The organism is Actinomadura sp. 1N219 (genome assembly GCF_044326405.1).
Classification (GTDB): Bacteria; Actinomycetota; Actinomycetes; order Streptosporangiales; family Streptosporangiaceae; genus Spirillospora.
In genome coordinates, this window is the sequence record NZ_JBIRAY010000027.1 from 1 (window position 1) to 57671 (window position 57671).

General features: G+C 69.6%; 49 protein-coding genes and 1 pseudogene (1 of these 50 running past the window's edge). 26 read left to right on the forward strand and 24 right to left on the reverse strand.

Going from position 1 to position 57671, the window contains the following annotated elements; translation table 11 throughout:
* Positions 1-722 precede the first annotated feature (722 nt).
* A complete protein-coding gene (locus ACH35V_RS40865) occupies positions 723-1049 on the forward strand; it encodes a septal ring lytic transglycosylase RlpA family protein (protein ID WP_395980273.1) in 327 nt (108 codons plus the stop codon).
* 63 nt (positions 1050-1112) lie between these two features.
* Here ACH35V_RS40865 and ACH35V_RS40870 read toward each other — a convergent pair whose 3' ends face one another.
* Positions 1113-2459 (reverse strand): hypothetical protein, encoded by a 1347-nt coding sequence (locus ACH35V_RS40870; RefSeq protein WP_395980274.1) that lies wholly within the window; start codon positions 2457-2459, stop codon positions 1113-1115.
* A 366-nt stretch (positions 2460-2825) separates the two neighbouring features.
* On the opposite strand from ACH35V_RS40870, the gene ACH35V_RS40875 reads away from it, so the two are divergent.
* On the forward strand, positions 2826-3188 hold the full coding sequence (locus ACH35V_RS40875; RefSeq protein WP_395980275.1) for a YkvA family protein: 363 nt from the start codon (positions 2826-2828) through the stop codon (positions 3186-3188).
* 22 nt (positions 3189-3210) lie between these two features.
* Here the strand turns inward: ACH35V_RS40875 and ACH35V_RS40880 are convergent, their stop codons facing one another.
* Entirely contained in the window at positions 3211-3960 is a 750-nt protein-coding gene (locus ACH35V_RS40880; RefSeq protein WP_395980276.1) for an IclR family transcriptional regulator, read from the reverse strand.
* 1326 nt (positions 3961-5286) lie between these two features.
* Between ACH35V_RS40880 and ACH35V_RS40885 the strand changes: the two genes are divergently transcribed.
* From ACH35V_RS40885 to ACH35V_RS40895, 3 genes are all read left to right on the forward strand, one after another.
* On the forward strand, positions 5287-5805 hold the full coding sequence (locus ACH35V_RS40885; protein ID WP_395980277.1) for a hypothetical protein: 519 nt from the start codon (positions 5287-5289) through the stop codon (positions 5803-5805).
* A gap of 124 nt (positions 5806-5929) precedes the next feature.
* A complete protein-coding gene (locus ACH35V_RS40890; protein ID WP_395980278.1) occupies positions 5930-7774 on the forward strand; it encodes a fatty acyl-AMP ligase in 1845 nt (614 codons plus the stop codon).
* Positions 7775-7787: 13 nt separating this feature from the next.
* Positions 7788-10295, forward strand: a complete 2508-nt coding sequence (locus tag ACH35V_RS40895) for an MMPL family transporter (RefSeq protein ID WP_395980279.1) — start codon at positions 7788-7790, stop codon at positions 10293-10295.
* Between the two features lie 15 nt (positions 10296-10310).
* On the opposite strand, the gene ACH35V_RS40900 is transcribed toward ACH35V_RS40895, so the two are convergent.
* Together ACH35V_RS40900 and ACH35V_RS40905 are read right to left on the reverse strand one after the other, a co-directional pair.
* Positions 10311-11573 carry a glycosyltransferase gene (locus tag ACH35V_RS40900; RefSeq protein ID WP_395980280.1) on the reverse strand — a complete coding sequence of 421 codons (1263 nt, stop codon included), beginning with the start codon at positions 11571-11573 and terminating at the stop codon, positions 10311-10313.
* Positions 11574-11581: 8 nt separating this feature from the next.
* Positions 11582-12997, reverse strand: coding sequence for an MFS transporter (locus ACH35V_RS40905; RefSeq protein ID WP_395980281.1), 1416 nt, complete (start codon positions 12995-12997; stop codon positions 11582-11584).
* Positions 12998-13356: 359 nt separating this feature from the next.
* On the opposite strand from ACH35V_RS40905, the gene ACH35V_RS40910 reads away from it, so the two are divergent.
* From ACH35V_RS40910 to speB, 3 genes are all read left to right on the forward strand, one after another.
* Positions 13357-20007, forward strand: a complete 6651-nt coding sequence (locus ACH35V_RS40910; protein ID WP_395980282.1) for an SDR family NAD(P)-dependent oxidoreductase — start codon at positions 13357-13359, stop codon at positions 20005-20007.
* Between the two features lie 48 nt (positions 20008-20055).
* Entirely contained in the window at positions 20056-21396 is a 1341-nt protein-coding gene (ccrA, locus tag ACH35V_RS40915; RefSeq protein WP_395980283.1) for a crotonyl-CoA carboxylase/reductase, read from the forward strand.
* A gap of 72 nt (positions 21397-21468) precedes the next feature.
* Positions 21469-22497, forward strand: coding sequence for an agmatinase (speB, locus tag ACH35V_RS40920; RefSeq protein WP_395980284.1), 1029 nt, complete (start codon positions 21469-21471; stop codon positions 22495-22497).
* Between the two features lie 67 nt (positions 22498-22564).
* On the opposite strand, the gene ACH35V_RS40925 is transcribed toward speB, so the two are convergent.
* The gene (locus ACH35V_RS40925) at positions 22565-22735 is read right to left on the reverse strand and encodes a hypothetical protein (protein ID WP_171064680.1); all 171 of its coding nucleotides are present in this window, start codon (positions 22733-22735) and stop codon (positions 22565-22567) included.
* A gap of 30 nt (positions 22736-22765) precedes the next feature.
* The gene (locus tag ACH35V_RS40930; RefSeq protein ID WP_395980285.1) at positions 22766-23119 is read right to left on the reverse strand and encodes a PRC-barrel domain-containing protein; all 354 of its coding nucleotides are present in this window, start codon (positions 23117-23119) and stop codon (positions 22766-22768) included.
* A 199-nt stretch (positions 23120-23318) separates the two neighbouring features.
* Here ACH35V_RS40930 and ACH35V_RS40935 point away from each other — a divergent pair, with 199 nt between their 5' ends.
* Positions 23319-24188 carry an alpha/beta fold hydrolase gene (locus ACH35V_RS40935; protein WP_395980286.1) on the forward strand — a complete coding sequence of 290 codons (870 nt, stop codon included), beginning with the start codon at positions 23319-23321 and terminating at the stop codon, positions 24186-24188.
* A gap of 17 nt (positions 24189-24205) precedes the next feature.
* Here ACH35V_RS40935 and ACH35V_RS40940 read toward each other — a convergent pair whose 3' ends face one another.
* Positions 24206-24637 (reverse strand): PPOX class F420-dependent oxidoreductase, encoded by a 432-nt coding sequence (locus ACH35V_RS40940; protein WP_395980287.1) that lies wholly within the window; start codon positions 24635-24637, stop codon positions 24206-24208.
* Complete coding sequence (locus ACH35V_RS40945) at positions 24634-25599, reverse strand: NAD(P)-dependent oxidoreductase (RefSeq protein ID WP_395980288.1); 966 nt, start codon at positions 25597-25599, stop codon at positions 24634-24636. The genes ACH35V_RS40940 and ACH35V_RS40945 overlap by 4 nt, the downstream gene beginning before the upstream one ends.
* An 84-nt stretch (positions 25600-25683) precedes the next feature.
* Between ACH35V_RS40945 and ACH35V_RS40950 the strand changes: the two genes are divergently transcribed.
* The gene (locus ACH35V_RS40950; RefSeq protein WP_395980289.1) at positions 25684-26091 is read left to right on the forward strand and encodes a MerR family transcriptional regulator; all 408 of its coding nucleotides are present in this window, start codon (positions 25684-25686) and stop codon (positions 26089-26091) included.
* 537 nt (positions 26092-26628) lie between these two features.
* Positions 26629-27747, forward strand: a complete 1119-nt coding sequence (locus ACH35V_RS40955) for a winged helix DNA-binding domain-containing protein (protein WP_395980290.1) — start codon at positions 26629-26631, stop codon at positions 27745-27747.
* Between the two features lie 86 nt (positions 27748-27833).
* On the opposite strand, the gene ACH35V_RS40960 is transcribed toward ACH35V_RS40955, so the two are convergent.
* Together ACH35V_RS40960 and ACH35V_RS40965 are read right to left on the reverse strand one after the other, a co-directional pair.
* Positions 27834-28202, reverse strand: a complete 369-nt coding sequence (locus ACH35V_RS40960) for a hypothetical protein (protein ID WP_395980291.1) — start codon at positions 28200-28202, stop codon at positions 27834-27836.
* 335 nt (positions 28203-28537) lie between these two features.
* Complete coding sequence (locus tag ACH35V_RS40965; protein ID WP_395980292.1) at positions 28538-29080, reverse strand: TetR/AcrR family transcriptional regulator; 543 nt, start codon at positions 29078-29080, stop codon at positions 28538-28540.
* 59 nt (positions 29081-29139) lie between these two features.
* On the opposite strand from ACH35V_RS40965, the gene ACH35V_RS40970 reads away from it, so the two are divergent.
* Together ACH35V_RS40970 and ACH35V_RS40975 are read left to right on the forward strand one after the other, a co-directional pair.
* Positions 29140-29490 (forward strand): VOC family protein, encoded by a 351-nt coding sequence (locus ACH35V_RS40970; protein ID WP_395980293.1) that lies wholly within the window; start codon positions 29140-29142, stop codon positions 29488-29490.
* A 291-nt stretch (positions 29491-29781) separates the two neighbouring features.
* Positions 29782-30333, forward strand: a complete 552-nt coding sequence (locus ACH35V_RS40975) for a cob(I)yrinic acid a,c-diamide adenosyltransferase (RefSeq protein WP_395980294.1) — start codon at positions 29782-29784, stop codon at positions 30331-30333.
* A gap of 612 nt (positions 30334-30945) precedes the next feature.
* Here the strand turns inward: ACH35V_RS40975 and ACH35V_RS40980 are convergent.
* On the reverse strand, positions 30946-31548 hold the full coding sequence (locus ACH35V_RS40980; protein WP_395980295.1) for a hypothetical protein: 603 nt from the start codon (positions 31546-31548) through the stop codon (positions 30946-30948).
* Between the two features lie 341 nt (positions 31549-31889).
* Positions 31890-32858 carry a cytochrome bc complex cytochrome b subunit gene (locus ACH35V_RS40985; protein WP_395980296.1) on the reverse strand — a complete coding sequence of 323 codons (969 nt, stop codon included), beginning with the start codon at positions 32856-32858 and terminating at the stop codon, positions 31890-31892.
* 240 nt (positions 32859-33098) lie between these two features.
* Between ACH35V_RS40985 and ACH35V_RS40990 the strand changes: the two genes are divergently transcribed.
* Positions 33099-34376 carry a helix-turn-helix domain-containing protein gene (locus tag ACH35V_RS40990; protein ID WP_395980297.1) on the forward strand — a complete coding sequence of 426 codons (1278 nt, stop codon included), beginning with the start codon at positions 33099-33101 and terminating at the stop codon, positions 34374-34376.
* Here the strand turns inward: ACH35V_RS40990 and ACH35V_RS40995 are convergent.
* Positions 34357-34611, reverse strand: coding sequence for a hypothetical protein (locus ACH35V_RS40995; protein WP_395980298.1), 255 nt, complete (start codon positions 34609-34611; stop codon positions 34357-34359). The two genes, ACH35V_RS40990 and ACH35V_RS40995, sit on opposite strands and share 20 nt — an antisense overlap.
* A 153-nt stretch (positions 34612-34764) precedes the next feature.
* Between ACH35V_RS40995 and ACH35V_RS41000 the strand changes: the two genes are divergently transcribed.
* Both ACH35V_RS41000 and ACH35V_RS41005 read left to right on the forward strand, forming a co-directional pair.
* On the forward strand, positions 34765-35514 hold the full coding sequence (locus ACH35V_RS41000) for a GntR family transcriptional regulator (RefSeq protein ID WP_395980299.1): 750 nt from the start codon (positions 34765-34767) through the stop codon (positions 35512-35514).
* A 1-nt stretch (position 35515) separates the two neighbouring features.
* Complete coding sequence (locus tag ACH35V_RS41005; protein ID WP_395980300.1) at positions 35516-36073, forward strand: NUDIX domain-containing protein; 558 nt, start codon at positions 35516-35518, stop codon at positions 36071-36073.
* On the opposite strand, the gene ACH35V_RS41010 is transcribed toward ACH35V_RS41005, so the two are convergent.
* The 4 genes from ACH35V_RS41010 to ACH35V_RS41025 form a co-directional block, all read right to left on the reverse strand.
* Complete coding sequence (locus ACH35V_RS41010) at positions 36051-37442, reverse strand: DUF4153 domain-containing protein (protein WP_395980301.1); 1392 nt, start codon at positions 37440-37442, stop codon at positions 36051-36053. The genes ACH35V_RS41005 and ACH35V_RS41010 overlap by 23 nt on opposite strands.
* 806 nt (positions 37443-38248) lie before the next feature.
* On the reverse strand, positions 38249-39253 hold the full coding sequence (locus ACH35V_RS41015; RefSeq protein WP_395980302.1) for an ATP-binding protein: 1005 nt from the start codon (positions 39251-39253) through the stop codon (positions 38249-38251).
* A 77-nt stretch (positions 39254-39330) separates the two neighbouring features.
* Positions 39331-40023, reverse strand: coding sequence for a response regulator transcription factor (locus ACH35V_RS41020; protein ID WP_395980303.1), 693 nt, complete (start codon positions 40021-40023; stop codon positions 39331-39333).
* A 63-nt stretch (positions 40024-40086) separates the two neighbouring features.
* Entirely contained in the window at positions 40087-41568 is a 1482-nt protein-coding gene (locus ACH35V_RS41025) for a glutamate--cysteine ligase (protein ID WP_395980304.1), read from the reverse strand.
* A gap of 157 nt (positions 41569-41725) precedes the next feature.
* Between ACH35V_RS41025 and ACH35V_RS41030 the strand changes: the two genes are divergently transcribed.
* Positions 41726-43108, forward strand: coding sequence for a sensor histidine kinase (locus ACH35V_RS41030; protein ID WP_395980305.1), 1383 nt, complete (start codon positions 41726-41728; stop codon positions 43106-43108).
* A gap of 57 nt (positions 43109-43165) precedes the next feature.
* Here the strand turns inward: ACH35V_RS41030 and ACH35V_RS41035 are convergent, their stop codons facing one another.
* Complete coding sequence (locus ACH35V_RS41035; RefSeq protein WP_395980306.1) at positions 43166-43714, reverse strand: YceI family protein; 549 nt, start codon at positions 43712-43714, stop codon at positions 43166-43168.
* Between the two features lie 210 nt (positions 43715-43924).
* On the opposite strand from ACH35V_RS41035, the gene ACH35V_RS41040 reads away from it, so the two are divergent.
* Complete coding sequence (locus ACH35V_RS41040; RefSeq protein ID WP_395980307.1) at positions 43925-44743, forward strand: L,D-transpeptidase; 819 nt, start codon at positions 43925-43927, stop codon at positions 44741-44743.
* A gap of 97 nt (positions 44744-44840) precedes the next feature.
* Positions 44841-45554 (forward strand): hypothetical protein, encoded by a 714-nt coding sequence (locus ACH35V_RS41045; protein WP_395980308.1) that lies wholly within the window; start codon positions 44841-44843, stop codon positions 45552-45554.
* 82 nt (positions 45555-45636) lie between these two features.
* On the opposite strand, the gene ACH35V_RS41050 is transcribed toward ACH35V_RS41045, so the two are convergent.
* Positions 45637-45780 (reverse strand): hypothetical protein, encoded by a 144-nt coding sequence (locus ACH35V_RS41050; protein ID WP_395980309.1) that lies wholly within the window; start codon positions 45778-45780, stop codon positions 45637-45639.
* Positions 45777-46346 carry an ATP-binding protein gene (locus tag ACH35V_RS41055; protein WP_395980310.1) on the reverse strand — a complete coding sequence of 190 codons (570 nt, stop codon included), beginning with the start codon at positions 46344-46346 and terminating at the stop codon, positions 45777-45779. Before ACH35V_RS41055 ends, ACH35V_RS41050 begins: the two co-directional genes overlap by 4 nt.
* A 184-nt stretch (positions 46347-46530) precedes the next feature.
* Between ACH35V_RS41055 and ACH35V_RS41060 the strand changes: the two genes are divergently transcribed.
* The 3 genes from ACH35V_RS41060 (at position 46531) to ACH35V_RS41070 (ending at position 48986) form a co-directional block, all read left to right on the forward strand.
* Positions 46531-47388 carry a helix-turn-helix domain-containing protein gene (locus ACH35V_RS41060; RefSeq protein WP_395980311.1) on the forward strand — a complete coding sequence of 286 codons (858 nt, stop codon included), beginning with the start codon at positions 46531-46533 and terminating at the stop codon, positions 47386-47388.
* A gap of 35 nt (positions 47389-47423) precedes the next feature.
* Entirely contained in the window at positions 47424-47717 is a 294-nt protein-coding gene (locus ACH35V_RS41065; RefSeq protein WP_395980325.1) for a DUF397 domain-containing protein, read from the forward strand.
* A 144-nt stretch (positions 47718-47861) separates the two neighbouring features.
* A complete protein-coding gene (locus tag ACH35V_RS41070) occupies positions 47862-48986 on the forward strand; it encodes a hypothetical protein (protein WP_395980312.1) in 1125 nt (374 codons plus the stop codon).
* On the opposite strand, the gene ACH35V_RS41075 is transcribed toward ACH35V_RS41070, so the two are convergent.
* Positions 48983-50122, reverse strand: coding sequence for an NADAR family protein (locus ACH35V_RS41075; RefSeq protein WP_395980313.1), 1140 nt, complete (start codon positions 50120-50122; stop codon positions 48983-48985). The genes ACH35V_RS41070 and ACH35V_RS41075 overlap by 4 nt on opposite strands.
* 172 nt (positions 50123-50294) lie before the next feature.
* On the opposite strand from ACH35V_RS41075, the gene ACH35V_RS41080 reads away from it, so the two are divergent.
* Positions 50295-50591, forward strand: a complete 297-nt coding sequence (locus tag ACH35V_RS41080) for a hypothetical protein (RefSeq protein ID WP_395980314.1) — start codon at positions 50295-50297, stop codon at positions 50589-50591.
* 25 nt (positions 50592-50616) lie between these two features.
* Here the strand turns inward: ACH35V_RS41080 and sigE are convergent, their stop codons facing one another.
* The gene (gene sigE, locus ACH35V_RS41085; protein WP_243719644.1) at positions 50617-51159 is read right to left on the reverse strand and encodes an RNA polymerase sigma factor SigE; all 543 of its coding nucleotides are present in this window, start codon (positions 51157-51159) and stop codon (positions 50617-50619) included.
* Positions 51160-51342: 183 nt separating this feature from the next.
* Here sigE and ACH35V_RS41090 point away from each other — a divergent pair, with 183 nt between their 5' ends.
* Both ACH35V_RS41090 and ACH35V_RS41095 read left to right on the forward strand, forming a co-directional pair.
* Positions 51343-52935, forward strand: coding sequence for an acyl-CoA synthetase (locus ACH35V_RS41090; RefSeq protein WP_395980315.1), 1593 nt, complete (start codon positions 51343-51345; stop codon positions 52933-52935).
* Between the two features lie 125 nt (positions 52936-53060).
* Positions 53061-54824 (forward strand): serine/threonine-protein kinase, encoded by a 1764-nt coding sequence (locus ACH35V_RS41095; protein WP_395980316.1) that lies wholly within the window; start codon positions 53061-53063, stop codon positions 54822-54824.
* Positions 54825-54854: 30 nt separating this feature from the next.
* Here ACH35V_RS41095 and rho read toward each other — a convergent pair.
* A pseudogene (gene rho / locus ACH35V_RS41100) lies at positions 54855-55997 on the reverse strand (transcription termination factor Rho); the annotation flags it as partial.
* 487 nt (positions 55998-56484) lie between these two features.
* Here rho and ACH35V_RS41105 point away from each other — a divergent pair.
* Positions 56485-57270: an enoyl-CoA hydratase/isomerase family protein gene (locus tag ACH35V_RS41105; protein WP_395980317.1), complete on the forward strand. Its 786-nt coding sequence runs from the start codon at positions 56485-56487 to the stop codon at positions 57268-57270.
* On the opposite strand, the gene ACH35V_RS41110 is transcribed toward ACH35V_RS41105, so the two are convergent.
* Positions 57245-57671, reverse strand: the 3' end of a protein-coding gene (locus tag ACH35V_RS41110; RefSeq protein ID WP_395980318.1) for a hypothetical protein. The gene runs 497 nt beyond the window's last position; 427 of the gene's 924 nt are visible here — the last part of the coding sequence; the start codon falls outside the window, past its right edge — the gene reads right to left on this strand; it ends in the stop codon at positions 57245-57247. The two genes, ACH35V_RS41105 and ACH35V_RS41110, sit on opposite strands and share 26 nt — an antisense overlap.

Here is a 57671-nt window from a genome sequence, read left to right on the forward strand (position 1 = left end):
TGCGACGACATCCGCGGAACGCCCCGTTCCGTTAGCAGGCAAGTGTTTGTTATATGTCCGAGATCACAGCTTCTATGGGTAGTAAAGGTGATCTACGAACCCGGCTACCCAACGGAGTTGATCAGCTCCGAAGGGCAAAATATAGGGTGACAAACCCCACAAACCAGGGCCCTGCGGCTTGATTAATGCGCGATACCCCGTACGGTCAAGGACTTGTGCGGCGTCTTAGAGATCAAAAGTGAAGATGCCTTTCCCTCGCCGCACCTGCCGGACGCCGGAACCGCGATGACGCGGCAGCGCTGAGAAGATCGGCGCGGAAGCGGGCCAGGGAGCCCGTCGGCGGTGGGGGATTCGGGGACGAGCGCGTCGCCTGAACACGCCGCGAGAAAACCGGGCGTCCGGGGTCCTGTCCCCTAACAAAGGACTCCTCTGTGGGTAGCCCTGTCAGGCGTCTTCTACAAGTGCGCCTACGCACTACCATCCTGATCGTCTCCGGCGCCGGTGCCGCCGTCCTCGCAATGGGCGCATTCGCCCTCGCCGACGGCGACGAACCATCGAAATCGGCATCTGCCGCAGAAACCGCGCCGCAGACCACGACACCACTGCAAGACCGTCCGCGGACGGAACCCACGCGTGCCAGCCGTGGGCAGACCCGCGCACCGGAGCCGTCGCCGGAGAAGACGAAGTCTCCTAAGAGCAGGTCCGACAGCAGCGCCGGTCACGTGGCCGAGCCTGTGAAGAAGAAGCAGTACAAGGTCGTCGAGTCAGGCTCGTGCAAGGCCTCCTACTACTGGGAGGGGCAGATGACCGCCAGCGGCGAGACCTTCGACCCGAGCGAGCTGACGGCGGCGCACAAGACGCTGCCGATGGGCTCCAAGGTCCGCGTGACGAACAAGAACAACGACCGTTCGGTCATCGTCCGCATCAACGACCGGGGCCCGTACGCGGGCGGCCGGTGCCTGGACCTGTCCAAGGCCGCGATGAAGAAGGTCGGCGGCACCGGGGCGGGCGTGATCCCCGTCCGGTACGAGGTCCTCTCCAAGGGCTGATTCTTTAGCCAGTTGCACCCGCCCGGCGGGCGATGGACTGTGCCTGCCGGGCGGAACTATTTCTCAGCGCACGCGCCCGGATGCGCACTCGGCCGCTGCGGACTGCGTTGCCGCGTGCTGGGTTTCGGGTTCGGCGTCTTGCGTGTTGTTCGACCACGCCCCGTCCCCGCCTGACGGTGGCTGGGTGCTTGCTGCCGGCGCAGCGTCCGGCTCCTGGTCGGCGTCGACCGTTTGGGTGGACTGGCTGGGAGCGTCCAGACGCTGGGTGTCGTCTGGGGAGGCGTCCACTGGGTGGGCGGTTGCCGGTTGCTTCCTGGCCGATCGGATGGTTATCGGCTGGGTGTTGGCCGTTGCGGCGTCCAAGGGCTCGTTGCTTTTCTGCTGGGGCGCCGCTTGGTGGGTGTTCGCGGTGGGCGTCGGCCCGTCGACCGGTTGCGTTTCGGCGGGCGAGGCGTTGTCCGGCACTGGGGCGGCCTTGGGACGGACGGTCGTCGACTGCGCGTCGAGCTGTGCACCGTCCTCGGGAGGGGTCGTCGGACGCGCGAGGCGGTCGCGGAACCAGTCGGTGAGGACTCCGTCCACGCGCACGGCCTCGGTGATCGGAGGACGCGCCTCGGTGCCGGGCTCGGCGGCCAGCGCGTGGCCCATCCGGAATGTCGCGGACTCGACCGGCCCCGTGCCGTGGCGGCGCAGCAGGTCGCGCAGGGACGTGATCTCCCGCGCCGGGACGACCCGGTCCTTGGCGCCGCCGATGAGCAGGGTCGCGACGTCCCGTCCGGCGAGGTCGGCGGCGACGGAGCCGAGGTCGAGGCGGTCGGCCAGTGCGGCGGCGCCGTCCGTCCAGGCCCGGTCGCGGCCTGAGCGCTTCTCCACGGCCCGCGCGACCCGCGACGGTGCGACGACGGGGGCGACGAGCGCCACGGCGCTCACCGGCACGATGCCGCGCGCCACGGCCAGCAGCGCGGCGGCCCCGCCCGCGCTGAACCCCACCAGCCCGACGGAGCCGCCCGGGCCGCCCGGGTTGTCGGCCTCGTCTAGGGCGTCTGCGCCGTCCGGGAGGCCGAGGTCGCGGCGGATGTCCGCCAGGGCGGCGGGGAGACGCTCGACGGCGCTCTCGACCGCCGCGCAGTACGTCTCGATCGTCTCGGTCTCCAGGATCGCGCCAGAGCCGAGCCCGCCGGGCGGGCGTCCCGGCAGGTCGAGGTAGACGCGCCACACGGGCACGCCGGTCATCGGGATCGCCGCCGCGAGCGCGCTCGCGGTCCGGGGCGGGTCGAACCCGGGCCAGGCCACGATCAGCCGGGTCGGACCCGAGGCGGTCGCGTCGACGGCCGTCGGGGGCAGCGCGACGTACGCGTCGCCTGCCGCGGTGCCATGGACGGGATGGTTCGTATGGTGGTCGCCGCTCATGTCGATACGTCAGCTCCTGCGATGCTCGACGGGCGGCGCGCCGGTCGTGCCCCGAGGGAGCGCTCCCCCGGGAGGCGGCTCCCCCCGCGCGCCCATGCTTGCAGTGGACGGCGGTCAACACACCGTGAATCGCCGCACGTCGCCCACGAGAGTGATGAAGAACTCACTTCAGGTAATGCTTATCGAATGTTCGAGTGAGCGTCCGACCAGGGGGTTCGGCGATCGTTCCGGTGCCGTTACAGGTGTGCTGCATGTGTGACGGCGCTGATGACCGGTCGGAGGGAACAAATCCGGCACCGGCCGCGTCGTAGTAGGTCGTGGGCGCCGCGGGGGCGCGCCCTCTGAACGTCCCTCTGAGGAGTGCTCGTGGACAGGAAGCGCAGCGCGGCCGCCGCAGGGCAGGCCTGGCAGATCTACGCCGAAACCCTGAAGCCCGATGCACCAGGTCTCTGGGAGCGCGTCCGCGCCGTCCCCAGGATGCTCAAGTCGGCCCTGCGCGGGCAGTACAAGGGCCTGTCCCACGCGACGCTCGGACTGCTCGCGCTGGGCGTCGTCTACATCATCTCCCCGATCGACGCCGTCCCCGACGTGATTCCCGTCGTGGGCATCGTGGACGACACCGGGCTGGCGCTCTGGATGCTCGCCGTCCTCGTCAAGTCCGCGGGCGACTTCGTCACGTGGGAACGCGGCGGCCGCCCGACCGTCCTGGTCGGCGAACCCGTCGACTGACCGCGGACGCCACGCGAGGACGTCATTGCGTTGGTGGGCCGAGTTCCTTGGCGAAGCGTTCGGCGGCGTTCTGCATGATGGGCACCACGTTCGGGACGGCCTCGCGTGTCATGCGTCCAGAGGGGCCGGAGACGGAAAGCGCCGTCAAGGCCGGGGCGCCCTGCAGAGGCACCGCCACGCAACGAACACCGAGTTCCTGCTCCTCGTCGTCTAGTGCGTAACCCTGCTCGCGGATGCGTTTCAGCTCGGCCAGGAGGGCGTCCGGGTCGGTGAACGTGTTCGGCGTGTGCGCGTCCATGCCGGTCCGGGCGAGGATCTCGCGTACGCGCACGTCGGACAGTTGCGACAGCAGCGCCTTGCCCACGCCCGTGCAGTGCGGCTGGACGCGCCGTCCCACCTCAGTGAACATGCGCATGGAGTGCTTGGACGGTACCTGCGCCACGTAAACGGCCTCGTCGCCTTCCAACACCGCCATGTTGGCCGTCTCGCCGACCGCGTCTACGAGACGGGACAGGACGGGCTGCGCCCAGGTGCCCAGCAGACGGCCGGCGCCCTCGCCGAGCCGGACGAGCCGCGGCCCCAGGGCATAGCGCTTGGACGGCTCCTGCCGCACGTAGCCCTTGTTCACGAGCGTCCGCATCAGGCGGTAGATCGTCGGCATCGGCAGCCCGGAGACCTCCGTCAGCTCGGACAGCGCCATCTCGCCCCCCGCGTCCGCCAGATGTTCGAGCAGTTCGAACGCTCGCTCCAACGAACGGACCGCTTCCGCCACCCGCGTCTCCTCTCCTCGCGACCCACCCGATTCTACGGAGAGCCGATTTCGCTGTGCGAAAGATCAGCGGTTGGCGGGACGGAGCGCGTTACTCGTGGCCCCGACCTGGCAATAACTGTCGTTGCCCGGCGCCACATCGCCGCCCCCCTGGCAGTCAGTACGGATAGAACCGGGAGAGGGGATCGGGTGCGAACGGGGCGCCGAACGACACGCTGGGGTGCGATCGCGGCGAGCGGCGCACTGACCGTACCGTCACTGACGCTGGCCGTACCGACCGCTGGGGCCGTACCAACTGCTGGGGCCGTGCCGACTGCTGGGGCCGTACTGACTGCTGGGGCTGTAGCGCACGGACGCTCGTCCGCCGTCCGGTTACACATGGACATGACGGCTCGGAGCGGCCGTGCAGCGCCGGACTATGCCATGGCTTACACCGTCCAGTTGAAGGCTGAGGGCGGGACTGCCCGCGACGTGGTTTTGCAGCTCATGGCAGAACGTCCGCTGTCGTGGACGAAGTATGCGGAAACGTGCAGCCGGGTGGGCTCCGCACAGCGACTGCGTTGCGACCTTGGCGACGTGGGCAAGACGGTGGTTGAACGGACGGCGACCGTCCGTATACCGCGTTCCGTGGTTTTGGAGGGCTCCGCTAAGTCCTTGAGTGTTCGCGCGGTCGCGGACGCCGCGAATGCGCCTCAACGATCGATTCGGGCGGTGGTCGGCTTCTCCAGCGGCGCTAGCGCGACCGCGGCCAGTTCACCGAAGAACGGCCCGAACACCGGTCCGAAGGGCGACAAGAAGCCACGCGGGACAACCAAGCCCAGTGGCGCTACGCCAAGCGGTGCCAAGCCCAGTGGAGACAGGCCAAGCGGCTTTAAGCCCAGTGGGGTCAAGCCGAGTGGGGTTAAGCCGAGTGGGATCAAGCCCAGTGGGGTTAAGCCTGGGCCGTCCGGTAGTTCGTGTGGGCGTGGCGTGCCTTGTCAGGGTGGGACGCCCAGTCCGAGTGGGTCTTCTGCTGCGGGCAGCGGGAAGCCTACGGGTGGGCCTTGTAAGACGGGTCCGAGGTGTAATGCGGGGACGCCGAGTCCGGCTGGGGTGCCGTCCGGTACGCCGTGTGGGAGCGGCGCGGGTGCTGTGCCTTGCCAGGGTGGGGCGCCCAGTGGTGGCAAGCCGGTGCCGGGCGGGCCTGCCGGTGTGGAGCCTCCGCCGTCCAGCAAGCCGAGGACGAGTGCGCCGTCTGGCGCGGCTGGCAAACCCAGCGAAACCGCATGTGGGAAGGGCAAGGTGTGTGAAGGCGGCACGCCGTCCAGCGGGGGTGGGGGCAAGCCTCGGGTGACCGGTGAGGCCGGCGCCACCGGACCGTTCAGTGCGGACAGCCCGCCCAGTGCGGGTAGTCCGGCTTGGGGGGACGACGGGCCGGAGTGCGAGCGTGACAAGTCCGGGGAGTGCGCGGCTGGGCCGGGGGCCGGGCCGGGGCCGTTCGGGCCGCCTGAGCCGTTCGGGCCGTCCGGAGGGGACGGCGGGGCGGGAGCCGGAGCGCCCGGGTGGGGTACGGGCCAGGCCGCCCCGCAGGCGCCCGCGCCGAACCTGCCGGTGGCGCCGCCGCCGAACGCGGTCGTCCTGCCGCCGTTGACCGCGCCGGGGGGACCGCCGACGCGCGCCGCAGCCGGAGAGAGCCAGATGACGCTGGTCTCCCCCGCCAGCCTGGAGGACGAGGACGAGACCGACTGGGCCGTGGTCGTCGGCATAGCGCTCGTTGCCGAGATCGGCTTGCTGTGGGGTGCCGCGTGCGTCGCGCTATGGAGGCGGCGGCTCGCGCTCCAGCGCGCTTCCGAGTCCAGGGCCGCGTAGGGCGGTCGGGTCTTGTCACGGGGGTGACAAAGCCTGTGTTCGCGAATGTGAGCGCTGGCTAATATCGCGGGCTGACTACCATCCGGTAGCTTCGCGCTCATCGCCGGTCTCGGGAGAATCCTCAATGGCTTTGGGCTCGCTGCTTCCCGAACTGCTGCCAGGCGGGTCCGGCCGCACTCCGCTGATCGAGCGGGTCGCGCGGTGGGCGCGGGAGAAGCCTGACGCCCCGGCGTACACCTTCGTCGACTACTCGATCGATCCGTCCGGCGCGCATGTCATGTCGACGTGGGCGGAGACAGACCGGCGGGCGCGGGCGATGGCCGTCGTCCTGCGGCGGGCCACTGGGCCGGGTGAACGGGCTGCGTTGCTCCTGCCGCAGACGCTCGAATACATGATGGCGATGCTCGGCGCCATGCACGCGCACGTCATCGCGGTGCCTTTGTTCTCGCCAGACCTGCCCGGGCACGCCGAACGGCTCATCGGCGCCTACACCGATGCGGAGCCGGCGGTCATCGTCACGACGCGGAGTGCGCTTCCGCATGTGGAGAAGTTCCTGGCCGACCACGACGTTCCGCAGCCGAAAGAGCTCGTGTTCGCCGACGAGGTAGACGTCTCCTTGGCCGGACGCTGGCAGGACGAACCTGTCGCGTTCGACGACCTCGCCTACCTGCAATACACGTCGGGGTCTACGCGTCGCCCCGCCGGAGTGGAAATCACCCACGGGAACGTGACGGCGAACGCCGCGCAGCTATGGGCGGGCTGGGCGCCTGAGAAGCCTGACCCAGAGCTGGTGAGCTGGTTGCCGCTGTTCCACGACATGGGACTGATCTCGACCATGGCGTTGCCGCTGGTGCACGGCGACCACGCCATCTACACCGACCCCGTGTCGTTCATCATGAACCCGATGCGGTGGCTTCGGCTCATTTCCGAGCGTCCAGGCAAGAACGTCTACACGGCCGGGCCCAATTTCGCGTATGAGTACGTCGCGTCCCAGGCGACGGCGGAGAAAATCGCGGAACTTGAGCTGTCCGGGTTGACGACGTGTCTGAACGGTGCGGAACCGATCCGTCCGTCCACGCTGACGACGTTCGCGGACGCGTTCGCGGCGGCCGGTCTGCGGCCGGGCGCGCAGGCACCGGGTTACGGGCTGGCCGAGGCGACCGTGTTCGTCACTGCGGCGGCGGAGAACGTCCCGCCGAAGGTCGTCTCGGCGGACAGGGACGCGCTCACCCGGGGCGAGCTGCGGCTCTGCGAGGGCGGCTCTGAGCGGGCCAGCGCGGGTGGCTCTGAGCGGGCCAGCGCGGAACGTTCTGAGCGGGCCAGCGCGCTGGTGTCGTGCGGTCGTCCGAGCGGGCAGGTCGTGGCCATCGTCGACCCGGAGACGCGTAGGGAGCTGCCGGACGGCCGGGTCGGCGAGATCTGGGTGCACGGGCCGAACGTCGCGGCCGGCTATTGGCGCAACGCTGAACGCAGCCGGGCCACGTTTGGCGGCGAACTGTCTGACTCTGGCGGCCTACCGCCGGGGCCCTGGATGAAGACTGGTGATTATGGTGTCGTTCACGAGGGCGAGCTGTATGTGACAGGTCGCATCAAGGACCTCATCATCGTGGACGGCCGCAACCACTACCCGCAGGACATCGAGGTGACCGCGCAGGAGGCGCACCCAGCCATCCGGCCCGATTACGTGGCCGCGTTCGCCTTGCCTGGGGAGGAGACCGAGCGACTGGTGGTCGTCGCCGAGCGCAACCGTCGCATCCCTCTCGGACGGCTGGACGTAGGCGAGGTGGAGACTGCGGTACGCGGCGCTGTCAACGTCCAACATGAGATGAGCGTTCACGAGTTCGTGTTGATTGAGCCTGGTGGCGTGTCGCGCACGTCCAGCGGAAAGATCGCACGTGCTGCCACGCGGCAGCGTTACCTAGACGGCGAACTGGCGACGACCGCGGCTCGCCTCGCGTCCCGCGGATAGCCGCAGGAGGGTCATGCTTTCGGGGCTGGGCCGTCTCATCCACCGGCGACGGTGGGCCAGCCTTGTCCTGATCCTGGTGATGACGGCGATCGCCGGGGTGTGGGGCCTCGGCGTGCTCTCCAAGTTCAAGGAGGGCGGCTTCGAGGACCCTGACGCGTCCTCCACTCTTGTCGCCGAACTCGGCTCCACCTATTTCGGCAGCACCAATCCCGACGTGTTGGTCCTGTACAGCAGCGACACCATGACGGTGGACGATCCGCGCTACAAGGCCAGCGTGAAGACCACGGTCGGACGGCTGCCCAAGGCCAACGTCGAAGAAACCATCTCCTACTGGTCGTTCGACAGTAGGGCCGCGCATTCGTTCGTGTCGCGCGACCGGCGTTCGACGTTCGTCGCGGTGAAACTGCGGGGCAAGGACATCGCGGCCAAGGTCGAGGACTATGACGCGGTCAAGGAGCATCTGGGCGCATCTGGGCTCCGTGTTCAGGTTGGCGGCAACATCCCTCTCGGTGAGGAGTTCGGGCAGCAAGTCGTTGATGACATCGTCCGTGCGGAGACCATCACGGCCTTGCCGCTGCTCATCCTCCTCGTCATTCTGTTCGGCGCGCTGACCGCGTCGCTGCTGCCATTGGTCGTGGGCGTCTTCTCGATGATCGGTGGGCTCGCCGTCCTGCACGTGGTCACCTATGCCGCCGACGTGACGTCCTTCGCCCTGGAAGTCGTCACGATGATGGGCGTCGGCCTCGCCATCGACTACTCGTTGTTCATCATCAGCCGTTTCCGTGAAGAACTAGACCGTGGTCTAGCCGCGCAGGCCATGGCCGTAGGCAACCCCTGGAAACAGGAACGAGACCGGGCGGCGCGCAAGGCGGCGAAGCAGGCGTACAGAGCGGCGACACAGCCCGTACGGCAGGACGCCCTGTCCGCCACAATGGCGACGGCCGGCCGCACCATCATGGTCAGCGGCATCACCGTGTCGGCCGCTCTGGCAGGGCTTCTGCTCTTCCCGCAGATGTTCCTCCGCACGATCGGGCTCGCGGGCATTGCCACGGTCATGGTCGCCGTGTTCGGAGCCACCGTCCTGCTGCCGACGCTCCTGGCGCTCCTTGGCCCGCGCATCGAATTCGGCCAGATGCCGTGGCGGCGACCCACCTCCAAGAAGCCCGGCAACGGTTTCTGGTACCAGCTCGGCCACAGCGTGATGAAGCATCCGGTGCCGTACTTCGCCGTCGTCCTTGTCATCCTGGGCGTGATGTTCTTGCCGTTCCTGAACGTCCAGTTCGGCAGCGTGGACGCCCGCATCCTCCCCAAGGACAGCCCCACCCGCGCCGTAGTGGAAACGCTCAGGGCTGAGTTTCCGAACGGATCCGCTGAGCCCATCGACGTCGTCGTCTCCGGGGACCTTATCCCGCGCAACTGGACACCCAAGGGCAAGGGCGACCCCATCCCGCCCTACCTGGAAGCCTTCAGGAAACGCCTCGGAACGCTCCCCGGTGTAACCGAGGCCCAGTTCACCGGCTATTCCGGTACCTACGGCGGCGTGCGCATCTCCATCACACACAAATACGAGCCGATGGACCCCCGTGCCCAGGACATCGTCAACGAAATCCGCGGGATGAGCCTGTCCAAGGCCGGTTACCCCCTGCACATCGATGTCGGAGGAACGACGGCCGCGCAGATGGATCTGATGTCCAGCCTGCTGCGCACCCTGCCGAAGATGGCGCTCGCCGTCGGGCTCGGGACGTTCGTCCTGCTGTTCATGTTCTTCGGCTCGCTCGTCCTGCCGCTGAAGGCCATCGTCATGAACGTCCTGTCGATCGGCGCCTCGTTCGGCGCGATCGTGTGGGGCTTCCAGGACGGGCACCTCGCCGGCGTCCTTGACTTCACCCCGACCGGCGGCGTCGAGGCCACCAGCATGATCCTCATCCTCGCGGTCGTGTTCGGCCTGTCCATGGACTACGAGGTCTTCCTCCTCAGCCGCATCCGCGAGGAATGGGACCGCACGCACGACAACCGCGCGGCGGTCGCGTCCGGCATGCAGCACACGGGCGGCGTCATCACCAGCGCGGCGCTGCTCTTCCTCGTCGTCATCGCCGGGTTCAGCACGGCGGGCATCACCGTCGTGAAACTCATCGGCGTCGGCATGTTCGTCGCGGTCGTCGTGGACGCCGCGCTCGTCCGCTCCCTCCTCGTCCCGGCCACCATGCGCTTCATGGGCGCCGCCAACTGGTGGCTGCCGGCGTTCCTCGCCGGCCTGCACACCCACATGGACCTCCGCGAACGCACCCTCACTCCCGCCGTCGCGCCTACGGCCGCCCCACCACCACTCCCGGACGACCACCCGTTCCCCTACGCCCTCACCTGGAAACAACCCCCCAACGCAGGGGATCGGCCATGGGCGCCTTGGACGGACGGGCCGCCGCGTCCCCGCCCGCCGAATGCCCACGGTCCTAGGCGTGTGATCCCTCCGCGTACGGATGACGGAGGTTGGCGCTGGGACGAGACGGATGATCCCCGCTGAATTGCAGGCGGGACGTCAGTTTCCGCCGGTGCGGATTGTTGAGTTGATGATCTGCTGGGCGCGTTCGATGCCGTTCTCGGTTTGGATGCGTCGGGCCAACCTGGCCGCTCGGTCGGTGATCTTTTCGTCTTGGGTGGCGCGCCGGAGTTTCGACGCCAGGAGGGGTGCCGTCATCGCGCGGAATGGCAGCGGGGTGGGGCCCGCGCCTAGGGACGCGACACGTTCGCCCCAGTACGGCTGGTCGCCGAAGAAAGGGCATACCACGGTGGGCGCTCCCGCTCGTAGTCCTGCGGCGGTCGTTCCGGCGCCGCCGTGGTGAACCACTGCGGCCATTCTCGGGAACAGCCATGAATGGGGGACATCCCGGACGGCGTGCACGTGCTCGTCGGACGTGTCCGGGTCGCCCTGCACGACACCGCGCACCCCTGCCAGCCGCAGCGCCGCCCGGATCGTCAACCCTGTCAGCTCGGGGTCCTCGGGCACCATGCTCCCGAACCCGACATACACCGGCGGCGGGCCGGCCGCGAGGAAATCGGCCAGGTCCTTCGGCGGTTCCCAGCCGTTCTCGTCCAGGAACCAGTAGCCCGTCATGGTGATGTGCGACGGCCAGTCCTTCGGACGCGCCACCACGGCAGGGCTGAAGCACGCCAGGACGGGGCCGCCGCGGGGCGGACCGCCGCCGCGGGGCAGCCTGCCGTGGAGGGGGAGGCGTTTGAGGCCGAGCGCCTCGGTCCGCCAGGGGTTGATGAACGGGCGTGACAATTGCCACGCGATCTGCTCCACCGCCAGGTAACTGATCCGATTTCCCCCTCGTCCGAGCAAGCGCGCCTGCGGGACGAATGGATGCGGGAACGCACTCGTCGGCTGACTCGGCTGGAAATTAATCAATCCCCAGGGGATGCGGAGATGCTCGCCGAGATGCATCGGAAGGTAACAGAAAGTGGGGCCGAGGATGAGGTCGGCGCCTTTGCAAGCGTCCGAACATTCCGCGAGGAGCCGTTCGGCCATCGGGCCGAGGATTCGACGGAAGCCGCTCAGGAATTTCACCGGATTCCGGCCTCCGGCCAGCAACTCGCGTCCGGCGTCCGATTCGAGGATGTCCGTCGGATCAGCCGTGAGTGGCGCGAGTTCCAATCCCGCGGCGGCTGTCAGCGGCGCGTATCGGGCGCTCGCCACCAGCCGGACCTCGTCTCCCTGCTCCTGCAGCGCCCGCCCCAGCGCCACACAGGGCTGGACGTCGCCCCGCGACCCCGCCGCGAAGATCACGATTCTGCTCACGCGTCCTCCTACCGGGCGTCGTCGCGGACGTGGGCGTGCTGGGCGTCGTCCCACCAGGCGGGGCGCGGGGCGGGGACGGCAGGGGATCGCCTGCCGTGTTTGGGCCCCAGCCAGCCGCGGCGGCTGGGGAGGGTGAACCCGCTGATCAGGCCGCCGACGAGGACGAGGGCCGCGCCGAGGACGAGCCCGGCGGCGGTGCCGTCGCGGAAGGTCTCCAGCTCGGCGGCGCTCGCGTCCCGCTCTGGGACGTGGTGGACGAGCAGCCCGAGGATCGCGATCCCGAACGCGCCGGACGCCTCGCGGACGACGTTGACGATCCCGCTGGCGACCCCCGCCTGATGCCCCGGAACGGCCTTCAGGACGTACATGACCAGCGGCATCCCCATCGCCGCCCCCACGCCGACGATCATGACGCCGGGCATCAGGTCGGCGTAGCCGTCGCCCCGCCGGAGGGTGGAGAACAGGAACATCCCGAAGGCCATCAGCGCGAGGCCGCCGCCGATGGCCGGGCGGGGGCCGAGCTTGGCGGCCAGCCAGAACGCGACGGGCGTCAGCACCATGATGGCGATGGCCGGCGGCAGCATCACCAGGCCCGCCTCGGGCGGGGAGAAACCGAGGTAGCGCTGCAGGAACGTGGCCGAATAGAAGATCATCCCGTTGAAGCCGATGCCGTACAGCATCTGGGAGAGCAGGCCGCCGGTGAAGACCCGGTTGCGGAAGAACCGCAGGTCGATCATCGGGTCGGGGGCCCAACTCTCCACGAGGACGAAGCAGCCGAGGGCGACGGCGGCGAGCGCGAAGACGCCGAGGACGGACGGGTCCGTCCACCCGTACGCGCCGCCGGACTCCAGCCCGTAGACGACCGCGAACAGCATCATCGCGGAGATCAGCACGCCGGGCAGGTCGACGCGGGCGCCGCGGTTCTCGCCCTTGCCGGTGAGGACGACGAGGCCGAGCAGGACGACCAGCGCGCCGGGCACGATGTTGATGAGGAAGATCCAGCCCCAGTACCACTGCTGGACGACGAACCCCCCGATGGCGGGGCCGAGGGCGATGGCGCCGGACGCGGCCCCGACCCAGACGATCGTGCCGAGGGAGCGCTGCTTGTCGGTGCGTCCGACGGTGACCATGACCTGCGTCGCGGGCAGGGCGAGGGCGGCGCCGGCGCCCTGCACGACGCGGGCGAGGATCAGGGTCGCGGAGTCGGGGGCGAGCCCGCAGACGGCGGACGCGGCGGTGAACACGGCCATCCCGGACACGAAGGTGACGCGGCAGCCGTACACGTCGGTGAGCCGGCCGCCCGCGATCATGAGGCAGGAGAACGTCAGGATGTAGCCGGACGCGACCCAGTCCTTGGCGGAGTCGGACATGCCGAGGTCGCTCATGATGGTGGGCAGGGCGTTCGCGACCACCGTGTTGTCCATGGTGATCATGAATGCGCTGACGGCCACCACCGCGAGCGCCCATCGGTACCGGCCCCGGGTCACTGTGCGTGTACGGCGTGACGTCCCGCTTCCCGCTCCGGGAAATCCGCCGCCTCCTCCTAATATTTCAACGAGCTATTGTCACTATTGGTTGATATCTCGTTACTCGGCCTGACTCCGGGCCGTGGTTCCTGAACTGACCCATCAGGCCACAATGGCCACTCCTGAGTCTTGTCATCGCCGTGACAAGTAGGGGATGAGAAAAGTGGCCTGGATGCGCATCGTGAGCCGGTAGGCGTAGGACAAAGTGGGTCCCCCGCCTCGCTGAACGATCCGGTTTCATGGGGGGAACCCACCGCATGCAGAGCAACGACCGTTCCTCCGGAGCCGAGCGGGATGGCGTGCGGGACGAGGTTCGGGTCGGTGCGGATTCGATCCGCCGTTACCTGATCGAGCAGATCGCCCGTCGCGCCAGGATCGCTGTCGCCGATGTCGATCCCGACCGGCCGCTGGAGGAATTCGGGCTGGCGTCGCGGGACGCGGTCGCGATCGCCGGCGAGCTTGAGCAGTTGCTGGGACGGTCCCTCCCCGCCACTCTCGTCTGGGAGCATCCGACGATCGACAGGCTCTCCGTGGCGCTGGCCAGCGGCGATGCCGTCCGGGACCCCGTGGAGCGTGTGCAGGCGGTCGCGGTGCGGCCCGTGGAGCACGCGCAGGGGGGCGCGGTGCGGGAGGCCGCGGACGATGTGCCGGTGGCCGTCGTCGGCATCGGCCTGCGTTTCCCCGGCGGCGACCGCGACCTGACCGGCCCCGAGGAATATTGGCGTTTCCTGACCGGACGCGGCGACGCGATTCGCGAAGTGCCGGACGGACGCTGGGACGCCTTCGACAACGGCTCCCCAGAAGTCGGCGACCTGCTCGCCAGAACGACAAGGCTCGGCGGCTTCCTCGGCGACATCGCTGAATTCGACGCGCAATTCTTCGGCATCACGCCGCGCGAGGCGGCGGTGATGGACCCACAGCAGCGGCTCGTCCTGGAGGTCGCGTGGGAGGCGTTCGAGCACGCCGGGATCGCTCCGGCGTCGCTCCGCGGCGGCCGCACCGGCGTTTTCGTCGGCGTTTCCGCGCCCGAGTACGCGGCGTTCACCGCGTCCGACCTTGCGTCCCTCGAACCGTTCACCGCGACGGGCGCCGCGCTCGGCATCATCGCGAACCGGCTGTCGTACCTGCTCGACCTCCGCGGACCCAGCATGATCGTCGACACGGCGTGCTCGTCGTCGCTGGTGGCGACGCACCTCGCGGTGCGGGCGCTGCGGAGCGGCGAGGCGGACGCGGCGCTGGCGGGCGGCGTGAACGTCCTGCTGTCGCCCGCGATCACGATGACGTTCGACCTCGCGGGCGGGACGGCGGCGGACGGGCGCTGCAAGGCGTTCGACGCGTCCGCCGACGGGATGGTGCGCGCCGAGGGCTGCGGCGCCGTCGTCCTGAAACGGCTGCCGGACGCGCTCCGGGACGGCGACCGGGTCCTCGCCGTCATCAGGGGCTCCGGCGTCAACTCGGACGGACGGTCCAACGGCCTCGTCGCTCCGAACTCCGAGGCGCAGCGGTCCTTGCTCCGGGACGTGTACGCGGGCGCGGGCGTCGACACGCGAGAGGTCGATTACGTCGAGGCCCACGGGACGGGAACGTTCCTAGGAGACCCGATCGAAGCGAAGGCCGTCGGCGAGGTTCTCGGCGCGGGACGTGAGCCGGATGCGCCGCTGCTGCTCGGCTCAGCGAAATCCAACCTCGGGCACATGGAGTCTGCGGCGGGCATGGCCGGGCTCATCAAGACGGTCCTTGCACTGCATCACCGGGTCATCCCGCCGAGCGCGCACTACAAAGAGCCCAACCCTCATATTCCGTTCGACGAGCTACGGATCGCGGTCGTCGCTGATGAGACGCCGTGGCCTGAGAGGGGGCGTCCCGCGCGCGCTGGCGTTTCCGGGTTCGGTTTCGGTGGGACGAACGCGCACGTCCTCCTGGAAGAGGCACCTACGCAGGAGGCGACCGCGCAGAAGGCCGTCATGAGGACGTTTCCGCTGTCCGACACCAACGACGACCGTGTACGCGACCACGCCGCCCTTCTAGCCGAGTGGCTCCCCAAGGAATTGGAACTCGCCGACCTGGCGCGCACACTGCATCGGCGGAGCGGCCGTGGACGAGCCCGCGCCGCCGTCGCAGCCCGGGACCGTGCAGGGCTCATCGACGGATTGACTGCTCTCGCCGAAGGGCGTCCACACCCTGGTGTAGTGAGCGGCAAGGCGCTCGGCACTCCGGGCCGTCCTGTGTGGGTGTTCTCCGGGTACGGAGCGCAACGCGCAGGGATGGCGCTACGGCTCCTAGAGGAGGAGCCCGCATTCGCCGAAGCCATCGATGACCTGGACGGACTTTTCGCCGAAGAGGACGGCCCCAGCCTGTGGACACTCCTTGAGGAGGGACAGAAACCGGACGGCCCAGCGGACACCATGCCGGTCCTGTTCGCCATCCAGATCGGCTTGGCCCGCATGTGGACGTCCTACGGCGTCGCACCGGGTGCGGTGATCGGACACTCGATGGGCGAGGTCGCGGCGGCGGTCGTCGCCGGCGCGCTCACCCTGGCGGACGGCGTCCGCGTCATCTGCCGCCGATCGCGGTTGCTGTCCCGGCTGGCCGGCGGCGGCGCGATGGCCGTCATCGGAGCGTCCGCCGACGAGGTCGCGCGCCTGAGCGACGGGCTGCCCGAGGTGTACGCGGCCGTCCACGCCTCGCCGAAGCAGACGGTCGTCACGGGCGACGCCGATCAGGTCGCCGAGATCGTCCGCCGCGCCGAGTCCGAGGGCCGCCTCGCCCGGACGATCCAGGCCGAGGGTGCCGGACACTCCCCACAAGTCGAAACACTCATCCCTGACCTGCGGAAACTGCTCGCCGGGGTGGGTGCCCGGCGCGGCCAGCCCTGCGCCGAAGGGATCAAGCTCTACACCACCGCCCTGGACGACCCGCGCGCCCTCCTCGCCTCGGACGGCAGCGGGCTAGGGGTTGATCACTGGGCCGCTAACCTGCGGAACGCCGTTCGGCTCACCGATGCGGTGGCGGCGGCTGCGGAGGACGGGTTCCGGACGTTCGTCGAGGTCAACGTCCACCCGATCCTCGCCCACGCGGTCGCGGAGACGCTTGAGGAGACGGGCGAGCTCGTCGGCGGGACGGGTGCGCTCGTCGGCGGGACGGGCGCGCTCGTCACCCACACCCTCAAACGGGCGCCGAAGGGGCAGCAGACCGACGACACGCTGACGTTCCACGCCCAGCTCGCCACGTTGGCCGCGCATGGGCATGCGGTCACCGAGCCCGCAGCGGGTGGACGGATCATCGACGTCCCGCAGTCACCGTGGCGGCATGAGCGACATTGGGTCGATTTGTCGGCGCGGACGTCGTCCAGGCGAGACGAGCACCCGCTGCTGGGCGCGCACGTCGAACTACCAGGTGAGGAGCGGCACGCCTGGCGCGCCGATGTCGGACTGGCCGTCCAGCCGTGGCTCTGCGGGCTGACCGTCCATGGGCTGCACGCGCTGCCGGTGGCGGCGTTCGCGGAGATGGCGCTGGCCGCCGGGGCGATCGCGCTCGGGACCGACGACGTCCGCGTCAACGGCCTGTGGCTGGAGCGGCCGCTCGCGCTCGCCGATCACACGACGGTGACGACGACGTTCGCGGAGGCGGAGCAGCGGGTGGAGGTCCACGCGCTGACCCCGGCCGGCACCTGGACGCGTCTGGCCAGCGCGGACGTGGGCATCGACCACCACGTCCCGGCATCGCCCGGACCGGGAGCCACGACCCAGGTTCAGGGCGCCGAGCGCGGCAGCCGCCATTACAGGCTTCATCCGGAGGTCTTCCACCGCTGCCTGTCCGCCCTGACGGCGGAAGCCGATGCGGACGAGCCCGCGTCCGACGGCGGGGTGTGGTCGGCCGAGACGATTGGCTCGCTTCGTGTGTATGGGCCGACGCACCGAGGCGGGCACGTCCAGGCGGGGGTGGTCCGGGACGACGACGACGGCGGCGGCGGCGGTGGCATGACGGGGTCGGTGCTGCTTCTCGCGGCGGACGGCCAGGTATTGGTGGAGGCCACGGGAATTGCCCTGCGTCGCGTCGAACGGCATGACATTCCGGTGGTGCTCGCCGACAAGCTTGTCGAGCTCGTCTGGGACGCGTCCCCGCTCCAGGGGGTTGGTGCGTCCGAGGGCGCGTGGGTGGTGTTGGCCGATGAGGATGATGCCCTCGCCGCCGCGGCCACCGCTGGGCTGGAGGGACGTGGCAGGACGGTCGTCTCGTATCGGCTGGCGGACTGGCAGACCCGTGCTGAGCAACCGCCCGTTGAAGGTGTTCTACTCGTCCCGTCCGCTGACCTGATAGACGAAGCGCTGGTCTTGACCGTCGCGGGCGTGAGTCGATCCCTTCCGGACGGCCCGCGCATGTACATCGCGACGCACACAGCGCTGCCCGTCATGGACGGAGAGCGAGGCCGCCCCGGCCACGGTTTCGTCAGCGCGCTCACCCGAGTCCTTGCGTTTGAACGAACCGTCCAGAGGGCCACGCACGTGGACGTGGATCGTCCGGCAGATCTGGTCGAGGAACTCGTTGGCGGTGGCGACGCGCGCGAGGTCGCCTGGCGCGGCGGTACACGGTACGTGGCGCGTCTAGCCCAAGCCGTCCTGCCTGCCGAATCTGCCGAATCTGCCGAACGTCGGAGGAAGCGGATCGTCCGGCGCGGCGGCGCCTATGTGATCACTGGCGGGTACGGCGGGGTCGGCCTCGTCACGGCGCGGCTGCTGGCCGAGCGAGGGGCGGGACGCATCGTCCTGTCCGGGCGGAATGGGCCGGACGCCGACGCGGAGAAGGTGATCGCGCGCCTGCGGGAGGAAGGCGTGGACGTCGGTGTCGTGCTCGGTGACATCGCCCGGCCCGGCACTGCCGAACGTCTCGTCCAGGCCGCGCAGGAGGGCGGCGCGAGGCTGCGCGGTGTCGTGCACGGCGCCGGGGCCATCGAGGACCGGCTGATCGCCGACCTCGGCGCGGAAGATCTCCACAGGGTGTGGACGGCGAAGGCCGAGGGCGCCCGACGGCTCAGCGACGCCACCTGGGACCTCGATCTCGACTGGTTCGCGGCCCATTCGTCGGCCGCCGCCCTGCTCGGCTCGCCCGGCCAGGCCGCCTACGCCGCCGCGAACGCCGCCGTCGACGCGCTGATGGCGTACCGGAGGTCCTGCGGACGTCCGGGAACCACCATCAACTGGGGCACATGGTCACAGGTCGGAGGGGCCGCGAACACGTCGGTCGCCGCCCTCGACCCGATCAGCCCGGCGGAGGGGGCCGAGGCCCTGGAGGCGCTGCTCGCCCACGACATGCCCGCGACCGGGGTGGTGCGCTTCGACCCGGTCACGGCGGTCGGACTGTTCCCCGAGATCCGCCGCATGCCGTACTTCGCCGCACTGACCAAGGCGGCGGACGAGGCGGGCGTCGGCGCGGACGAGGCGGGCATCGGCGACGACACCGGCTGGCCCGGCCCGGAGGCGCTCGACGGGCTCGATCCCGCCACCGCCCGCGGGATGGTCGCCGCGCAGGTCAGACGCAGGATCGCGGCCGTTCTCGGCTTCGACCAGGAGCGGCTCGACCCGTCCGTCCCGCTGACGGACCTCGGTCTCGACTCGCTCGTCGCGGTCAGGATCAAGAGCGGCGTCGAGCACGATCTCGGCCTGACTGTTCCCGCGTCCGTGCTGCTGCGAGGGGCGAGCGTCAACGCCTTCGAGGGGTGGGCGGCCACCAAACTGGGCCTCTCGGACGCACCAACCCCGCCCCCGCTGCGTTCTGTGGTGGGCGGCGGCGCGAAGCGCGATGGCGGGGGATATGTCATGCCGCGTGACGCTGCCGAGCGTCTCGCCGTCCGGATCTTCGAGGACGTTCTCGGCCTCGAACGCGTGGGCGTCACCGCCGACTTCTTCGGTGACCTAGGCGGCCAGGATCGTCAGGCGGACGAGGTCGTGGCTCACGTCGCGGCCGAACTGGCCCGTCAAGCAGGCGAGAACGCGCCGGATACTTGCCGCGATGAGCTGTTCGCGGTGCCCACGGCCGAGCATGTCGCCGAGTTCATCAGGGCCGCGGACGAGGAGGCGGCGCGGCGGACAGTCCGTCCGCTGAGACCGTCCGGGGACCGCAACCGCCGTCCGATCTTCATCGCGCACCCGGCCGGCGGCACGACGGCCTGTTACCGCCCGCTCATCGAGCGCCTCGGCCCCGACCAGCCGGTCTTCGGGCTGGAACGGTTCGGGGACGCGCCGCCGGTCGAGGAACGCGCTGCCCGCTATGTCCGGCATCTGCTGGAGGTGCAGCCGGAGGGCGCGTTCCGACTCGGCGGCTGGTCGTTCGGCGGCGTCCTCGCCTACGAGACGGCCCGCCGGCTCCAGCGGGCGGGACGCGAGGTCGAGTTCGTGGCGCTGTTCGACGCGGGCCTGCCACGGCCGGTCGACGACGAGTCCGACACGCTCGCCCGCCGGTTCTCCGCGTTCGCCGACTACATCAACGAGACGTACGGCCTGGACGTCGCCCTCACCTACGAGGAACTGTCCGGACTGGACGAGGAAGCACAGTTCGCGCTGGTCATGGAGCGTGCCGCACCCCTCGTGGACCACATCCCGCCGGCCGCGCTCACCCACCAGCTCACGTCCCACCAGGACACCCGTTCCCTGGAGGCGTACCGGCCCGGCCCGTACGACGGCCGCGTCATCCTGTACCGCGCGCCCGAGGAGACCCCGTGGGCCGTCCGGGATGCCCGCTATGCACTCGACGGGACCAACGGCTTCGGCGGACTCTGCTCCGACCTGGAGATCGTCACGATTCCCGGAGCGCACCATCTCAACCTGCTCGACCCGCCGGGAGTGGACGTTCTCGCCGCACACCTGGAGCGCCGACTCGCCAGAGGAGGAGGACGGCCGGAGGCCCGCTGAGCGCACCGGGCTGGCGAAGGTCACCCCACGACGGAGGACACGAACCCCATGGCCCAGAACGGCTCGTCCCACGACCTGCTCGATGCCGTACGGTCAGGCGCGAGCGGGCCCGAGCTTCGGGAGATCGACCTGCCGACCCGGTTCCGCGCCGCGTTCACCCGCAAGGACGAGGTCGGGATCTTCGAGGGCCGCACCGACAAGGACGTCCGCCGCTCGCTGCACGTCGGCGAGGTCGAGATGCCGGAACTGGCCCCGGACGAGTGCGTCGTCGCCGTGATGGCCGCCGCGATCAACTTCAACACCGTCTGGTCGGCGATCTTCGAGCCCGTCCCGACGTTCGCGTTCCTGGAGCGGTTCGGGCGGCAGGGCTGGCACGGCGCGCGCCACGACCTGCCGTACCACGTCCTTGGCTCGGACGGCGCGGGCGTCGTCGTCCGGACGGGCAGCGGCGTGAAGAGCTGGAACGTCGGCGACAAGGTCGTCCTGTCCCCGTCCTACGTGGACGAGGAGGACCACGGCTCCTACGACGACGGCATGATGTCGGAGTCCCAGCTGGCCTGGGGGTTCGAGACGAATTTCGGGTCGCTCGGCGAGTTCTGCATCGTCAAGGCCAACCAGCTCATCCACAAGCCCGCGCACCTCACCTGGGAGGAGGCGGGCTCCACTACCCTGTGCGCCGCCACCGCCTACCGGATGCTCGTCGGGACGCACGGCGCCCGCATGAAGCAGGGCGACGTCGTGCTGGTCTGGGGCGCGACCGGCGGGCTCGGCTCGTTCGCGACGCAACTCGTCAAGAACGGCGGCGGCATCCCGGTCGGCGTCGTGTCGTCGGACGAGAAGGCGGAGATCGTCCGGGCGCAGGGGTGCGAGCACGTCATCAACCGGAACGACCTGGACCTCGGTGAGCAGGGCCTCCGCCACCCCAAGGCCGGACGGATCCTCGGCGAGGCGATCCGCCGCCTCGCCGGCGAGGACCCGGGCATCGTGTTCGAGTACCTCGGCCGCGAGACGTTCGGCGCGTCCGTCTACGTCGCCAGGCGCGGCGGCAAGATCGTCACCTGCGGGTCGTCCACCGGATACCGGCACGAATACGACAACCGCTTCCTGTGGATGCGGCTCAAGAGCATCATCGGCTCGCACGGCTTCAACTACCACGAGGCCGTCGAGACCAACCGCCTCATCGGCCTCGGCATGATCCACCCGACGCTCTCGACGGTGTTCCCGCTGGACGAGGCCGGGGAGGCGACCCGGGCCGTCCAGACGAACCAGCACGTCGGCAAGGTCGCCGTCCTCTGCGGCGCCGCCTCCGAAGGCCAGGGCGTGGACGACCCGGCCCTCCGCGAACGCATCGGCGAAACGAAACTCACCCTGTACCGCCGTTCGCTCTGATCACACGCGTCATAGATCCCGTTGAGCCGGGCAGGGTGGCTGAAAGGCCAGGTCATCGGATCGGGGGCGAAGATGACGACGTCCAGGGAACGGTACGGCCCGCAGTTCGGCCCGGACATCACCTTCTTAGGGGTGCCGCGCTGCACCTGGCCTGATCCGTCGACGTACGGCGACGCCGACGTGGTCATCCTCGGGGCCCCGTTCGACGGCGGCACGTCCCACCGGCCGGGGACGCGGTTCGGGCCGCGGCACATCCGGCAGACCTGCTACCTGCCGTCCAACGGGTCGCGGCCGTCGCTGGCGCTGAGGGTGGACGGCCTGCACGGCGACCTGACGGTCTACGACGCCGGGGACGTGGAGATGTACTCCGGCGACGCCGAACGTTCCGTCCGCGACCTGCAAGAAGCCGTGTACACCGTGGCCCGGACCGGGACGATTCCGCTGATCCTGGGCGGCGACCACACCATCGCCTGGCCGGACGCAGCCGGAGTCGCCCAGCACCTCGGCGCGGGACGCGTCTCGATGATCCATTTCGACGCGCACGCCGACACCGGCGACATCACCTTCGGGTCGCTGGTGGGACACGGCCAGCCGATGCGGCGGCTGATCGAGTCCGGCGCGGTGCGCGGCGACCGGTTCTTGCAGGTGGGCCTGCGCGGCTACTGGCCCGGCCCCGAGACGCTGGCCTGGATGGCCGAGCAGGGCATGCGGTCCTACGAGATGACCGAGATCGTCGCTCGCGGCCTGGACGAATGCCTGACCGAGGCGTTCCAGATAGCCACCGACGACTGCGACGGGGTGTTCCTCTCGGTCGACATCGACGTCTGCGATCCCGGCCACGCACCCGGCACCGGCACGCCCGAGCCCGGCGGCCTCACCGGCCGGCAGCTGCTGGACGCGGTACGCCGCGTCACCTACGAACTCCCGGTCGCCGGCATCGACGTCGTCGAGGTGTCCCCGCCCTACGACAACGCCGACATCACGTCCGCCCTGGCCAACCGCGTCGTCCTGGAGGCCCTGTCCGCCATCGCCCGCCGCCGCCGCGACAACCGCGACGGCACAGTCTGGGACCCCCGCCAACCCCTCCTCGACGGCCGCTAACCCACCAAAGACGACCCGACCCAACCCGGCTGGGCCTACCTCACACTCCAACCTGTGCCGATGGCGGTCAGCGTGCGGGGCGGGAGCCTCGGCGGCGGCCGATCCGCACGCCGCTCAGGACGAGGTCGGCCAGGAACAGCACCACACCGATGACCAGCAGGTAGAACAGGCCCTTGACGACGACGCCGACGATCCCCAGCGCGATCGCCACCACGAGGATGAACAAGAACAACGCCACGTGGAATCCCATCCCTCCCGAACCGACTGATCAGCGCCGCGCCAGCCTGCGTTCGCTCGGGGCGGCCCCGTACGGCAGGTCGTAGTGGTCGAAGAGCGCCTGCTCGTCCTCGGCGAGGAGCTCCCCGTCGGTGTCGATCGACGGAGCGTTCTTGACCTGCTTCTTCGCCTGGTCGACCCGGATGTGCCCCGGCCCGACCTTCGCCCCCGCGAGCGGCGCGAACACCAGGCGCTGCCGCGTCGGAAGGCCGATCTTGATGGTGACGAACGACGGCCGGTCGGTCGCGGTGTCGACGTACACCGCCTCCAGCTCGCCGATCTTGCTCCCGGACGCGTCGATCACGTCGTGGCCGCGCCACTCCCGAATGTCCTCGACCTCGAACATGTCACACATCCAGCCGTTGGGTCCCAACCCTTGTCAGGCGATACATCTACCCAGCTCACAGAAGTTATGTCCCGCAGGCCCCACCGGTCGCCGCGTCCTGCCCGGCACTGCGCCGCCTCACCGTCCGCCGTAAAGTCGGCCGAAACCACACCAGAAGGAAAGCCAGACCAGAAGGAAAGCCAGACCAGGAGGGACGCCAGTGGACGAGTGGACGTTGCGCAACAGCTACGAAAGCTCGCTAGGAGAAGTCCGATGGGACCGTCTGGGCGACCCCACCGACGACCCGCTCGTCCTCCTCCACGGCACCCCGTTCTCCTCCTACATCTGGCGCCACACCGCCCGCGCGGTGGCCGCCCCCGCACCGGGCGTCCGCGCGGTGGCCGTTCGTCGTTCGGTGTACGTCTTCGACATGCCCGGCTACGGATCTTCGAGCATGCGCGAAGGGCAGGATCTGTCGCTCGACGCCCTCGCCGGAGTCTTCGCCGAGCTCATCGATCACTGGGGCCTGACACGTCCGGACGTCGTCGCGCACGACTCCGGCGGCGCTATCGCGCTCGGCGCGCTTGTGGATCGCGGCGTCCCCTACCGGCGGCTGGCCCTGGTCGACGCGGTGTCGCTGCCGCCCTGGGGCAGCGAGTTCTTCGCACTGGTAGGGGAGCACGCGAAAATCTTCCGCCAACTACCGGGCCCCCTGCACCGCGCCCTGCTTCGCGAATATGTCAAAACGGCCAGTTCCCCCGGCCTGCGCCCGGACGTCCTGGACGCCCTGACCGCCCCCTGGCTCGGCGCGGACGGGCAAGCCGCGTTCTACCGCCAGCTCGCCCAGCGCCGCGCCGACCTCGCCTACATCGACCGCATCCGGGACGGCTATCCCGCGATCGACCTGCCCGTCCTGGTCTGCTGGGGCGCCGACGACTCCTGGGTCCCGGCGGACCGCGGACGCGAACTCGCCGCCCTCATCCCCGGCGCGCAACTGCACCTCATCGACGGCGCAGGCCACCTGCTCCCCGAGGACCGTCCCGCCGAGCTCACCGCCGCCCTGCTCCCCTTCCTCAACGCCCCTCGCTAGAGGCGGCGCCCGTCCCGTCAGCGGAGCTTGGCGCCGTAGACGTGGTCGACCGTCATCGCCATCAACACCCTGCGATCGGACACCATGACCGACCGGTACTCGTCCCAGTCGGGGTGCTCCCCGGCGGCGGTGCGGTAGTAGTCCACCAGCGCCTCGACCTCGGGACCGTGCGGATCGGTCCCCGGCCCGGTGAGCGTCGCGACGCCTTCGGCGGTGGCCCAGGCCCAGCCGTCCTTGCTGGTGACCTCAAGCGTGGCCCGCGGGTCGCGGCGCAGGTTCGCCGTCTTGGCCCGTCCTTCGGTCATCGACACGTAGAGGACGCCGGTCGCCTCGTCGTAGAAGGGCGAGACGGGAGAGAGTTGGGGACGTCCGTCCGACTTGATCGTGGCGAGGATGCCGAGCCGGCTCTCCGCGAGGAGCGTGCGCGGGTCGAACGGTGCGGTGGTCACGGTCGCGCCTCCGATGGCTTGCGGAACTGCTCGATCAACGCAGCGTAACCGTCGCCGCCGCGTCCGCCCGCGACGGCCCGGTCGGCCAGCGCCTTGATGAGCCTCGGAAACTCGGCGTTGACGCCAAGTGACTCGCTCTCCTGGACGAGGTGCTCCATCGCACCGACGTGAGTGTCGATCGTGGAATCAAGCGCCGGATACGCGCCGTCGTCGATCTGCTGCGCGTAGCCGGGCAGCCAGCCGGCCACGGTCCCGATCGCCTGCTCCGCGAGCGAGGCGAACGTCGCCGCCCCGACACCCGCCGTTTCGAGCATGGCGGCACCTTGCAGGAAGCCGTTCAGGATGTTCCACATCAAACTCAGCACGGCGACCTCATACAGCGCCGAAAGCCCAGGATCGTCGCCCAAGTGGATCGTCCCGCTGACGCCCCCGGTTCCGCCCGTTCCGCTCGTTCCGCCCGGTTCGCTCGCCTCGCCCGTCCCGGCGGCGAGGCTTCTCAGAACCGATTCGTGCAGGTCGAAGGCCGTTCGCGGCCCGCTGTAGACGAGGGTGGCGTCCGCCGTGCCGATGCCCGCGGGGACGGCCATGATCGCGCCGTCGAGGTAGCTGAGACCCCGCTGCGCCGCCCACTCGCCGACCTCACGGGCCTGCGCCGACGTCCCCGACGTCAGGTTCACCAGGACCCGGCCGTCCAGGACGTCCCCCACCGGATCAAGAAGCTCCCGCACGGCCTGGTAATCCGAGACGCAGACGACCACAAGCCGTCCGCCCGCAACCGCCTCGCGAACCGAGCCGGCGAGCGTCGCCCCCTCCGCGACGAGCCCTTCCGCCTTCCCCGCCGAACGATTCCAAACAGTCGTCGGATACCCGTCGCGCAAGAAGGCCCCTGCCAGAGCCTGTCCCATCAACCCCAGGCCAAGGACGGTCACGGGCGTACGGCCGGCATCACGGTTCTCGATCATCTTCTCCCCCGAGATCGGTAGGTGGTCATGGCAGAATCATCAACGTTCACACCGATATGAAGGTCAAGGCGGAGGAGCGGACGCGTGCTGATCGGGGAGCTGAGCAAACGCACCGGAGTCAACACCCACCAACTCCGGTACTACGAATCCCAGGGTCTGCTGGAGCCACGCCGAGGCGCCAACGGCTACCGCGACTACGCCGACGACGCCGTGCTGACCGTGACCCAGATCAGGAGGCTGCTAGAAGCCGGGCTGTCCACCCAGGTGATCGCGTTCCTGCTGCCCTGCGCCACCGGCACCGCCCCGGACCTTGAGCCTTGCCCCGAACTGCTGGTCACCCTGCGCACACGCCTGCACGGCCTGGACGAGCACATCGACACGCTCATCCGCACCCGCGAGGCCCTTCACGACTACATCGACACCACCGAACGCCGCCTGCCAAGCCACTACCAGGACTGCGACTCCACCACCCCGCAACCAGCGCCAGCCTGAGGTATCCACGGTGAAAGTCATGCTCAAACCCAAGCATCAGCCGGGGGACCTGTCGCCCGTCGGCACCGACCTGGTCGCCTTCGCCGACTGGGCCGGCGCGGCGCTGTGCGGGTCCGCGGCGGTCGTGCTGGCCGCGCTCGCCGTCCCTCCCCCGCGCGGACGCCCTCGCGCCGCCGCCCCGCCGGGTCCTGCACCCAGTGATCAGACGGACCGAGCACCAGCGCATCGAGAGGCCGCGGCCCCAGAACCCACCGTCCGACCCCCTCCACGGCCCCTTGGGCATAACCCACCCCACCGCCAACCCCCTCCACACCCAGCACCGCAGCAACAAACACACCCTGAACCTGCGTCCGCCACCACCACCCACCCATGCAAGCCCGCCGAGCCACCCACTAAAGCCCCACCCACTGCAAACCCGCCCGCGACGGACCGCCCGCGACGAACCCACCCGCTGCGAACCCGCCCGCATCCGCAGCCCGCATCCGCAACCATCCGGCCGCCGACGGCGGACTCCCTAGACCCCCGCGACCTCCACAAATGACTGCCATCAGCCGCGCGCAGGTCCTCGCCTTCCGCTACGCCGCCCACGACCTCGACCCCGCCGCCCCAGACCAGGGTGGCGAGACAGTCCTAGCCACCGGCATCCAGGACTACCCGCCAGGACGAAGCGCAGCGCTAGCCCTCCGCCTCCGAACCTCCACGCCGCCACCCACAGTGCTCCTCCACTCGATCCGCGGCGCCATGCACCTGCACCGCGCCGCCGACCTGCCGCGACTAGCCGCGGCGCTCCGGATCGAGGACGTCCGGGACCTGCCACCCCAGTCGATCGGCCCGTTCGGCGCCGACCTGGCCGGCGAAGGCATCGCCTTCGACACCGCGCTGGACGAGGTCGCCACAGCAATGCGAACCGCCATCCCGGACGGACGATCCCTCACCAAGGGCGAGCTCAGCGGCCTGGTAAGCCCCGAAGTGGACCAACGGCTCAGGCCCCGGTGCGAGAGCTGCGGCGCCGCCCACGTCCACGACCAGCTCTTCCGGCGCGCCACCCTCCAGGCCGGACTCGCCATCGAGGTCGACACCACGACCCCGAGCCAGTTCCGCTACCGTCCAGCCGACCCACTCCCACCAGCAGACCCCGTCGAGAGCCGCGCCACGCTGGTACGCGACTTCCTCGCGACCTTCGGCCCCGCCCGCCCGGCACATTTGGCGTCCTGGCTGGCCATCACCCCAAAGGCAGCCCGCCGCTGGTGGGACCTCATCGCCGACGAACTAGGTCCCGTAGAACTAGACGGCACCAAATACTGGACGCACATCGACCACCTAGACCGCCTCCAGACAACCGACCCCACCGCCCTACACGGAACCCGACTACTCCCTCCATACGACCCGCTCACCGAACTGGCCGACCGCCACCTACTGGTCCCTGACGCCGCCCATCGCAAAACAGTGTGGCGACCAGCCGCGAACCCAGGAATTCTCCTGCTGGACACCGAGATAGCCGGCACATGGCGTCAACACCGATCCGGTGACCACCTGACCTTGAAGCTCCACCCATTCACCACACCCCCCACCCAACTCCGCAACGCCGCCACCCCCGACGCCTCCACAATCGCCACCCAATCCAACGCCTCCACCACCACCCTCCAACTCGACTAACAATCCCCAAACCCAACCCACACCACCCCTCGCACCACCACTCAAGAACGAGACATCCCCTGACCGCCCCCGCAGAGAAAAAGGAACTACACAAGCACCTCGCCACCACCCTCGGGAACTGCGCCCCTCCGCCGACACCACCGACGAACGAACATCACCACGACGAACGACAGGAGCCCGAACGTCACGAGCCCGAACGTCACGAGCCCGAACGTCACGAGCCCGAACGTCACGAGCCCGAACGTCACGAGCCCGAACGTCACGAGCCCGAACGTCACGAGCCCGAACGTCACGAGCCCGAACGTCACGATCGGGGACGTCTCGAGCGCGGAGGTCACGCGGGCGGAGGTCACGAGCGCGGGCGTCTTGAGCGCGGAGGTCACTAGCCCGAACGTCACTAGCCCGAACGTCACGCGGGCGGACGTCACGCGGGCGGACGTCGCTAGCCCGAACATTCCCGGTTGGAGCACCGCTACGGTTCGGCGTGCTTGCCGAAGAACACCTCCGACCTGAACCAGAAGCTCCACGTGACCGCAACAAGATCTGGTTTCGGTTCGTCCCCCGCGAGGGCTGGCTGCACTTCGACACCGAGGGGCTTTGGGCCGCGTCCGTCACGTGCGACACCGCGCGCATCGACAACGTGCTATTCCCGTCGAAGGCGTCGGCCAAGGCGACACCCTGAATCTCCACCACACCCGTGGCCGGTTCTCGGAGCAGGGGCCGGGGATTGCCATCGATCTCGGCCCCGAGTTTTACGCCCCGTCCGGTGTGGCTGCGGGGCGCAGTGCCTTCATGGGTTGTCGGGGATGTGGAGTCTGAGGGCGGAGATGGCGGCGCGGGCGTGGTCCGGGTCTGCGCCCTCGGCAATCGCCGCTAGTGCTGCCCGCCACGCCGCCGCGAGGACCCGGCCGAGCAGCGGTGCCGCAGGGCCGATGGTCTGGCTGAGCATTTCGGCCAGCCGGTCATGGTCGGTGCCCGCGGGCGGGTCTCCCAGGATGTAGAGGAAGCCCTCGCGCACAGCGAAGTCGAGGCCGACGAGCAGCGCGGACGTCACGGCCGCCGAGTGGTCCGGCACCGCCCCGGAGGTCGCTGCGGAGGCCGCTATTGCGCCTTCCATCCGGTCCAGCAGGCGCCGTTCGACGTCCTGTCGCGCGAAGGCGTACAGCCCGAGCTTGCTGCCGAAGTGGTGGTACAGCGCCCCCGTTGTGACCTCCGCCGCGGACGCCAGGTCAGCGACCGTGACCTCGGCGAACGGGCGCGTCCCGAACGCCTCGACGGCGGCGAGCGCGAGTCGGCCCCTGGGGGACGTCGAAACCGGGATCCATTCGCGCATACCTACATAATGCCGTTACGATGTCCCTAAATCCAGTTACGGCAACGGAAGGATGCACCATGAAGCTCGAGTTCCTGTTCGTCCCGACCTCCGACCTGAAGGCCTCGCTCGCCCTCTACCGCGACAGCCTCGGCTTCACCGAGGTGTGGCGCGAGGGCGACGAGACTGTCGCGCTGACCCTGCCGGGCACCGAGGTCCAGATCATGCTTGACGCCCACGACCCCGACGCCCCGGTCGGGCCGCTGTTCATCGTCGACAGCGTTGAGGCCTTCCATGCGGCCCGTCCGGAGACACTCGCCGTGGTCGAGGCGCCCTCGCAGATCCCCGGCGGCTTCCTGGCCACCTACCAGGACCCGGGCGGGGCGACCATCTACGTCATGGACCAATCAACAGACCAGAACATCCCGTAACACCTACAGACGGGTGGCACCCGAACACCGGCGAAGCACAGTGACGCGCCGGAAGAGAGCCGACCATCTGGCCCACATCAGGATTGGCAGCCAGGACGTCTTGGGCCACCTTCTGTCGCGCGGCTGGGGTGGTGGCCGCCACATGCCCGGCGGTCGCTGGACATGGGCCTCGCTACCGGGAACGGAGGCAGGGTCGTTCAACCGGATGGAGCGGTGCCGTGCGGTGGTTCGTCCTGTGCTCCGGTCGGGGACGGCCTGTCTTCGGTCATCTGAGAGTGAGAGTGTCGGGCGATGAAGATCTATACGCGCAAGGGGGATGGTGGGCAGACGGGCATCTGGGGCGGCCGCCGCCTGGACAAGGACCATGTCCGCATGGAGGCGATCGGCGCGGTGGACGAATGCAACGCCACCATCGGTGTCGCTGCCGCAGCGGCATTGCCCGACGACGCGGCCGGAATCCTTGCCGAGGTTCAGGACTGCTTGTTCGTGGTCGGCTGCGAACTCATGGCACCTGACCGCACTGGCGCGGGCGGATCTGTTCCTCGGCTGACGGGCGAAGAGGTCACGCGTCTGGAGTCGGCGATTGATGAAATGGAGGCTGAGTTGCCCCGGCTGACCAGCTTCATCCACCCGACCGGAACGCCCGAGGCGGCGAATCTGCATTTGGCACGGGCGGTTTGCCGTCGCGCCGAACGGCGAGTCACCACGCTGCGCCGCGATGAGCCGGTGAGCGATCACGTCGCCGCGTATCTGAACCGATTGGCCGACCTGCTGTTCGTCCTGGCCCGCTACGCCAATTCCACCGCCGGCGTCACCGACCGCAAATGGAGCCCCGCCCAATAGCAGCCTAAGCGCAAGCGCAAGCGCAAGCACAGGCACAGGCATGAGGCGCAAGCGCAGGCATCGGGCATCAGGGCTCGGGCATCAGGGCTCGGGCATCAGGGCTCGGGCATCAGGGCTCGGGCATCAGGCTCAGGCTCGGGCGTCAGGCTCGGGCGTCAGGGTCGGGCTCGGGTCTCAGGGTCGGGCTCGGGTCTCAGGGTCGGGCTTGGGCATCAGGGTCGGGCTTGGGCATCAGGTCGAACTGGCTGTGGGAGTCGATTTATCCTGGCTTGGTCGGCCTGCCCCCGGCGGCCCGCTTATCTCGTGCGGCCGGGGCTTGGCCCAGGCGAACCCGTCCCCGACGTGGCGGCGTATGAGTAACCGCAGCGTGGGATCGCCGTCGGACCAAAGGCCGCCCAAGCGCCTGAACAGGCCATTTCAGCGCGTTTGGCTTCGCCAATTCACAATAACAACCGGCCGAATTTGATTCAGGCCCATCATTCGGCCATCGAGCATGCAGGGTTAGCCAGCCGTTTCGGCTTGTGCCCCTGGCGAGGTCTGGTCCGACTTAGGTAGGTCCTGGTGCGTTCGAGCAGGGAGAGACCGTGCGGGGTGGCTTGGCGGAGAAGGTGATCAAGCCTCTGCGGGGTTGAGTCGGGTGGCCGTCCGAGCGCGGAATAGGACGACGCCGTTGAGCGCGGCTGTCAGCGTCAGGCAGATGAGGGCGAGCCAGAAACCGACTCCGAGGCCGACCGTGTCGCCGGACTGGTTGATCAGCGGTGCGCTCTCGCTTTTCGGTATGGACGAGAACAGGACGGAGAGGAATTCCCGCGCGGCGTTCTCCATCCGTGCGACGGCCGACAGCCCGGTCGCCACCAGCAGCCCGCCGGACGCGACCGCGGCAATGGCGGCGTACAGGGATCGCCGCCGGGCGGGGCGGGCGAGGGCGGTTCCCGCACCCGCTGCCATGGCGAGAAGCGTGGCGATCGCGAGCAAGCGAATGAAGATCGGCCAGCGGTAATCAGACTGGTGGACGGCCATGTTCGCACCGGTCGAGGAGATATCGAGGAGAGACTCCAACGGCGATATCTCCTCCGCATAGGAAGGGAACTCCCACGACGTCATGGCGGCAGAGGGCAGAAACAAGAACGCGAACAGGGTGAGCACAAAGCCGACGGGGTTGATGACTCGCGTCACGATTTTCTCGAATCGGGAGGGACGGGGTGAGTCGTTCATTTGCAGGATTTTAGCTTCGACCGGCTGAGAGGGGTCCCGCGACAGCGACAAAGTCGGAGATGTGGGTATTTGTCCTGCTTTGCAAGGAGCATCGAACAGATTGAACGTAGTACTAAGGCGGTCTCGGGGCATTTCGCGGAGATCGAAGTGCTGTCGTCTTGTCCGAGGATGTGCGCTGGAGGCGCCCATCCTGGCGTCGACGATTCCGGGCGGCTCAGTTGGAGTACGCGCGAAACGGCCATGCGACATTGGGCGCCGCTGGACATGTTCTCGGGCCCCACGCCCCGGACGGATGACGCTGGCCATCGCTCATCGGTGTGGTGTGTGCTCCAGCCGCTGGTCTACCGGGCGGGCACGATGCGGAGGGTGCCTTCCAGCCAGCCCATATACCAGTCGGGTTGTGAGCCTGAGCTGATCGCGCCCTGGTCGAACGGGCCGAACAGCCAGATGGGGTTGATCTGGAAGAACGTCGCCAGGAGGGCCGTGACGCCGAGGACCGATAAGAAGAAGGCCGTGGTCTTGGCGATGGAGGTGCGGAAGAACGGGTAGCCGCGGACGGTCGTGTTCGAGCTGCCCTTGCCGGGGGACTGCGTGTGGGGCCGCCGCCAGGTGTGGATGATGGCGTGCAGCGGGATCAGCGCGAGGAGGATTCCGGGGATCAGCAGGATGTGGATGACGTAGAGCCGCGGGATGATGTCCGTCCCGGGTAACTCGCCGCCGAACAGGAACATCACCGCGTAGGAGCCGACCAGCGGGACGGACGCGATGGCGCCTTCGAGGTTGTGGAGGCCGGTGCCGGAGAGCAGGTCGTCCGGCAGGGAGTGGCCGAACAGGCCGTTCACCAGGACGAGCATGAGCAGCGGGACCCCGATGAGCCAGTTCAGCTCGCGGGGCTTGCGGAACACGCCGGTGAAGAAGCTCTGCAGTACGTGGACGATGATCGCGGCCATGAAGATGACGGTCGACCAGTGGTGGATCTGCCGCATCAGTAGCCCGCCGCGCACGTCGAAGCTGATGTGCAGCGTCGACGCGTACGCCTCGCTCATCTGGACGCCCTGCAGCGGTTCGTAGGAGCCTTCGTAGACGACCTCCTTCGTGCTCGGGACGAAGAACAGCGTCAGATAGACGCCGGTCAGCAGGATGACCGCGAACGAGTACAGGGCGATCTCGCCGAGCAGGAAGCTCCATTGGTCGGGAAACGCCTTCCGCAGCGCCTTCCGCGCGAACGACGTGTGGCCGGGCCGGTCGTCTACGGGTTGGCGGACGAGCGGGTCTAAGGGGTCGGGAGGGTTGGGAGCGGCCGGTTCCATGTGATCACCTCGCGCATCGGTCGCTGGTGTCCCAACCTTCGCACCGGGCGTCCGCGCCGGCCACACATCCGCGAACTGTGGATAACTCGGCGTCCGTCCGGCCGGAGCCGGTCGGATTCGGCTTGGACTTTGCGTTCGGGCACGTCACAGGCCATGCTTTGCCTCACACAGGTCTAATAAGCGAACAATTACCCCGTGTGTATGGCGCGCGACGCACGGGGACGAGTGCCGGGAGGGTCTGTGGCGGACGACGGTTCGACCACCAACGGGCGCCTGTGGGCGAATCTGCCGAGGGAACTGGCGGATCACATGCGGCCGCACCTCGACGAGGTGGCGGACGACATGATCCACGAGATTCAGACGCGCGTCAGGGAGTACGACCGGCCGGGTGACGGCTCCTACTCTGGAACGCTCCGGCTCGCCGTCGAGCGCGTCCTCCACTACTTCGTCGACCGGGTGGACGACCCCGGCCACGACTCCGCGCCGGTGGCGGACTTCTTCCGCGCCATCGGCCGCGGCGAGGCCGGGGAGGGCCGCAGCCTGGACGCCATGCAGACCGCGATGCGGGTCGGCGGAATGGTGGCCTGGCGGCGGCTCACCGAGGGGGCCGACGCGCTGCACGTGTCCCCGCGGACGCTCGGTGCCGTCGGCGAGATCCTCATGGAGTTCCAGGACGAGCTGGCGCACGCCGCGGCGGAGGGATTCTCCCAGGCCAGGGCCGCCGTCGCCGGTGAGATGCAGCGCCGCCGCAAGCGCCTGCTCGACCTGCTGTTCGCCGACCCGCCCGCCGCGCGGGAGGCGATCGCCGACCTCGCCGCCGCCGCGCACTGGCCCCTTCCGCGGACGGTCGCCGCCGTGGCGCTCGGACGTCAGCACCAGGACGCCCGGCTGCCCGCCTTTCCGCCCGACGTGCTCGCCGATCTCACCCGCCGCACCCCCAGCCTGATCGTCCCCGACCCGGATGGTCCCGGACGCGCCAAGCTCGTCGACCGCGCCCTGTCCGGGACGCTCGCCGTCGTCGGACCGACCGTCCCGCTGATGGAGGCGGCCCGTTCCATACAGTGGGCCCGCAAAACGCTGTGTCTCGTCCAGCGCGGTGTCATCGAGGCGGACAGCGGCGTGATTCGCAGCGTGGAGCACATGTCCACGCTCATCCTTTTCCAGGACGAGGGGCTCATCACGTCTCTGGCAGACCTGCGTCTTGCACCGCTCGCGCATTTGCGTCCCAGCCAGCAGGACCGGCTAGCCGAAACCCTGCTGGCCTGGCTGCAGTCAGGACGCAACGCCAACGAGGTCGCGATGCGGTTGCACGTCCACCCGCAGACCGTCCGGTATCGGCTGCGTCAGTTGGAGGACCTGTTCGGTGACCAGCTCCTTGACCCGGACCTAAGGTTCGATCTGGAAATCGTCCTGCGCGCCCGCGCGTTGCTGGCCGACAACGCCGGCGAGCGCATCCTGCAGCCGACCGGTAAGGCCGTCGGCGATTCAGGCGAGGTCGTCACCTTCCGCCGGTCTTGAGCCCGCCAGCCTGGCCGGACGTGGAGGCGCGGAGGCGTTCCGCGGTGGCGACGCGTTCGGCCAGGCGGGTCTGGGCGTCGCAGAGGAGCCACAGTTCGCCCTCGTCCGTCGCGGCTATCTCTTCCAGGCAGCCGTTGAGGAGCTGGTAGTCCGACAATGGGGAGATCCGGGTGGCCCGCAGGCCCTTGTCCGTGCGTTCGCTGTGCCAGCCGGGCATGCACAAGATCACCGACATCGAGCGGACTCCCTTGGTGGGTCTATGGTGGGTCTACCATAAGCCGACCAAGCATCGCCCACAACGCGTTCTGCATAACGTCAAAAAGGTGCCGGACGTGGCGGGATCTGTACGGTGTGAGGTCAACGCCCTACCCCGGAGCAGGAATCTGGCATGCCGCGACCCCCCACGAAGGCACAGGCGATCACGAACGCGCTGGCCGCCCGCATCGTCGAGGGTGAACTCGATCCGGGGACGTGGCTGCCGTCCGAGCGGGAGCTGGCGCGGCGGTACGAGGCCGACCGCTCCACCGTCCGGCGGGCGCTGCGGATGCTCGCCGAGCAGGGGCTCGTCCAGTTGAAGCACGGTTCGGGTGCGCAGGTGCGGACGGCGCGGCGGGTGCGGCGCGCGGCGGCCGACATCACGCGGCAGGTCGGGGCGTGGCGCGGGTTCCATGTGTCTGCGCAGAAGGACGGGCGTACGCCGTTCACGCGGACGACAGTCAGCGAGGTAGAGGCGAGCGAACGCGTGGCACACCGCCTGGACGTTCCGCCAGGGACGCGGGTACTGGAACGTGCGCGCGTCCAGGGTGTGGAAGGCGAGCCGCCCATTCAGACGGCGACGACCTGGGTGATCCTGGACGTCGTGCAGCAAATTCCTGTGCTGCGAGAGGTCGACACAGGTCCGGGCGGCATTTATTCGCGGTTGGAGGAGGCCGGACATCGGATCACGTTCGAGGAGTCGGTGACGTGCCGTCTCCCCTGCGCGGACGAGCAGGACACGCTGGAGGTCGGCCCGAATCGGCCCGTCTTGACACTGTGGCGCCGCGCGTACGACCAGGACGGCCGCGTCGTGGAGGTCACCCACAGGGTGGTGGTCGGCGACCGGCACGAACTCGTCTACCGCTACGGGTCGGGAGCCTGAAATGAACCACGAGGAGGAACCGCCTGCGGTTCGCCAGGTCGGGTCACGGGTCGTCTACGAGAACCCCTGGATGGTCGTCCGGGAGGACGAGATCGAGCGGCTGGACGGCTCGCGCGGCATCTACGGCGTCGTCGACAAGCCCGACTTCGTCGTGGTCATCCCGCTGGAGGGCGACGGGTTTCATCTCGTCGAGGAGTACCGGTATCCCATCGGTAAGCGCACGTGGAGCTTCCCCCAGGGCACGTTGCCTGGGCGCCAGGACGCCGACCCGGAGGAGTTGGCGCGCCTGGAACTCGCACAGGAGACGGGTTTCCGTGCTTCGACGCTGACGCACCTTGGGTTTCTGAACTGCTCGCATGGGACGAGTGGTCAGGGCTTCAACGTTTTCGTCGCCTCCGGGCTTCAGGCAGGGGAGGCCGACCGGGAGCCAGAGGAGCAGGACATGCGGCAGAAGTGGATGTCCAGGGACGAGTTCAAGGCGCTCGTGCGCGAGGGCCGAATCACGGACGATTCGACCCTCGCCGCGTACGCGCTTCTCAGTATGAGCGAGACCAGGTAGAGCAGTCGATGTTCTCGTCTGCAGGACGGGCGTCCAGAATCTCGCGGGCACGGCTCCGCGCCAGGTTTCCGCTCATGGCGGGTTCGCCGTCGTCCAGGCCTAGAACGATGGTGCGCAACGCGCAGGACCGCTCTGGTTCGGGCAGCCGGTCCAGCGCGGGGACGGCGTCGGCGGACATGTCTCGCAGGTACGCGACGTCGATTTTGCCGGTGTCCTTGTAGCGGGCGACGTTGTGCTCGGCGATGAACCCGTCCGGGTTCATCGACACCAGGGTGAGCATCGCGACCGCGCCGCTGGCGGCGACCGCCCGCGGCAGCCACGGCGCCCGCCCCTTCACGACGCCCGCGACCGCGACCAGCACGACCACCACGCCCAGCCACAGCTCGAAGGCGTGCACCCACAGCCGCAGCCGCGTCCAGCCGAACGTCTCCTCGTACAGGTACAGGCGCCGCAGCGCGACGGCGACGACGACGAGCGTGAGCGCGCACAGCAGCCCGAGCAGCACCCGGACGGTGACCCGGTCGCCGCGCCCAGCGGACGGCGCGTACCGCTTGGCTGCCGCCACGACCGCCAGGACCAGGACCGTCACGACGACGAGCTGGAAGAACCCCTGCCGGGCGTACTCGGCGTAGGTGAGGCCGGTGGAGCGGAGCAGCTTGTCCTTGTCGTCGGCGAGGAACACCCCGGCCTGGATAGCGCAGAACACGAGGAACAGCAGGTCGAGCGCCGCGATCGGCACGGCCCACGACCAGCGTCCGGCAGGCTTCGCGGGCTCCGGGACCAGCATCCGCAGCGGCGGCGGCGCCTGCCCGAGGAACGCGCCCGACCCCGCCAGCAGCAGGACCCCGACGCCCGCGATCCCGTACACGATGACAGAGCCCGGTGACACTTCTGGGACGAGGCCCGCGGCGAGGCTGCCGAACGCCGCGTCCGCCCCGACGAACAGCGCGCCGAACACCGCGATCAGCCCGGCCGCGATGAGGCTCGTCCGGATGACGGGCCAGGCGGTGCTCCGTCCGGACGACATCGAGCGGTACGCGCCCTGCCCGGCCCACGGCATCATGAAGCCGGCCGCGGGCACCACCGCGATCCCGCCGCCGAGGACCTCAGGCCAGGACCGTCCGCCGGACGCCCCGTACGAGCCGCCGGCGACGGCGAGGAACAGTGCGGGAACGACGAACCAGTCCGAGTCCCGGATCGCCGCCGTCGCCGACAGGCACAACGCGAGCAGGACGAACACGACCCCAGTCCGGTTGAGCCGCGACCCACGGCCCTTGGCCGCAGACGAGGGCCGGACGAGCCGTCCCGCCGACCAAGCCGACGCCCCCGTCACGTAGGCGATGGCCGCCGCTGCGATGACGACGCCCACGCCCAACTCCCCGCTGAGCAACGCCGGGCCAAGCGTCACCGCGCCGATAACCCCGGCTATGGCCGCACCCACCGCAAGCGAAGAAGACATAGGAAGCGCAGGACGTTTCCACCCCGCGATCGCCAGTTCCAGCTTGCTCGGCTGATAAGGCACCGGCTTCGCCGGCGGGAAGCCGGGACGCCCATGCGGCGGCCCCTGCGGCGGGGCGACAGGGTGCCCGTGCGGCGGGGCGGCAGGGTGTCCGTGCAGCGGCCCATGCGGCGGGGAGCCAGGTTGCCCGTGCGGCGGCGGATACCCCGGAGGTCCACCGGCCGGCAGGTGTCCACCACCCTGCGGATGCGTGCCCGCCACAGCCCCATAAGGCGCACTAGGCGGCGCGAACCCGACCCCACCCGCCCCCGAGGAGCCAACGACCCCACCAACAGCGACACCCGACACACCCGACACGCCCGACACGCCCGAACCGCCCGAGCCGCCTGAACCGCCCGAGCCGCCCGAGCCGCCCGCGACCGCCGAATCCGCGGCCTCGCCTTGCTGCTCGGCCGGTTGCTCTTCCGCGTCGCCCGGCTGCTTGGCCGTCTCGTCCGGTTGCTCGGCTACGTTGTCCGGTTGCTTGGCCGCGCTGTCGAGTTGCTCGGCCGCGCTGCCCTGTTGCTTGGGTGTGTCGTTTTGCTGGTCAGTTGCGGTGGACTGCGGGTCGGGTTCGTTGGCTGGGTGCTTGACCGGTTGGTCGGTCGTGTTGTTCTGGGGCGGGGGTGTGTTGGGCGGGTCTTTGGGAGTGTCCGATGAGTCCTGGGGTGAGTTCGTCATGCGGGTTCTCCGGAGGTCGGGGGGATCGTGACGCGGATGCGGCAGCCGGTCGGGGTGTCGAGGACGGTGATGTCGCCGCCGTGCAGGTCCGTGGCCCAGCTGGCGATGGCGAGGCCGAGGCCGGTGCCGCCGCCGGGGGTTCCGGCGCGTGGGCCGGACGTGGAGCCGACGGACGAGCCGCGGGAGAAGCGTTCGAAGACGCGGGCCCGTTCCTCGGGCGGGATGCCGGGGCCCTCGTCGGCCACCTCGATGACCAGTCCGCCCGGCGGGCTTCCGGGAAAGTGGCGGGCGGTGACGGTCACCGGGCGTCCGTCTGGGCCGTGGCGGGCGGCGTTGTCCAGCAGGTTCGCGATGATCTGGTGGAGGCGGTCGCGGTCGGCGCAGGCGTGCAGGCCGGGCGCGATGTCGGATTCGAACACGGTGTCGGGGCGGCCGGCGGCGGCCTCCGCGGTGACGTCGGCGACGAACGCGGCCACGTCGATGTCGGTGACGTCCAGGGTCGCCGCGCCCGCCTCGACCCGTGAGAGGTCGAGGAGCTGGGTGACGAGGCGTCCTAGGCGTTCGGTCTGGTCGAGGGCGGTTTCGAGGACGTCGGGCGTCGCGGGTGTGACGCCGTCCGCGACGTTCTCCAGCACGGCCCGGAGCGCGCTGATCGGGGTGCGCAGCTCGTGCGACACGTTCGCGACGAACTCGCGGCGCTGCCGGTCGACCTCGGCGAGGTCGGCGGCCATCCGGTTGAACGCCTGCGCCAGCTCGCCGACCTCGTCCCGGGACGTGGCCCGCACCCGGCGGCTGTAGTCGCCGCGCGCCATCGCCCGCGCCGCCGCCGTCATCTCGCGCAGCGGCGCGGTCATCCCGTGCGCGAGGAGCTGGATGAAGACGAGGGCGATGAGCACGCCGACGGGCAGCGTCTCCCGCGCCCGGAACCCGAGCGGGTACCCCCACAGCACGATCAGGACGGCGACGCACGCGGTGGCGACGACCACGACGCCGAACTTCACCTTGATGGACCGTAGCGGGTCCAGCGGCCGCGGCAGCCTCGCCCACAACCTGTGGACAAACCCGCGCGAGAAGGCGCTCACGATGCCGCGTCCAGGCTGTAGCCGACGCCGTGGACGGTCCTGATCAGCCCCTGCCCGAGCTTGCGGCGCAGCGCCTTGACGTGGCTGTCGACGACCCGCGTCCCGGACGCGTCCGCCCAGTCCCACACCTGTTCGAGCAGGACGGCCCGGGTCAGCACGGCGCCGCGGTTGCGCAGCAGGCAGGTGAGCAGGTCGAACTCGGTCGGCGTGAGGTGCACCTCGCGCCCGTCCAGCCGGACGCGCCGGGCCCGCTGATCGACCTCCAGCGGCCCGGCGCGCACCACGTCCGCGGCCTCCGGGATCCCCGGACGGGGGCGTTCGACGCGGCGGAGCAGCGCGCGGACGCGGGCCACGAGCTCCCGCATGCTGAACGGCTTCGTCACGTAGTCGTCGGCGCCGACGCCGAGTCCCACGATCAGGTCCGTCTCGTCGTCGCGGGCGGTCAGCATCAGCACCGGGACGGGACGTTCCGCCTGGACGCGGCGGCACACCTCGAGCCCGTCGAATCCGGGCAGCATCACGTCCAGCACGATGAGGTGCGGCTCGTAGGCGCGGGCGCGCTCGACCGCGGCGGGGCCGTCGGCGGCGACGTCGACGCCGAACCCCTCCGCCGCCAGCCGGTCGGCGACGGCCCGCGCGATCGTCGGCTCGTCCTCGACGATGAGGATCCGCGTCTCGTTCCCTGTCACGGACCAGACTCTAGAAGCCCGTTATGTATGCGATGAGCGCGATTTGTGCAGGACTTGTGAAGATCAGGGCCCGACGGGCCACGTGTGGACGGGAGCATTGTCGGTCATGTGCTCGACATAGGAGCGGACCATCATGCGCAGCGCCTCGTGCCGCGGGACGTCGTAGGAGTCCTCGATGGCGTCCACGGTGCCGATCTGCCAGGCCGCGCCGGTCTGGCCGGTGACGCAGCGGCGTTCGATGATGCCGAGGAGCCGATCGCGGCGGGACGGGTCGACGCCCCACCGGTTCAGTCCTTCGTAGGCGAGGGGCAGGAGTTTCCGGAGGACGAGTTCGGCGGCGGGCACCTCACCCATGCCGGGCCAGTACAGAGTGGATTCAAGGCCGTCGCGGGCAGCGCGATGCAGATTGTCCTCTGCGGTGGCGAAGGACATCCGCGTCCAGACTGGACGTTCGTCTTCGGCGAGCATGCGGACGACACCGTAATAGAAGGCGCCGTTGGCGATGACGTCGGCGACGGACGGCCCGCCAGGAAGGACACGGTTTTCCACACGCAGATGCGGCCGGCCCTTGACTACCGCGTAGATGGGGCGGTTCCAGCGGTAGACCGTCCCGTTGTGGAGGGTCAGTTCGCCCAGTTCGGGGATACCGCCGTCGTCCAGGACGGTGCGCGGGTCCTCGTCGTCGCAGAGGGGGAGCAGGGCGGGGAAGTAGCGGGTGTTCTCCTCGAAAAGGTCGAAGACGGAGGTGATCCAGCGTTCGCCGAACCAGACCCGTGGCCGGACGCCCTGCGCCTTCAGCTCGTCCGGACGCGTGTCAGTGGATTGCTCGAACAGCGTGATGCGGGTCTCGTGCCAGAGCCTGTGCCCGAACAGGAACGGTGAGTTGGCGCCTATCGCGACCTGCGCGCCGGAGATGGCCTGGGCCGCGTTCCAGTAGGCGCCGAACTGGTCGGGACTCACCTGCAGATGGAATTGGACGCTCGTGCACGCCGCCTCTGGGGTGATGGTGTCGGCGTGCATGCGCAGCGGCTCTGGTCCGTCGATCGCGATGCGCATCTCCTCGCCGCGCGCCGCGAAGATCTGGTCGTTCAGCATCTTGTAGCGCGCGTTGGACGAGAGCGTCTCCTCGCCGATGTCGGACCGCCGCAGGGTCGGCAGGACGCCGATCATGGCGAGCCGCCCGCCGACCTCGCGGGCGCGGGCGTCGGCGTGGTCGAGATGGTCGCGGACCTCCGCCTCCAGCTCGCCGGTGCCCGTCCCGCCGAGTTCCCGGGGCGGGATGTTGATCTCCAGGTTGAACTGGCCGAGCTCCGTCGCCCAGGCCGGGTCGGCGATCGCCTTGAGCACGTCCGCGTTGCGCATCAGCGGATCGCCGAGTGAGTCGATCAGGTTGAGCTCGATCTCCAGGCCGATATGGGGGCGCTGGAAGTCGAACTGGGATTCGCCCAGCATGCGGGCCAGCACGTCGAGGCACCTGCGCACCTTGTCGCGGTACCGCCGCCGGTCCTCGCCGCTGATGGTGACCGAAGCCACGTCCCTGCCCATGTGTCCGTCCCTGTACTCCGGAGGAACCGTCATAAACGGGATCTCCCGGTGCGAGTAGGTGAAAACCCGGCGCTTTGGTTTCGGACTCCCGATTTGTGACCGACCGGTAGCGTGTGTGCTTCGTCCGAAATCTGGCTATTCCCGGTGGGAGGAGCCCATGCGCATGCGTCCCCGGTCCATCCGGGCCAGGGACACGCTCATCGCCGCCGTGATCGCCGCCCTGGTCCTCGGCGTGGCCGCGATGGGCGTCGACTTCGCCTTGCGTACCAGGATCGAGACCGATCTTCTCCAGGGGACGCAGGTCGAGGGCCGCCGGGTGAGCGGCGGCGTCCGCGACGGGACGCTCGACGGGCAGATCGCGGACGAGACCCGCGGCCGGATACTGATCCAGGTCGTCGAGCCCGGCGGGCGTGTCACAAATGCGACACCGGCCGCAACGGACAGGCCGCCGGTGAGCAGACTCTGGCCGTCGAGCAATGTGCGCGTCCGCGACTACATCGAGTGCCACGGCGTCTGGCCGAACCGCGAGTGCTACGTCGTCGAGGCCATCCGCGTCTCCACCGCGCCCGACTCCGTCGTCGTGTACGCGTCGGAGCCGCTCCCGTCCTACCTGGTCACCGGTCTTCTGGAGGTGGCCCTCGCCACGGCCGTGCTGCTCCTCGCCGGGCTCGCCGCCTGGATCACGTGGCGGATCGTCGGCCGCACCCTCGGCCCGGTCGAGGCGATCCGCGCCCAGCTCGCCGAGATCAGCGCCACCGATCTGAGCCGCCGCGTCCCCGAGCCGTCAGGGCAGGACGAGATCGCGCAGCTCGCCCGCACCGCGAACGCGACGCTCGACCGGCTGGAGAACGCCGTCGGACGCCAGCGCCAGTTCGCCTCCGACGCGTCCCACGAGCTGCGCACCCCCATCACCGCGCTCCGCGCCAACCTGGAGGACGCGTCGATGCACCCCGACGACAACGACCTGCGGGCCGTCGTCGAGTCGGCGCTGCGCGACACCGACCGGCTGGAGTCGATCGTCACCGACCTGCTCCTCCTCGCCCGCATCGGAACCGGCGGGACGGCCGCGCAGGAGCCGATCGACCTGGCCGAACTCGCGGACGCGGAGATCCACCGCCGCGCCTTCGGCCGGAGGGTCAGCATGGCGCTCGCCGGACGGGTGACGGTGCGCGGCGTCCGCATGCAGCTCGTCCGGCTGCTGGGCAACCTGCTGGACAACGCCGAACGGTACGCCGAGTCGTCGATCACGGTGGAGGTGACCCGGGAGGACGGCCAGGCGCTGCTCACCGTCACCGACGACGGTGTGGGCATCGCGCCCGCCGACCGCGAGCGTGTCTTCGAGCGCTTCACCCGCCTCGACACCGCCCGCAGCCGCGACGCCGGCGGCACCGGCCTCGGCCTCGCGATCGCCCGCGAGATCGCCCAGGCGCACGGCGGAACGCTCCGGATCGAGGACCACGCGTCGTCGGGGGCCCGTTTCGTCCTCCGCCTCCCGCTCGTCACGACCCTCCGCCGCCTCCCGTCCGCCCGCCCCCGCTGACCGGTTTCGGGAATGCCGAAGGGCCGCCCACCTGGGCGGCCCTTGGGAAAGCGCAGGTCAGGCGCGGACGGCCTGGACCTCAAGCTGCAGGTCGACCTTGTCGCCGAGCAGGGCCTTGTCGCCCTTCAGCGGAACGTTGAACTCGATGCCCCAGTCCTTGCGGTTGATGGTGGTCTGGGCGGAGAACCCGGCGCGCGTCCCGCCCCACGGGTCCTCGGCGACGCCGTTGAACTCGACCGACAGGCTCACCGGACGGGAGACGCCCTTGATCGTCAGCTCGCCGTCCAGGTAGTGCTCGCCGCCCTCGGAGCGGACGCCCGTGGCGGCGAAGGTCATCGTCGGGTGGTTCTCGACGTCCAGGACGTCGGCGGTCCGCACGTGCGCGTCCCGGTCGGCGTTGCGGGTGTCGAGCGAGGCGACCTTGATCTCTGCCGTCGCGCTGGACTCGGTCAGCTCGTCGGCGATCTGCACGGACCCGCTGAACTCGGTGAACGCCCCCCGCACCTTGGTCATCAGGTGGCGGATGACGAAGGTGACCTCGGAGTGCGCGGGGTCGATGTTCCAGGTTCCCACGGTCAGCTCGGGGGCGACGGCGGCGATGCTCATGGTGACTCCTAGCAGTGGTTGGAACGAGCCATGTGCTTGAAACTTCAACGACCACTGGCACGTTAGTTGAGGGTTCAAACAGTGTCAAATCCGGGATTGTTCCCCAAGCGTGCAACCCGATGGGGCGGTCGTGCGTAATCAGCGGTCACACAGGCGGGCCGGCGGAGTGGAAGGCCCGTCCCGCCGGCGTCCACGATCATGGGAGTCTTCGTGAACGACGAACAACCGCGCGGCGCGGCACGCCCGTCCCGGCGGCCCCGCCAGGCCCGCGGGCCGGCGTCCGGCGCGGCCGTGCTGGCGGCCACCGCCGTCCTCGTGACCGGCTGCGGGGGAGGGGAACCGGCCGGCGGCAAGGCGGAGGCCGCGGACGGCGGCGGCAAGCTGCCCCAGGCCACCACGTACACGACCCTCAACGACCTGCCCGCCGACCCCGCGCCCACCGCCGCCCTGGACGGGACGGTCGTGCACCCCGGCGAGACCGCCCCCGTGTCGGCGCAGCCCGGCGCGCCCGCCGTGGCGGAACTGCCCGCCAGCCAGCTCAAGGGCGACACCTGGGTGCCGGTCGTGGAGACCCGCCCCGGCTGGCGGCGGGTGCTGCTGCCCAGCCGTCCCAACGGCGTCACCGGCTGGATCCCCGACTCCGGGCTGAAGGTCGCGCGCAGCGCCCACGTCATCAAGGTGGACGTCGGCGACCGCAAGCTGACCCTCCTGAACGGCGGCCGCAAGGAGGGCACCTGGTCCGTGGCGGTCGGCGCGGCGAAGACGCCCACCCCGACCGGACGGACGTTCGTCCTCGCCTCGCTGGCCCCGCCCAAGCCGACCTACAGCCCGCTCATCCTGCCGGTCGGCTCGCACTCCGAGACGCTCGACACCTTCGGCGGCGGCCCCGGGACGGTCGCGTTCCACGGCTGGCCCAGCGCGTCCGTCTTCGGCAAGGCCATCACCCACGGCTGCGTGCGCGTCCCCCCGGACGCCCTGAAGCGCCTGGCCAAGGCCCCGCTCGGCACGCCCGTCCACGTCACGGCCTGACGCCCGAGGCCCCGGCCGCGAGGCCGGACCGCCCGCTCCGACAAGCCCCCGCAAGTCCGCGCCACCCATAGTTCAGAACCCCCCAAGGAGAGCAACCGTGCGTTTGCAGACCATCACGAAGTGCGCGGCCGTCGCCGGCGCGCTCGCTCTGCCCTTCGCCGCCGTCGTACCCGCCGCCTCCGCGACCAGCGGCGGCGTCGGCTCCGCCGTCGCCATCTCCGCGACCGGGCCGGTCGCCATCCCGCCGACGCCGTCCGTGACCTCCACCGGCCACAAGCCGGTGCGCAAGAGCGTCGCCGAGCTGCCCGCCAACGCGCTCGGGATCGAGGCGAGCCTGCTCAACGCCGCCGCCTGGGCCGGACACGGCCGCGCGTCCGTCACCGACCTCCGGATCGCCAAGTTCGGCCTCAGCGCCAGCGCGGTCACGGCCAAGTGCGAGAACGGCAACGGCGTCTCGCACCTGAAGGAGGCGACGCTGAACGGCCGCAAGCTGAAGCTCACCGCGGCGCCCAACTCGGCCCTGACCGTCAACCTGAACGGCCTCGGCTCCGCCACGGTCACGCTGAACAAGCACGTCCGCGACCATGACGGCAACCTGTCCATCACCGCCATCGAGGTGAGCGCGACCCTCGCCGGCAAGACCCAGACGATCGCGATCTCGTCCGTCACCTGCGGCAAGGGCGGCAAGCCGGGCCAGCCGAACCCGCCGTCGCAGCCGTCCGAGCCGGGCACGCCGTCGTCGCCGTCCACCCCGCCGGACGCCGCCCCCGCGCCCACCCCGGTCGCCGGCGACCTCCCGGTCACCGGCTGACGCACAGCAGGAAGGGCCCGCGGACGTGGGGTTGCGCGGGCCCTTCCTCATGCCCGGGGCGGACGCTTCTCGTGGCGGACGGTCAGAGAAGGAACGCGGCCAGCACCAGCGCCACGAGGATCATCCCCATGCCCGTCCCGACGAGCGCGCCGTGCACCATCCCCAGCGCATACCGGTCGGACGCCCCCCGGTGGCTGACGGGCCTCCGGGGCCGATGGCCGTTCACGTGAACCTCACGCGGAACCAGACCATGACCTCGTCCTGCGGCAGCATCGTGATGCCCCACTGGTCGCTGAACGCCTCGACCATGTCCAGCCCGCGGCCGCTCTCGGCGTCCAGCGCGGCGGGTGCCTGCTTCCGCGGCCAGCTCTCGTCCGTCCGGCCGTCGTTGCGGACCGCGACCTCCACCCACGTGCCGTTCACCTCGTAGGACACCCGGACGTTCATTCCCGTGCCATAGAGGACGGCGTTCGCGAGGATCTCCGACAGCGCCTGGACCGCATCGCCGATCACCGGGTGCCCGTCCCCGAACTCCCGTCCGAGGACGTCCCGCAGCCACCGCCGTCCCACCGCCACGCTCGCGACCTCGGTCGGCAGCCGAAGAGACCCCTTGACCAGCCGCAGCGGCTCCGGACGCCCCCGCGACCCGCCCTCCACGGGGAGGCCCAGCCTCCGCCGGGCCTCACCCGCACGGCCCGGCCTCGCGGACAAGCCGTCCGAGACGCCGCCCAGCGACCCGTCCCGGGCCTCCCGAACCCTGAGACGCCTGCCCACCCGTCCGACGATTCCCACCAGGCCCGTCCCCTCGTCCAGCGCGGACGTATCCAGCCGAATACCCAGAAGATCCGAACACGCCGCGTCATCACTCGCTACGCTCCGAGTGTGAGGTGACCGTCCATGAGCTGGCAAGCGATTCGAGTGACCTAGTTCAAAAAATCTGCGGTCACATGGTGTACAAACTTCTCGGGGAGGAATCATGACGACAAGAAGGACCAGCCCCACGGTCCGACGTCGGCGCCTGGCCGCGATCATGCGCCAGCTTCGCAAGGACGCGAAGAAGACCCGCGAAGAGGCGGCGACGTTCGCCAGCATCAGCCCGGTCACGATCAGCCGCATCGAGGCGGCCGCACACAACCCGAAGCCCGGCGACATCGCCATGCTCTGCAAGTTCTACGCCCTGGGAGAGCAGGAGACCGACGAACTCGTGACCCTCGCCCGCCAGTGCCGCATCAAGGGCTGGTGGCAGAAGTACGACGTCCCGGAGATCGTCAGCGCGTACACCGGCCTGGAGGAAGAGGCCGACTCGATGCGGCAATACAGTCTGGATGTGATTCCCGGCCTTCTTCAGACAGACGCCTATGTCCGGGCCATGGCCGCAGCGGAACTACGGACCTATTCTGAAGAAGAGATCGACCGGATGGTTGACGTCCGCATGAAGCGTCAGGAGCGACTGGGAGGGGACGGCCCGCTGAAAAGCTGGTTCGTCGTCAACGAGGATGCAATCCGGCGGCGGGTGGGAGGCTCAGGTGTGATGCGTGGACAGCTCCAACACTTGGTGGCGGCCTCCTGCCGTGACAACGTGGACCTCCAGGTTCTCCCGTTCGAGACCGGGGCGCACCCGGCCATCGCCAACGGTGGTTTCAGCATCCTCGGCTTCCCAGAGCAGGTTGACCCGGATGTTGTCTACCTGGAGCTACGGCTGAACGCTTTGTACCTGGAGCAGCCAGCCGAGATCGCGACGTACTCCACGTTGTTCGATCAGCTACGCGCTCGCGCACTTGGCCCTGAGGAGTCGCGCTCCCTGATCAAGGAAGAAGCCAAGGACCTACCCTGAATGAGGTGCCCAGAATGGAATTGAGCAACGAGCTCATGTGGCGCAAGAGCAGTCACAGCGGGGAAGGCGACGCGCATTGCGTCGAGGTCGGTGCGTGGCGCAAGAGCAGCCGCAGCGCCAACAACGGTGCATGCGTCGAGGTGGGTGCGTGGCGGAAGAGCGGCCACAGTGCGAACAATGGCGCGTGCGTTGAGGTCGGGGCTTGTGATTGCTGTGGGACGGGTGTCCGGGACAGTAAGGATCCTGATGGGGGGAAGTTGGCGTTCAGTGTAGGGGCGTGGCGCGTCTTCCATGCGGACGTCCTAGCTGGGCGGTATGACCTGCCGTAACCCTCTGCCTTTGCGTTGAGCCCTGGCCGTTCGGCTGGGGCTCTCGTGTTGTGTGGCGAGGCTGAGCAGATGGGGTGGCGTGAACTTCGGTCGGAGGCTGATCGTCGTAACTCGTCAATGAATCGATCATGCCGAGGAGGATCTGTGGGCAGGACCCTGGCGGCTGCGACGCTGGCCGGTGCCGTCATCGCCGCCGGCGCTTGCGACGGAGGCGCTTCGTCGAAGGCGGCGGCCCCGCCGATCCCCGCGGCGAAGCTCAACTGCAACGCGATCTCCGCCGGGACCTTACGGCAGGTACTCGTCAACAATTCTCCGCAGGGGAGGGTCGGGGACTTGTCCAAATCTCCCAATGAATGCCTTTGGGAAGGGGTTCGCGATGGCAAGACGGAATCCCCGAGTTACCTCGACCTGAGCTTCAAGGCCTACGCCGACCATGGTGAGGCCCGTGCCGCGTACACGTCCGGTGCTCTTCAGGGAGGCTCCTTGGGCGCGAAGGGAAAATTCACTCCGGTGCGAGGTTTCGGAGACGATGCCGGGATCCTTCGCATCCAGAAGAATGCGAAGGAGATCGTGGCCACCGAGACGACCGCGATCGGCTTGAGATTCCGGAGCCGGAACGTCATCGGCTCCCTCTGGCTCACTTCACGACGTCGTGGCATCGACCCTGGCTTCACCGGCCCCCTCGACAGCGTCTCCAACCGGGAGACGGCGGCCGTGACCGCCGCACGAGAGGTGCTCGCGCGGCTGGGCACCCCCGCTTCGACTTCTCCTCGGAAGACCCCGCCCGCTCAGCCTGGGGAGGCCCGGGTGCCGCAGTCTGTTTGCGGTGCGTCCAAGACCGCCGGGAGGGTTTTCGGCAAGGGCAGGGACGTCTCGGCGAGGGGGGACGAAGCCCGCCGAACATGCGAGTGGTCGTCGAACGGCGAAGAGCGCGGTCTGCTCCTGGACGCGGAGGCGATCGCCCCCAGCCCGCTGACCGGCGAAGGCGGTATCGCCATCGCGGGGAGTGTCTACCCGGATTGGGCTTATGTTCCGGAGAATGCCGGCGCACCAGGCTTGGCGAAGGCCCAGAAAGAGGCTGCCGGCCTGGGTGACAGCGCCCGGATGTGGACCGAATGGGATCCCGGTAGGCCCTCGTCTACCGTCCGCCTGCGTGTCCGGCGCGGCAATTTGCTGGTCAGTGTGTCCCTGGAGGAAGCGAGATCGTTCAAAGCCGTGGAAGAGCGGGCTCGCCGTATAGCCACCGAAGTCCTGGAGTCCAACCTTTAGGCATCCCGTGTCCGTCCCGCGCGGGGGTGGAGTTCGGATCGGATTAGTTCTAGTAGGCGGCCCATCCAGTTGCGGCCTTTGTGAGGGCTGTGGTCTGTCCAGAATGGTGACTCGGAATATCCGGTGTAGCTGATTCGCGCGTCGCCTGTGGACAGCAGGATCTCGGCCAGTTCGGGATGCTGGGTGAATTTGGCTCGCAGTAGGTCGGTCATGACTGCGGTGCGGATGTCCGCCCAGTTGGGGTGCAAGGGGCAGCGACCGCCGGACTCGTGTGCCTCGCGGACGGTGGCGGCCTGCTGGATTCGGTCGTGGTCGGAGCGGTCGGCCGCTGCGAGGGCCCAGTAGGCGTGGATGACCGTGGGATACGTCCGGCCGTCGTGGGTCAGCGGGGACGGGAACTCGTTGCGGAGCGCGAACAGGTCCGGTTGCTCCGGTGGTTCGGTCGGCGGGTTGAGGCGCTCATGCAGTTCGAGCGCCGGGGTGCCGGGCGGTGCGGGGTCGTCGGCGTGGAGGACGGCGAGGTGTTCGCGGCTCTCCCGCTCGCCGCGGTCGCCACGGTCGAAGTACCTCAGGACGTCGGCGTGCATCTCCGGTGTCGCGATCGGCCCGTCCCCGCACACCGGGTCGCCGATATCGGTGGTCAACTGGCGCAGCGGGATGTCCTGGCGGTCCATGTCGCCGAGGACGTACACCCGGCGGTGCGGTGGGATCGCCAGGTACGCCTCCCGGACGAGCAGCCGGTTGGCCTCGACCGGGTCCGCCTGGTATCGCCTGATCGCGTCCCAGCACAGGTCCGAGGTCGTCGGACGGCCGTTCAGGGCCTCGATCTCGTCCGCGACCTCGCCCAGGAAACCCTCGTGCGTCCGCGGCTCTGGGTCGCGGGCCGTCCAGCGCGGCACCTGCTCGGGGCGCTCGGGCGCCGGACGTTCCGGATCGGTGAGAGCGATCTTCCCGGACTCCAGCCGCCGGCGGAGTCCTTGCAGGTCCATCGTTTCCTGGCAGCTGAGCAGGCCGTCGGCGTAGGCGAAGAGGTCGGCGACGTGGTGGCCGGCGTATCCCTTGACCCAGACGTGGCGCCAGGCCCCGTCGATCCGCTCGCCGTCCACCAGCCGGTGCGTTGGCCGATTCCACGGCATCTGCGTAGGCTAGCGCGGCTCGCCGGCAGAAGGAGTTCTGAAAGTCTGTCGGTCCGCTGGGCGGGGATGATCGCGGTAGTGTCCGCGTGTGGACGGTCCTGCTGCCAGCCCTCGTGTGCTCGTGATCGGGCTTGATCCCTATCGGGTGCCCGGACCCTGGGACCCCAGGCCGGTGGCCGAGGCGATCGAGGTGGGGGTCGCGCGGTTCGCCCAGCACGGCGTCGGCGTTGAGACCTGCCTGTTTGGCCTGGACGGCAGCGACGACGTGGAAGCGGTCGTCGGGGACGCGCTGCGCTCGCGAGCGTGGGAGTGCGTCGTGGTCGGCGGTGGCCTGCGGACGGCCGACGACGAGATCGAGCTGTTCGAGCGAGTGGTCAATCTGGTGCGGCGGCACGCTCCCGATGCGGCGATCGCGTTCAACCGCACCGCGGTGGACACGTTCGATGCCGCTGCCCGCTGGATCGGGTGACGCGTCGGCGGTGGCCTAGGCCGTCTCAGCGGTCGCAGGTGGTGGCGGGGACGTCGGTGGGGCGGCGGTGTTCCAGGGCGTCGCGCAGGTGGGCGCGGCCTCGGTGGATCCGGGATCGGACGGTGCCGAGCTTGACGTTGAGGGTCGCGGCGATCTCCTCGTAGGAGAGGCCCTCGATGTCGCACAGGACGACCGCCGCGCGGTATTCGGGGACGAGGTCGTCCAGGGCGCGCTGGATGTCGGCGTCCAGGTGGCGTTCGTCGTAGGCCTGGGCGGGGGACGGCTCGCGGCCCTGGAGGCGCTCGGCGGCGTCGTCGCCCAGGGCGTCGAAGCGGATGCGCTGCTTGCGGCGGGCCCGGTCCAGGAAGAGGTTGGTGGTGATGCGGTGCAGCCAGCCCTCGAACGTGCCCGGGGTGTAGGAGGACAGGGAACGGAAGACCCGGATGAAGACGTCCTGGGTCAGGTCTTCGGCGTCGTGCCGGTTGCCGGTCAGCCGGTACGCCAGCCGGAACACTCGCGTCGAGTGCTCGCTGACGATCTCCTCCCACGTCGGCGGGGTCCACGCCATAGCGCCTGCGCTCACCACTACCCCCGTCTGATACTGAATCGTTACGGCCAAGCATGCCGGTACCCAGATAAGAGCCGTGTAAGAACCGTGCGGCGTGGCCGGATCCTGCCGTTGTGATCCATCTCATTGGACTGGATGACAATAGGGATTGAGGTCGCCGTCCCCGGCGGGGAGGATCGGGTCATGGTGCGAAGCTACAACCCGGCCGACCTGCTGGAGATCATGACCGCGGCCGCGCCGGCCAGGCCCGCGCTGGTGGCGGGGGCGGAGCGGCGGACGTTCGCGCAGCTCAACGAGCGTGCGAGCCGGGTCGGACGGCATCTGGCTGGGGCCGGTGTGCGGGCCGGCGAGCATGTCGCGATCCTCGCCCACAACCGGGCCGAGTGGATCGAGGCGATGTTCGGCGTGTTCAAGATCCGGGCGGTGCCGATCCCGGTGAACTACCGGTATGTCGCGGCGGAGTTGCGCCACGTTCTGGCCGATTCCGACTCGGTCGCGCTGATCGGCGAGTGTTCGCTCTTGGCGAAGACCGAGGAGATCCGGGCAGAGCCGCCGCAGTTGCGGCATGTCGTGGCGCTGGAGGACGGGTCCGGGGTTGAGATTCCGGGTGCGGCTTCGTATGAGGCGGCGCTTGCGGAGGCCGGGTCGGACGGGGACTTTCCCGAACGGTCCAACGATGATCGGTACATCATGTACACCGGCGGGACGACGGGGCATCCGAAGGGCGTCGAATGGCGCTGCGAGGACATCTTCTTCGGCGCGCTCGGCGGCGGGAACGTCTTCGGCGACCCGATCGGCAGCCCGGAGGAGCTCGCCGCCAACGCCGACCAGCCCGCGACGGCCGTGCTCGACTGCGCGCCCGTCATGCACGGCGCGGGGCAATGGGTCGCGTTCATGGGTTTGTTCAGCGGGGCCAAAGTCGTCCTTTACACAGATCGCGCATTCGACGCCGACAAGGCACTCAAGCTGGTCGCCGAAGAACGGGCGAATGTGTTGATGGTGGTGGGTGACGTGATGGCGCGTCCGGTCGCGGACGCCCTTGCCACCGGTGATTATGACGTGTCCTCGCTGTTGGGCATCGCGTCCGGTGGCGCGCCGCTGACGGATGGCGTCAAGCGAACACTTCGTGGCCATCTTCCGAACATCATGTTCCTCGACAACTATGGCGCTTCGGAGACCGGTGCGTGCGGGCCGTCCGTCGACGGCAACGACGGCAAGGACGGTAAAGACGGGACGGCGCGGTTCATGATGGGCCCGGACGTCACCGTCCTGGACGACGACCTGAACGTCGTCGCGCCCGGCGGGATCGGCAGGCTGGCGCGCAGCGGCCACATCCCGGTCGGCTACTACAACGACCCGGAGAAGACGGCGTCGACGTTCTTCACCGCGGTCGACGGGACGCGCTGGTCCATCCCCGGCGACTTCGCCGCCCGGCAGGAGGACGGCACGATCGTGCTGCTGGGACGCGGTTCCCTCGTGATCAACACGGGCGGGGAGAAGGTGTACCCGGAGGAGGTCGAGGTCGCGCTGAAGGACCATCCGGACGTGCACGACGCGGTCGTGGTGGGCCTGCCGGACGAGCGGTTCGGGCAGCGCGTCGCCGCCGTCGTCGCGCCCCGTCCGGGCGCGACGGTCACGCTGGACGAGCTGACCGGGCACTGCCGCGGCCGGCTCGCCGGCTACAAGCTGCCGCGTCAACTCAAGGTGGTGGACGAGGTGCAGCGCACGGCAGTCGGCAAATCCGACTACAAGTGGGCACGGAGCGTCCTCGCTTAAAGCGCGTTTTCGCGGGGCGGGGCCTTATACCACGTTCGACCGCTTTCTCCCCCAGTGTCACCGGTCAAAAAATGATTGATGCAGAGGGAGCGTGGCTTGAGCGCTTCCCGGTGATTAACTTCGGCATGAACGGGGATCGGTTGATACCGCTTGCGCGGCGGTATCGCCTGCTCTCTGTGGTCGGCAGGGGCGGCATGGGGACGGTCTGGCGCGCCTATGACGAAGTGCTGGACCGGGACGTCGCCGTCAAGGAGGTCCATCTCCCCGGGCGCATCACCCAGAGCGAACGCAAGGTGATGTGCCGGCGCCTGCTGTCCGAGGCACGCGCCACCGCCGCGCTGAAGCATCCGGGCGTGGTCGCCGTCCACGACCTCCTCATCGAGGGCGGGCGGCCGTGGATCGTCATGGAGTTCCTGGAGTCGTGCTCGCTGAACAGGCTCGTCACCGAGGACGGGCCGCTGAGCGTGCGCCGGACGGCCGAGATCGGCGCGGCCGTCCTGTCGGTGCTGCGCGCGTCGCACGCGGCGGGAATCCTGCATCGGGACGTCAAACCCAGCAACGTCCTGCTGTGCGATGACGGGCGGGTGCTGCTCACTGACTTCGGTCTGGCCGTCCACATGGACAACGGGCAGGAAACCGCCGACACGATGCCAGCGGGCATTGAAGGGTCTCCCGCCTACCTCCCGCCAGAACGGGTGAACAGGCAGCAGGGCCTGGAGGCGTCCGACCTGTGGTCACTGGGCGCGACGCTTTACACGGCCGTCGAGGGTTTCTCGCCGTTCCTGCGGTGTCATGCGCTGGCGTCCATGGTGGCGGTACTACTGGGCGACTACGCGCGTCCTGTACGGGCTGGGCCGCTGACACCCGTCATCGAGGGATTGCTGCGTCAACGGCCAGAAGACCGCCTGACGGCCGAAGCCACTGCCGAACTACTGCAGGACGTGCTCGGGACCGTCCCGGAACCAGGTGCGACACGTGCGGCGCTTCCGCAGGAGGTTCGCGGATTCTCGGCGCGCCGGCTCACGCTGCTGCGCCGCGTGCCGTGGGCCTATCGCGGTTCGTGGGTGTCGCGGGACGCGGCGCGCTCTCGCGTGTTCCGGGGGCCGCGCGTCCCGTGGACGCTGCGCAGCGGCCGGCCCCCGGGAGACCGGCGGGACACCACGTCGCCGCCCTGCGGTTCGCGCCGCCGCAGACGTCGCCGCGGCTGGTGGCGTCACCGCGACATATGGGCGCCCCGGCGCTCCTGGCGACTGCGCGCCCCGGTGCTCCTGGGCGGACGCAGGGTCCTGCTCGGCGGACGCAGGGTGCGGCCCGGTGCGGTGGCGGGCGTCGCGGTCCTCGCCGCGGTGGCGGCCGGAACCGGCACGTGGGCGGCCCGCTGGACGTCGATCGGCAAGAGCGACGCGGTGGCGCTGCGTCCGGCCTCGGACGTGAAGGCCAAGACGGCGAAGTACCGGGAGGCCGGGGCCTATTCGGTGCGCATTCCGGCGGGCTGGCAGGCGGAGCGGCGCGGGCCCGTCATGCATTGGAAGGACGCCCACACGGGACGGGGGCTGCGCATCGCCCCGGTCCTCGGGGACCCGCTGGACGGTCTGCTCGCCGAGGAGCGGGCGGCCGTGGCGGAGAACCGCTACCCCGGATACCACCGGTTGCGCCTCGAACCGGTGCCGGAGGTCATCGCCGGTGCGGCGGAATGGGAGTTCACCTGGCGGAGCGCCGCCGTCCGCGAACCCGGCCGGGACTCCATCCGGGAGCACAGGACCAGGCATGTGCTGTGCAGCCGGGCGGCGGGGTATGAGTTCTGCTTCTACGCGCCCGATCGGCAGTGGACGCCCGGCCAGCGCCTCTACGACAGGATCCTCAGCTCGTTCCGCCCGGAGCGGCCATGAAAGGCCCGGGGTGGCCCTGAAAGGCGGGGGTCAGAGCGACTGCTGGAGGCGGAGGAGGAACTCCGCGTTGGACGAGGTGCCCTTCATCTTCTCCAGGAGGTGCTCGACGGCCTGCTGCTTCTCCAGCCCCTGGAGAGCGCGGCGCAGACGCCAGGAGAGCGCGAGTTCCTCCGGCGACATGAGCAGCTCGTCGCGGCGCGTCCCGGACGCGTCGATGTCGACGGCGGGGAAGACGCGGCGGTCGGCGAGGCCCCGGTCGAGCTTGAGCTCCATGTTCCCGGTGCCCTTGTACTCCTCGAAGAAGACGTCGTCCATCCGGGACCCCGTCTCCACCAGCGCGGTGGCGAGGATGGTGAGGGAGCCGCCGTTCTCGATGTTGCGGGCGGCGCCGAAGAACTTCTTCGGCGGGTAGATCGCGGTCGTCGCGACGCCGCCCGCCAGGATGCGGCTGCTGGACGGCGCGGCCAGGTTGTACGCGCGGCCGAGCCGGGTGATCGAGTCGAGCAGCATGACCACGTCCTGGCCCTGCTCGACGAGGCGCTTGGCCCGCTCGACGGCCAGCTCGGCGAGCGCGGTGTGCTCCTGCGACGGCCGGTCGAACGTCGAGTGGATCACCTCGCCGCGCACCGTCCGCTGGAGGTCGGTGACCTCTTCCGGCCGCTCGTCGATGAGCACGACCATCAGGTGCACTTCGGGGTTGTTCTGCGCGATCGCGTTCGCGAGGGACTGCAGCATCATCGTCTTGCCGACCTTCGGCGGCGACACGATGAGGCCGCGCTGGCCCTTGCCGATCGGCGCGATGAGGTCGATGACGCGGGTGGCGAGCGGGCCGGTGTCGAGGCGCAGCCGCTCGTCCGGGAACAGCGGGGTCAGCTTGCCGAACTCGGGACGGTTCGCCGCCTCCGCGGGGGACACGCCGTTCACGGTCTCGACGCGGGCGAGCGAGGAGAACTTCTCGCGGTTGGACTTCGGCGACCGCGCCGTTCCCGTGACCGCGTCGCCTGGACGCAGGTTGTTGTCATTGACCTGGGCGAGCGAGACGTGCACGTCGTCCTGGCCGGGGTGGTAGCCGGAGGTGCGGACGAACGCGTGCTTGTCCTGGACGGCGAGGATGCCCTGGAACGGGACGACCGGCGCCTCTTCGGCGGGACGCCGTCCCTGCCGGTTCTTGCGGCCGCTCTGCGAGGACACGCTGTGCGGCGCCCGCGCGGCCTTGCCCTCGGCAGTGTGACCTGCGGGGGGCCGTTCGGTTGTGGTGAGTGTGGAAGTGGACATGTGGGTCCCTTCTCAGGCCGGTGCGGAACGCTCCGCGCGGCCCGGGGTCGAATCTCGCGTACGGCGGCGGAACCCGCGGCGCGTACGCGAGTGGAACGAGAGAAATGCAGCTCGGTTCACCGGGCTGACGTCGGCTCCCTTGTACGGCGGCCCGGCACATTGCTCTCTACATGCCGAACCGGGAAGTCACCGGGCTCTCAGATGGCCCGGGCGGGGAAGAAACGCCCTCGCCGCGTGTGGCGGAAATCCGAAGACGCTGTCTCGACAGTACAGCAATCGAGGGCGGTTTCGCATTCCCAGAGGTCATGGACCGCTTTGGGGTAGGTGATCCCGAGTTCCGTACGATGAGCCGCGGCACAGCGGAGGACCAGGCGGGGGGACGATCATGGCCGAGTCGCCGGACGGGGGGCTGCGCGCGGAGGTCGCGGGCGGCGTCGGCACGATCGTGATCGACCGTCCGGCCAAGCGCAACGCGATGTCGGCGGACATGTGGCGGGCGCTGCCCGGCGTCCTCGACGGCCTCGCCGCCGACCCCGGCGTGCGGGCCGTGGTGCTGACCGGCGCGGGCGGGAACTTCTGCGCGGGCGCCGACATCGCCGAGCTGGCCGACATCCACCGCGACGACGACTCGCACCTCGCGACGGTCGCGGAGCGGGCGCTCGCCGCGTTCCCGAAGCCGGCGCTCGCGGCGATCGAGGGCTACTGCGTCGGCGGCGGCTGCCAGCTCGCCGCGGCCTGCGACCTGCGGTTCGCGGCGGACGGCGCCCGGTTCGGGATCACCCCGGCGAAGCTCGGCATCGTCTACCCGGTCGCGGCGACCGCCCGGCTGGTCGGGCTGGTGGGGCCGTCGGCCGCGAAATACCTGCTCTACTCGGCGGACCTGATCGGCGCCGAGCACGCGCTCCGCATCGGCCTGCTGGACGAGGTCGTCCCGGCCGGCGGCCTCCGCGAGCGGGTGGCGGAGTTCGCCGCGACGCTCGCGTCCCGTTCCCTGCTCACCCAGCGCGCGACGAAGGACATCGTGGACGCCGTCGTCGCGTCCGGGCCCGTCGAGGAGAAGGCGAAGCGGTGGCTGGACGAGATGGCCGCGAGCGGCGAGGTCGAGGAGGGCGTCGCCGCGTTCCTCGAACGCCGCGCCCCCGGCTTCACCTGGACGTCCCCGTCTCGCTGAGGACGGCGAACCGCGTCTCGGGGAGGTTGCGCAGGCGGCGCGCGGCGCTGGACGGGTCGTCCAGCAGCCGGGCGGTCTCCGGACGGAGCAGCTCGGCGAGCGGCAGCACCCCGCACACCAGCGCTTCGGGCGCCCGGACGACGAGCAGCGGCCCGATCTGCGCCGCGCCGCGGTCGGCCGAGCCGAGGACGTCCAGGACGTCCTCCATCCGCGCCGCCTCCTCGGACCCCGCGCGCAGCGCCCGGACGAGGTCGATGAAGTCGCTTTCGAGGGCGCGCGGGCTGCGTCCCGACAGGTAGTAGCGGTCGGCGTCGGTCAGCTCGACGCGCAGGCCGTGGTCTTCGGCGAACCGCTCGTAGGGCAGGGTCAGCAGCGCCCGCGTCGAGGCCGGCGCGACGCGC

What these genes read in the sequence shown, in the direction of transcription:
- ACH35V_RS40965 (WP_395980292.1), bottom strand. Translation starts at nt 29,080, where the DNA reads ATGCGCGAATGGATCCCGGTTTCGACGTCCCCCAGGGGCCGACTCGCG.
- ACH35V_RS41000 (WP_395980299.1), top strand. Translation starts at nt 34,765, where the DNA reads ATGCCGCGACCCCCCACGAAGGCACAGGCGATCACGAACGCGCTGGCC.
- ACH35V_RS41075 (WP_395980313.1), bottom strand. Translation starts at nt 50,122, where the DNA reads ATGCCGTGGAATCGGCCAACGCACCGGCTGGTGGACGGCGAGCGGATC.
- ACH35V_RS40985 (WP_395980296.1), bottom strand. Translation starts at nt 32,858, where the DNA reads ATGGAACCGGCCGCTCCCAACCCTCCCGACCCCTTAGACCCGCTCGTC.
- ACH35V_RS40870 (WP_395980274.1), bottom strand. Translation starts at nt 2,459, where the DNA reads ATGAGCGGCGACCACCATACGAACCATCCCGTCCATGGCACCGCGGCA.
- ACH35V_RS40945 (WP_395980288.1), bottom strand. Translation starts at nt 25,599, where the DNA reads ATGATCGAGAACCGTGATGCCGGCCGTACGCCCGTGACCGTCCTTGGC.
- ACH35V_RS40960 (WP_395980291.1), bottom strand. Translation starts at nt 28,202, where the DNA reads ATGTTCGGGCTAGCGACGTCCGCCCGCGTGACGTCCGCCCGCGTGACG.
- ACH35V_RS40930 (WP_395980285.1), bottom strand. Translation starts at nt 23,119, where the DNA reads ATGTTCGAGGTCGAGGACATTCGGGAGTGGCGCGGCCACGACGTGATC.
- speB (WP_395980284.1), top strand. Translation starts at nt 21,469, where the DNA reads ATGACGACGTCCAGGGAACGGTACGGCCCGCAGTTCGGCCCGGACATC.
- ACH35V_RS41060 (WP_395980311.1), top strand. Translation starts at nt 46,531, where the DNA reads ATGACGACAAGAAGGACCAGCCCCACGGTCCGACGTCGGCGCCTGGCC.
- ACH35V_RS41005 (WP_395980300.1), top strand. Translation starts at nt 35,516, where the DNA reads ATGAACCACGAGGAGGAACCGCCTGCGGTTCGCCAGGTCGGGTCACGG.
- ACH35V_RS40955 (WP_395980290.1), top strand. Translation starts at nt 26,629, where the DNA reads ATGACTGCCATCAGCCGCGCGCAGGTCCTCGCCTTCCGCTACGCCGCC.
- ACH35V_RS41065 (WP_395980325.1), top strand. Translation starts at nt 47,424, where the DNA reads ATGTGGCGCAAGAGCAGTCACAGCGGGGAAGGCGACGCGCATTGCGTC.
- ACH35V_RS41025 (WP_395980304.1), bottom strand. Translation starts at nt 41,568, where the DNA reads ATGGGCAGGGACGTGGCTTCGGTCACCATCAGCGGCGAGGACCGGCGG.
- ACH35V_RS41095 (WP_395980316.1), top strand. Translation starts at nt 53,061, where the DNA reads ATGAACGGGGATCGGTTGATACCGCTTGCGCGGCGGTATCGCCTGCTC.
- ACH35V_RS41035 (WP_395980306.1), bottom strand. Translation starts at nt 43,714, where the DNA reads ATGAGCATCGCCGCCGTCGCCCCCGAGCTGACCGTGGGAACCTGGAAC.
- ACH35V_RS41105 (WP_395980317.1), top strand. Translation starts at nt 56,485, where the DNA reads ATGGCCGAGTCGCCGGACGGGGGGCTGCGCGCGGAGGTCGCGGGCGGC.
- ACH35V_RS40975 (WP_395980294.1), top strand. Translation starts at nt 29,782, where the DNA reads ATGAAGATCTATACGCGCAAGGGGGATGGTGGGCAGACGGGCATCTGG.
- ACH35V_RS40970 (WP_395980293.1), top strand. Translation starts at nt 29,140, where the DNA reads ATGAAGCTCGAGTTCCTGTTCGTCCCGACCTCCGACCTGAAGGCCTCG.
- ACH35V_RS40890 (WP_395980278.1), top strand. Translation starts at nt 5,930, where the DNA reads ATGGCTTTGGGCTCGCTGCTTCCCGAACTGCTGCCAGGCGGGTCCGGC.
- ccrA (WP_395980283.1), top strand. Translation starts at nt 20,056, where the DNA reads ATGGCCCAGAACGGCTCGTCCCACGACCTGCTCGATGCCGTACGGTCA.
- ACH35V_RS40895 (WP_395980279.1), top strand. Translation starts at nt 7,788, where the DNA reads ATGCTTTCGGGGCTGGGCCGTCTCATCCACCGGCGACGGTGGGCCAGC.
- ACH35V_RS40910 (WP_395980282.1), top strand. Translation starts at nt 13,357, where the DNA reads ATGCAGAGCAACGACCGTTCCTCCGGAGCCGAGCGGGATGGCGTGCGG.
- ACH35V_RS40905 (WP_395980281.1), bottom strand. Translation starts at nt 12,997, where the DNA reads ATGGACAACACGGTGGTCGCGAACGCCCTGCCCACCATCATGAGCGAC.
- ACH35V_RS40995 (WP_395980298.1), bottom strand. Translation starts at nt 34,611, where the DNA reads ATGTCGGTGATCTTGTGCATGCCCGGCTGGCACAGCGAACGCACGGAC.
- ACH35V_RS40980 (WP_395980295.1), bottom strand. Translation starts at nt 31,548, where the DNA reads ATGAACGACTCACCCCGTCCCTCCCGATTCGAGAAAATCGTGACGCGA.
- sigE (WP_243719644.1), bottom strand. Translation starts at nt 51,159, where the DNA reads ATGGCGTGGACCCCGCCGACGTGGGAGGAGATCGTCAGCGAGCACTCG.
- ACH35V_RS41090 (WP_395980315.1), top strand. Translation starts at nt 51,343, where the DNA reads ATGGTGCGAAGCTACAACCCGGCCGACCTGCTGGAGATCATGACCGCG.
- ACH35V_RS41030 (WP_395980305.1), top strand. Translation starts at nt 41,726, where the DNA reads ATGCGCATGCGTCCCCGGTCCATCCGGGCCAGGGACACGCTCATCGCC.